The organism is Pseudomonas sp. LF020 (assembly GCF_053456425.1).
The window spans coordinates 1-55,067 of the sequence record NZ_JBRFIX010000008.1 but is presented as its reverse complement, the minus strand read 5'-3'; the positions used below and the strand labels follow the sequence as shown (position 1 = coordinate 55,067).

Annotated in this window: 61 protein-coding genes and 1 pseudogene (1 of these 62 running past the window's edge); 56 read left to right on the top strand and 6 right to left on the bottom strand. The window is 61.0% G+C overall.

Annotated elements, in window-relative coordinates; translation table 11 throughout:
* The 29 genes from ACU680_RS19175 to flhB form a co-directional block, all read left to right on the top strand.
* A protein-coding gene (locus ACU680_RS19175; protein ID WP_400762094.1) for a ketoacyl-ACP synthase III crosses the window boundary here: on the top strand, positions 1-328 show its final stretch. It extends 599 nt beyond the left edge of the window; 328 of the gene's 927 nt are visible here — the last part of the coding sequence; its start codon lies off the left edge, out of view; its stop codon occupies positions 326-328.
* A gap of 86 nt (positions 329-414) precedes the next feature.
* On the top strand, positions 415-1,704 hold the full coding sequence (locus ACU680_RS19170) for a motility associated factor glycosyltransferase family protein (RefSeq protein ID WP_448180258.1): 1,290 nt from the start codon (positions 415-417) through the stop codon (positions 1,702-1,704).
* Positions 1,701-1,973, top strand: a complete 273-nt coding sequence (locus ACU680_RS19165) for a hypothetical protein (protein ID WP_448180257.1) — start codon at positions 1,701-1,703, stop codon at positions 1,971-1,973. The genes ACU680_RS19170 and ACU680_RS19165 overlap by 4 nt, the downstream gene beginning before the upstream one ends.
* A gap of 237 nt (positions 1,974-2,210) precedes the next feature.
* Positions 2,211-3,062: a flagellin domain-containing protein gene (locus ACU680_RS19160; RefSeq protein WP_367083837.1), complete on the top strand. Its 852-nt coding sequence runs from the start codon at positions 2,211-2,213 to the stop codon at positions 3,060-3,062.
* A gap of 73 nt (positions 3,063-3,135) precedes the next feature.
* Complete coding sequence (locus ACU680_RS19155; protein ID WP_007966227.1) at positions 3,136-3,492, top strand: flagellar protein FlaG; 357 nt, start codon at positions 3,136-3,138, stop codon at positions 3,490-3,492.
* An 83-nt stretch (positions 3,493-3,575) separates the two neighbouring features.
* The gene (fliD, locus tag ACU680_RS19150) at positions 3,576-5,036 is read left to right on the top strand and encodes a flagellar filament capping protein FliD (RefSeq protein WP_448180256.1); all 1,461 of its coding nucleotides are present in this window, start codon (positions 3,576-3,578) and stop codon (positions 5,034-5,036) included.
* A gap of 130 nt (positions 5,037-5,166) precedes the next feature.
* Positions 5,167-5,562, top strand: coding sequence for a flagellar export chaperone FliS (gene fliS / locus ACU680_RS19145; protein ID WP_007966231.1), 396 nt, complete (start codon positions 5,167-5,169; stop codon positions 5,560-5,562).
* Positions 5,563-5,572: 10 nt separating this feature from the next.
* A complete protein-coding gene (fliT, locus tag ACU680_RS19140; protein ID WP_007966233.1) occupies positions 5,573-5,869 on the top strand; it encodes a flagellar protein FliT in 297 nt (98 codons plus the stop codon).
* Positions 5,870-6,041: 172 nt separating this feature from the next.
* The gene (locus tag ACU680_RS19135) at positions 6,042-7,517 is read left to right on the top strand and encodes a sigma-54 dependent transcriptional regulator (RefSeq protein WP_003222863.1); all 1,476 of its coding nucleotides are present in this window, start codon (positions 6,042-6,044) and stop codon (positions 7,515-7,517) included.
* A gap of 125 nt (positions 7,518-7,642) precedes the next feature.
* Positions 7,643-8,836, top strand: coding sequence for a sensor histidine kinase (locus ACU680_RS19130; RefSeq protein ID WP_448180372.1), 1,194 nt, complete (start codon positions 7,643-7,645; stop codon positions 8,834-8,836).
* 5 nt (positions 8,837-8,841) lie between these two features.
* Positions 8,842-10,233 carry a sigma-54-dependent transcriptional regulator gene (locus tag ACU680_RS19125; RefSeq protein ID WP_448180255.1) on the top strand — a complete coding sequence of 464 codons (1,392 nt, stop codon included), beginning with the start codon at positions 8,842-8,844 and terminating at the stop codon, positions 10,231-10,233.
* Between the two features lie 231 nt (positions 10,234-10,464).
* Complete coding sequence (gene fliE / locus ACU680_RS19120; RefSeq protein WP_003222869.1) at positions 10,465-10,794, top strand: flagellar hook-basal body complex protein FliE; 330 nt, start codon at positions 10,465-10,467, stop codon at positions 10,792-10,794.
* Positions 10,795-10,809: 15 nt separating this feature from the next.
* Entirely contained in the window at positions 10,810-12,597 is a 1,788-nt protein-coding gene (gene fliF, locus ACU680_RS19115; protein ID WP_448180254.1) for a flagellar basal-body MS-ring/collar protein FliF, read from the top strand.
* Positions 12,590-13,609: a flagellar motor switch protein FliG gene (fliG, locus tag ACU680_RS19110; RefSeq protein WP_007920042.1), complete on the top strand. Its 1,020-nt coding sequence runs from the start codon at positions 12,590-12,592 to the stop codon at positions 13,607-13,609. Before fliF ends, fliG begins: the two co-directional genes overlap by 8 nt.
* 4 nt (positions 13,610-13,613) lie before the next feature.
* A complete protein-coding gene (fliH, locus tag ACU680_RS19105) occupies positions 13,614-14,420 on the top strand; it encodes a flagellar assembly protein FliH (protein ID WP_448180253.1) in 807 nt (268 codons plus the stop codon).
* Positions 14,410-15,768 (top strand): flagellar protein export ATPase FliI, encoded by a 1,359-nt coding sequence (gene fliI / locus ACU680_RS19100; RefSeq protein WP_007966241.1) that lies wholly within the window; start codon positions 14,410-14,412, stop codon positions 15,766-15,768. The genes fliH and fliI overlap by 11 nt, the downstream gene beginning before the upstream one ends.
* Positions 15,769-15,774: 6 nt before the next feature.
* Entirely contained in the window at positions 15,775-16,224 is a 450-nt protein-coding gene (gene fliJ, locus ACU680_RS19095) for a flagellar export protein FliJ (RefSeq protein WP_103483925.1), read from the top strand.
* A gap of 156 nt (positions 16,225-16,380) precedes the next feature.
* Entirely contained in the window at positions 16,381-16,686 is a 306-nt protein-coding gene (locus ACU680_RS19090) for an STAS domain-containing protein (protein ID WP_007966243.1), read from the top strand.
* 5 nt (positions 16,687-16,691) lie between these two features.
* Positions 16,692-18,395, top strand: coding sequence for an ATP-binding SpoIIE family protein phosphatase (locus ACU680_RS19085; RefSeq protein WP_448180252.1), 1,704 nt, complete (start codon positions 16,692-16,694; stop codon positions 18,393-18,395).
* A gap of 30 nt (positions 18,396-18,425) precedes the next feature.
* Positions 18,426-18,773 carry an Hpt domain-containing protein gene (locus tag ACU680_RS19080; RefSeq protein WP_367083851.1) on the top strand — a complete coding sequence of 116 codons (348 nt, stop codon included), beginning with the start codon at positions 18,426-18,428 and terminating at the stop codon, positions 18,771-18,773.
* Between the two features lie 106 nt (positions 18,774-18,879).
* On the top strand, positions 18,880-20,274 hold the full coding sequence (locus ACU680_RS19075; protein ID WP_448180251.1) for a flagellar hook-length control protein FliK: 1,395 nt from the start codon (positions 18,880-18,882) through the stop codon (positions 20,272-20,274).
* Positions 20,275-20,498: 224 nt separating this feature from the next.
* Positions 20,499-21,002, top strand: coding sequence for a flagellar basal body-associated protein FliL (gene fliL / locus ACU680_RS19070; protein WP_198759607.1), 504 nt, complete (start codon positions 20,499-20,501; stop codon positions 21,000-21,002).
* A 9-nt stretch (positions 21,003-21,011) separates the two neighbouring features.
* Entirely contained in the window at positions 21,012-21,980 is a 969-nt protein-coding gene (fliM, locus tag ACU680_RS19065; protein ID WP_003222890.1) for a flagellar motor switch protein FliM, read from the top strand.
* A 56-nt stretch (positions 21,981-22,036) separates the two neighbouring features.
* Positions 22,037-22,495 (top strand): flagellar motor switch protein FliN, encoded by a 459-nt coding sequence (fliN, locus tag ACU680_RS19060; protein WP_003222891.1) that lies wholly within the window; start codon positions 22,037-22,039, stop codon positions 22,493-22,495.
* Complete coding sequence (fliO, locus tag ACU680_RS19055) at positions 22,496-22,948, top strand: flagellar biosynthetic protein FliO (protein ID WP_007966250.1); 453 nt, start codon at positions 22,496-22,498, stop codon at positions 22,946-22,948.
* Positions 22,948-23,706 (top strand): flagellar type III secretion system pore protein FliP, encoded by a 759-nt coding sequence (gene fliP / locus ACU680_RS19050; protein WP_448180250.1) that lies wholly within the window; start codon positions 22,948-22,950, stop codon positions 23,704-23,706. The genes fliO and fliP overlap by 1 nt, the downstream gene beginning before the upstream one ends.
* Complete coding sequence (gene fliQ, locus ACU680_RS19045) at positions 23,703-23,972, top strand: flagellar biosynthesis protein FliQ (protein WP_007920026.1); 270 nt, start codon at positions 23,703-23,705, stop codon at positions 23,970-23,972. The genes fliP and fliQ overlap by 4 nt, the downstream gene beginning before the upstream one ends.
* Positions 23,973-23,975: 3 nt before the next feature.
* Positions 23,976-24,761 carry a flagellar biosynthetic protein FliR gene (fliR, locus tag ACU680_RS19040; RefSeq protein ID WP_007966251.1) on the top strand — a complete coding sequence of 262 codons (786 nt, stop codon included), beginning with the start codon at positions 23,976-23,978 and terminating at the stop codon, positions 24,759-24,761.
* A gap of 3 nt (positions 24,762-24,764) precedes the next feature.
* Entirely contained in the window at positions 24,765-25,904 is a 1,140-nt protein-coding gene (gene flhB, locus ACU680_RS19035; protein WP_007966253.1) for a flagellar biosynthesis protein FlhB, read from the top strand.
* A gap of 498 nt (positions 25,905-26,402) precedes the next feature.
* Here the strand turns inward: flhB and ACU680_RS19030 are convergent, their stop codons facing one another.
* The gene (locus tag ACU680_RS19030) at positions 26,403-26,762 is read right to left on the bottom strand and encodes a DUF6124 family protein (RefSeq protein ID WP_123589253.1); all 360 of its coding nucleotides are present in this window, start codon (positions 26,760-26,762) and stop codon (positions 26,403-26,405) included.
* 630 nt (positions 26,763-27,392) lie between these two features.
* Here ACU680_RS19030 and ACU680_RS19025 point away from each other — a divergent pair.
* The 15 genes from ACU680_RS19025 (at position 27,393) to ACU680_RS18955 (ending at position 42,821) form a co-directional block, all read left to right on the top strand.
* The gene (locus ACU680_RS19025) at positions 27,393-28,043 is read left to right on the top strand and encodes a hypothetical protein (RefSeq protein ID WP_007969653.1); all 651 of its coding nucleotides are present in this window, start codon (positions 27,393-27,395) and stop codon (positions 28,041-28,043) included.
* A 228-nt stretch (positions 28,044-28,271) separates the two neighbouring features.
* Positions 28,272-30,401, top strand: coding sequence for a flagellar biosynthesis protein FlhA (gene flhA / locus ACU680_RS19020; RefSeq protein ID WP_027613918.1), 2,130 nt, complete (start codon positions 28,272-28,274; stop codon positions 30,399-30,401).
* 11 nt (positions 30,402-30,412) lie between these two features.
* Positions 30,413-31,753 carry a flagellar biosynthesis GTPase FlhF gene (gene flhF, locus ACU680_RS19015; protein ID WP_448180249.1) on the top strand — a complete coding sequence of 447 codons (1,341 nt, stop codon included), beginning with the start codon at positions 30,413-30,415 and terminating at the stop codon, positions 31,751-31,753.
* Between the two features lie 113 nt (positions 31,754-31,866).
* Entirely contained in the window at positions 31,867-32,697 is an 831-nt protein-coding gene (gene fleN, locus ACU680_RS19010) for a flagellar synthesis regulator FleN (RefSeq protein ID WP_003222917.1), read from the top strand.
* Complete coding sequence (fliA, locus tag ACU680_RS19005) at positions 32,694-33,434, top strand: RNA polymerase sigma factor FliA (protein ID WP_003222919.1); 741 nt, start codon at positions 32,694-32,696, stop codon at positions 33,432-33,434. Before fleN ends, fliA begins: the two co-directional genes overlap by 4 nt.
* 166 nt (positions 33,435-33,600) lie before the next feature.
* On the top strand, positions 33,601-33,972 hold the full coding sequence (locus ACU680_RS19000; protein WP_024012118.1) for a chemotaxis response regulator CheY: 372 nt from the start codon (positions 33,601-33,603) through the stop codon (positions 33,970-33,972).
* A 17-nt stretch (positions 33,973-33,989) separates the two neighbouring features.
* Complete coding sequence (locus tag ACU680_RS18995; RefSeq protein ID WP_027613919.1) at positions 33,990-34,778, top strand: protein phosphatase CheZ; 789 nt, start codon at positions 33,990-33,992, stop codon at positions 34,776-34,778.
* Positions 34,779-34,814: 36 nt separating this feature from the next.
* The gene (locus ACU680_RS18990) at positions 34,815-37,109 is read left to right on the top strand and encodes a chemotaxis protein CheA (RefSeq protein ID WP_024164450.1); all 2,295 of its coding nucleotides are present in this window, start codon (positions 34,815-34,817) and stop codon (positions 37,107-37,109) included.
* A gap of 49 nt (positions 37,110-37,158) precedes the next feature.
* Entirely contained in the window at positions 37,159-38,295 is a 1,137-nt protein-coding gene (locus tag ACU680_RS18985; RefSeq protein WP_095139385.1) for a protein-glutamate methylesterase/protein-glutamine glutaminase, read from the top strand.
* Positions 38,295-39,035: a flagellar motor protein gene (locus tag ACU680_RS18980; protein WP_007967839.1), complete on the top strand. Its 741-nt coding sequence runs from the start codon at positions 38,295-38,297 to the stop codon at positions 39,033-39,035. The genes ACU680_RS18985 and ACU680_RS18980 overlap by 1 nt, the downstream gene beginning before the upstream one ends.
* Positions 39,036-39,050: 15 nt before the next feature.
* Positions 39,051-39,941, top strand: a complete 891-nt coding sequence (gene motD, locus ACU680_RS18975) for a flagellar motor protein MotD (RefSeq protein ID WP_027613922.1) — start codon at positions 39,051-39,053, stop codon at positions 39,939-39,941.
* A 43-nt stretch (positions 39,942-39,984) separates the two neighbouring features.
* Positions 39,985-40,773, top strand: a complete 789-nt coding sequence (locus ACU680_RS18970) for a ParA family protein (RefSeq protein WP_003222933.1) — start codon at positions 39,985-39,987, stop codon at positions 40,771-40,773.
* Between the two features lie 131 nt (positions 40,774-40,904).
* On the top strand, positions 40,905-41,852 hold the full coding sequence (locus tag ACU680_RS18965) for a CheW domain-containing protein (protein ID WP_448180248.1): 948 nt from the start codon (positions 40,905-40,907) through the stop codon (positions 41,850-41,852).
* 90 nt (positions 41,853-41,942) lie between these two features.
* On the top strand, positions 41,943-42,428 hold the full coding sequence (locus ACU680_RS18960) for a chemotaxis protein CheW (protein WP_003222936.1): 486 nt from the start codon (positions 41,943-41,945) through the stop codon (positions 42,426-42,428).
* Positions 42,429-42,821 carry a DUF2802 domain-containing protein gene (locus ACU680_RS18955; RefSeq protein WP_448180247.1) on the top strand — a complete coding sequence of 131 codons (393 nt, stop codon included), beginning with the start codon at positions 42,429-42,431 and terminating at the stop codon, positions 42,819-42,821.
* Between the two features lie 91 nt (positions 42,822-42,912).
* On the opposite strand, the gene ACU680_RS18950 is transcribed toward ACU680_RS18955, so the two are convergent.
* Positions 42,913-43,242, bottom strand: a complete 330-nt coding sequence (locus tag ACU680_RS18950; protein ID WP_095667171.1) for an EscU/YscU/HrcU family type III secretion system export apparatus switch protein — start codon at positions 43,240-43,242, stop codon at positions 42,913-42,915.
* The gene (fliK, locus tag ACU680_RS18945; protein WP_448180246.1) at positions 43,239-44,819 is read right to left on the bottom strand and encodes a flagellar hook-length control protein FliK; all 1,581 of its coding nucleotides are present in this window, start codon (positions 44,817-44,819) and stop codon (positions 43,239-43,241) included. Before fliK ends, ACU680_RS18950 begins: the two co-directional genes overlap by 4 nt.
* 197 nt (positions 44,820-45,016) lie before the next feature.
* Here fliK and ccmA point away from each other — a divergent pair, with 197 nt between their 5' ends.
* The 10 genes from ccmA to ACU680_RS18895 all read left to right on the top strand — a co-directional run bounded on the left by ccmA (position 45,017) and on the right by ACU680_RS18895 (position 52,400).
* Complete coding sequence (gene ccmA, locus ACU680_RS18940; RefSeq protein WP_045122041.1) at positions 45,017-45,652, top strand: cytochrome c biogenesis heme-transporting ATPase CcmA; 636 nt, start codon at positions 45,017-45,019, stop codon at positions 45,650-45,652.
* Positions 45,649-46,317 carry a heme exporter protein CcmB gene (ccmB, locus tag ACU680_RS18935; protein ID WP_003222942.1) on the top strand — a complete coding sequence of 223 codons (669 nt, stop codon included), beginning with the start codon at positions 45,649-45,651 and terminating at the stop codon, positions 46,315-46,317. The genes ccmA and ccmB overlap by 4 nt, the downstream gene beginning before the upstream one ends.
* Positions 46,318-46,395: 78 nt before the next feature.
* Positions 46,396-47,151: a heme ABC transporter permease gene (locus tag ACU680_RS18930; RefSeq protein WP_007961673.1), complete on the top strand. Its 756-nt coding sequence runs from the start codon at positions 46,396-46,398 to the stop codon at positions 47,149-47,151.
* Entirely contained in the window at positions 47,148-47,324 is a 177-nt protein-coding gene (gene ccmD, locus ACU680_RS18925) for a heme exporter protein CcmD (RefSeq protein WP_003222944.1), read from the top strand. The genes ACU680_RS18930 and ccmD overlap by 4 nt, the downstream gene beginning before the upstream one ends.
* Positions 47,321-47,776: a cytochrome c maturation protein CcmE gene (gene ccmE / locus ACU680_RS18920; protein ID WP_007961672.1), complete on the top strand. Its 456-nt coding sequence runs from the start codon at positions 47,321-47,323 to the stop codon at positions 47,774-47,776. The genes ccmD and ccmE overlap by 4 nt, the downstream gene beginning before the upstream one ends.
* A 3-nt stretch (positions 47,777-47,779) precedes the next feature.
* Positions 47,780-49,768, top strand: coding sequence for a heme lyase CcmF/NrfE family subunit (locus tag ACU680_RS18915; RefSeq protein WP_448180245.1), 1,989 nt, complete (start codon positions 47,780-47,782; stop codon positions 49,766-49,768).
* Positions 49,765-50,301 carry a DsbE family thiol:disulfide interchange protein gene (locus ACU680_RS18910; protein WP_041072930.1) on the top strand — a complete coding sequence of 179 codons (537 nt, stop codon included), beginning with the start codon at positions 49,765-49,767 and terminating at the stop codon, positions 50,299-50,301. The genes ACU680_RS18915 and ACU680_RS18910 overlap by 4 nt, the downstream gene beginning before the upstream one ends.
* Positions 50,298-50,768, top strand: coding sequence for a cytochrome c-type biogenesis protein (locus ACU680_RS18905; RefSeq protein ID WP_400762052.1), 471 nt, complete (start codon positions 50,298-50,300; stop codon positions 50,766-50,768). Before ACU680_RS18910 ends, ACU680_RS18905 begins: the two co-directional genes overlap by 4 nt.
* The gene (gene ccmI, locus ACU680_RS18900) at positions 50,765-51,967 is read left to right on the top strand and encodes a c-type cytochrome biogenesis protein CcmI (protein ID WP_448180244.1); all 1,203 of its coding nucleotides are present in this window, start codon (positions 50,765-50,767) and stop codon (positions 51,965-51,967) included. The genes ACU680_RS18905 and ccmI overlap by 4 nt, the downstream gene beginning before the upstream one ends.
* A 28-nt stretch (positions 51,968-51,995) precedes the next feature.
* Entirely contained in the window at positions 51,996-52,400 is a 405-nt protein-coding gene (locus ACU680_RS18895; RefSeq protein WP_123586083.1) for a hypothetical protein, read from the top strand.
* A 105-nt stretch (positions 52,401-52,505) separates the two neighbouring features.
* On the opposite strand, the gene ACU680_RS18890 is transcribed toward ACU680_RS18895, so the two are convergent.
* Positions 52,506-52,973: a helix-turn-helix domain-containing protein gene (locus ACU680_RS18890; RefSeq protein WP_448180243.1), complete on the bottom strand. Its 468-nt coding sequence runs from the start codon at positions 52,971-52,973 to the stop codon at positions 52,506-52,508.
* Between the two features lie 84 nt (positions 52,974-53,057).
* Positions 53,058-53,945: a LysR family transcriptional regulator gene (locus ACU680_RS18885; RefSeq protein WP_448180242.1), complete on the bottom strand. Its 888-nt coding sequence runs from the start codon at positions 53,943-53,945 to the stop codon at positions 53,058-53,060.
* A gap of 269 nt (positions 53,946-54,214) precedes the next feature.
* Between ACU680_RS18885 and ACU680_RS18880 the strand changes: the two genes are divergently transcribed.
* Together ACU680_RS18880 and ACU680_RS18875 are read left to right on the top strand one after the other, a co-directional pair.
* Positions 54,215-54,427 (top strand): type II toxin-antitoxin system HicA family toxin, encoded by a 213-nt coding sequence (locus ACU680_RS18880; RefSeq protein WP_448180241.1) that lies wholly within the window; start codon positions 54,215-54,217, stop codon positions 54,425-54,427.
* Positions 54,427-54,831: a type II toxin-antitoxin system HicB family antitoxin gene (locus tag ACU680_RS18875; RefSeq protein WP_007961664.1), complete on the top strand. Its 405-nt coding sequence runs from the start codon at positions 54,427-54,429 to the stop codon at positions 54,829-54,831. Before ACU680_RS18880 ends, ACU680_RS18875 begins: the two co-directional genes overlap by 1 nt.
* 70 nt (positions 54,832-54,901) lie before the next feature.
* Here the strand turns inward: ACU680_RS18875 and ACU680_RS18870 are convergent.
* A pseudogene (locus ACU680_RS18870) lies at positions 54,902-55,067 on the bottom strand (IS110 family transposase); the annotation flags it as partial.

Genomic DNA, 55,067 nt, shown 5'->3' with positions numbered 1-55,067 from the left:
GAACGGGCGTCAGGTGTTCAACTTCGCGCTGCTCAAAGTCCCGGCGCACTTGCACGAATTGCTCGACGACTCCGGCCTCAACGCTGACGACATCGACGCCTTCTGCATTCACCAGGGTAGTGCGGCGATTGTCGATGCGGTGGCGCGGCGTTTCGAAGGCGAGCCGGAGAAGTTCATCAAGGACATGGTCGAGACCGGCAATACCGTGTCGTCGAGCATTCCATTGCTGCTGGAAAAACACGTGCTCGATTCCGACTGGCAGCGCATTGCCCTGAGCGGGTTCGGCGTTGGTCTGTCGTGGGGCTCGGCGATCATCTATCGCCCTTGAGCCCGGTCAAAAACGGCGGATACAAAAATAGCGTTCAAGGTTACCCTTGAACGCTATTTTTTTGCCCGAACGAAACGCGAGGCGTCATGAGCGAGTTTTTCCAACCCAATGCCCAGGTCATCCAGCAACGCTGGCCGGCGTTGTTCGAGCGGTTGCTGGCGGAAGACAGCTCAGTCGTTCAAGCCGAACTGGTGCAGGGCATGGGCTCGACGCTCAGCGTTAATGGCATTCAACTGACCAGCCGCCACGACCGGGTCCACGAAGCCCGCATCCAGGCGGCCAGCCTGGCGGAAAAACCGCAGCTGCACGTGTATGGCACTGGCCTCGGTGATCTGCCAGCGGTGCTGCTGGAGCGCGCTAGCCTTGAGCAGTTGTACGTGCATATCCTCAATGGCGCGTTGTTCGCGCTGGTGCTGCAACTGCTTGATCAACGGCAATGGCTGGAAGATCCGCGTGTGCAGCTGTTCTATGCCGGTGATCTGTCAGACATCTGCACACCGTTTTTCGCCCTGCCGGCGGAGATGCTGCTGGCTGATGACTTCAACGCGAAGATCCGCGATCGGCTGGTCAGCGAAGTGCACCTGAGCTTCAACAATCGTGAGTTCGATCCACACTTGCCGTTCATTCAACAGCGCTTGCAGGACTGCCTGCCGGTGTTGCTGGGCGATGACGATGTGGCGCAGTTGTTCGGCAGCGCCAATGGCCGGGAGATCTATGTGATCGGCACCGGGCCGACCCTGGAAGGGCATTTCCAGCGTCTGGCGGCGGTGCACGCGCAGGCTGAACGTCCATTGTTGGTGTGCGTCGATACCGCTTACCGGCCGCTGCGTGAACACGGCATCGTCCCGGATCTGGTGGTCACCATTGATCAGCGCATCAGCTTCCGGCATCTGCCGTTCGAGGACTCCGCTGGCATCCCGCTGGTGTATCTGCCCATGAGCGATCCTGCGGTGCTGACCGCCTGGAAGGGCAAGCGCTACGGCGGTTACTCGGCCAGCCCGGTGTACGCCGCGTTGCGTGAGCAATACCCGCGCGGGCAACTGCATGTCGGTGGCAGCGTGATTCATCCGGCGGTGGACCTGGCGGTGAAGATGGGCGCGTCGCGCATTACCCTGTTTGGCGCCGACTTCGCGTTCCCGATGAACAAGACCCATGCCGGCTGGAACGACGGCGATCTGGGGCCGGGGGTTGATCAGGCGCGGCACTGGGTGCAGGACGGCCATGGTCAGCGGGTCAGCACCCAGCTGAATTTTCGCGGCTATCTGTGTGTGCTGGAGCGCTATATCGCCGCGCATCCGCAGGTGCAGTTCTTCAACAGCAGTCGTGCGGGCGCATTGATCGCCGGGACGCAGTTCAATCAGGAGTTTGTGCAATGACGACGATTGAGCAGTGCGTCGACGAGTGCCGGCAGTGCGCCGGGCTGTTTCGGCTCGGGCGGGATGTCGAGGCGGCACTGGATATGCTCGATGTGTTCGGGGGCGCGCAGCAGTTGCTGATAGCTGCGCCTGCGCCGATTCAGCAGGACTGGTCCTTTGTCCTCATGCACATGCTCGATTGTCAGGAACGTCAGGACTGGTTGGGGCTGGCTGACTGGATGGAGTACGAGTTGATCGAAGTGTTGCAAAAAGCACGATCGGCAACGTGAGCGACCGCACTGGCCCGCGGCTTTAGGTGGGGGTCGGTTTTATGGCGTCATTTTTTCGCAGGTGGGAGGGCGCTAAGCCCTTGTTTTCTCGGGGGTGGCAGGGTGATGGCAAATTTTTTTCAAAAAACCCTCAAGCAACCTGCCAACCCGACGATAACTATTACGAAGGTTCTCTAGGCCATTCCAGGCGGTTGCCAGGGCCGGAAGCCGCAGTACCCAACCAACGAGGAATTCGTCATGGCTTTAACAGTAAACACCAACACCACGTCGCTGAACGTTCAAAAGAACCTGAACCGTGCTTCCGACGCTCTGTCGACTTCGATGCAGCGCCTGTCTTCCGGCCTGAAAATCAACAGCGCTAAAGACGACGCTGCTGGCCTGCAGATCTCCACTCGTATGCAATCGCAAATCCGTGGTGGCAACCAGGCTATCCAGAACGCCAACGACGGTATCTCCGTTGCCCAGACCGCTGAAGGCGCTCTGCAAGCTACTACCGACATCCTGCAGCGTATGCGTGAACTGGCTGTTAAAGCACGTACCGGCACCAACGGCACTGCTGACCAGAAAGCGACCAACCTTGAATTCGCCGACATGTCCGACGAAATCAGCCGTATCGCTGCTTCCACCAACCTGAACGGCAAAAACCTGCTGGACGGTTCGGCTGGTACTGTGACTCTGCAAGTTGGCGCTAACACCGGTACTGCCAACCACATCGACCTGGTACTGAGCTCCAAGTTCGACGCCGTCAGCCTGTCCGTGGACAAAGGTACTCTGGCTCTGACCGGTACTGACGCTGCAAACGCCGGTAGCAACATCGACGCCGCCATCACCGCAATCGACGCTGCTATCGCTGCAATCGGTGATACCCGTGCCAGCCTGGGTGCTTCGCAAAACCGTCTGACCAGCACCATCTCCAACCTGCAGAACATCGTTGAGAACACCACTGCTGCACAGGGTCGTGTACAAGACACCGACTTCGCCGCAGAAACTGCTAACCTGACCAAGCAGCAAACTCTGCAGCAGGCTTCGACCTCCGTTCTGGCTCAAGCCAACCAACTGCCTTCCGCTGTACTGAAGCTGCTTCAGTAATTTCGGAATGAGTTCGGGCGGGGGAGTGCGCTAGTCGTGCTCTCTCGCCTTTTTACGTTAGGAGGTGATGAGCATGGACATGAGCGTGAAGCTTAACCAGTCTTATCCGGCTCCCAAGCCAGTAACGCCGGTTGCTGACAAACCGTCAGAGACGCCTGAAGTCAGCAAGGTGCAAGCGCCGGTCGCTGCCAAGAGTCAGGATACGGACGATGCCAAGTTGAAGCTGGCGGTGCAGGAGATCGAAAAGTTTGTTCAGTCGATCAAGCGCAATCTGGAGTTCTCCATCGACGAACATTCCGGAAAGGTCATCGTCAAGGTGATCGCAAGCGAGACGGGTGAGGTCGTTCGACAGATCCCCTCCGCAGAAGCCCTCAAGCTGGCAGACAGCCTCGCCAACGCGAGCCACGTATTGTTCGACGCCAAAGTCTGAGAGCTGGCATGAATAGTGTTTGTCTTTCTTTAATGACGCCGGGAAGGGTCAAAAGAACGGCAGCAAACTGAAGGGAGATGCACATGGCAAGTCCAATTTTACCGGGTTCGGGCCTGGGTTCCGGCCTGGACATCGGTGCGATCGTTACTGCGCTGGTCAACGCCGACAAGTCGCCGAAGCAGACGCAAATCGATACTGCGACCAAAGCCAACACGCTGAAGATTTCCGGCATCGGTTCGTTGAAGAGCGCGCTGACGGCGTTCCAGACGGCAATGACCAATCTGAGCAGCAAAACCAACCCTGCGTTTGCCGGCTTCACCGCCACTTCGGCCAATACGTCGGTTCTGAACGCCACTGCCGACAGCACCGCAGTAGCGGGAAGCTACAACGTAGTCGTGAGTCAGCTGGCCACCGGTTCGAAAATCGCCAGTGCCTCTTTCGCCGGCGGCGCCTCCAGTGCCATTCCGAGTGGTACCCTGAAAATCAGTCAGAATGGCACTGATTACAATGTCGACATCCCGGCCGATGCCACCTTGCAGAGCACCCGTGATGCGATCAACAAGGCTCAGGGCGCCAACGGTATTTCCGCCAACATCGTGACCGACGCCAATGGCGCTTCGCGTCTGGTGATCAGTTCGAGCAAGACCGGCGAAGGTTCCGACCTCACCGTCAGCGGTATTGCCGGTCTGGAAATTGATGGCACCAAGGCAATGAGCGGCACTCCGGCGGCAGGTGATTCAGGCGCCGTCAACGGCGTTGCAAAAAATGCCCTGTTGACCATTGACGGCCTTCAGGTAAGTAGCAAAAGCAATACGGTAACCGGCGCCATCAGTGGCCTGACCCTGAATCTGACGACGGTCAGCGCTGGCACCCCGCCGAGCACTCCGACTGTTGTCAGCGTAGATGCCAACACCAAAGGCTTGCAGACATCGATTCAGTCGTTTGTCGACGCTTACAACACGCTGAAGACCACCATTGATACGTTGTCCAAGGCGACACCGGACGCCGATGGCAAGCTGACCGTGCAAGCGGCCTTCACTGGCGACGCGATGCCGCGCGCGCTGATTGCCGACGTGCGTGCCGAGTTGACGGCCAAGGGCGCTGGCGGTCCATTGGCCGTACTGTCCCAGCTGGGCGTAATGACCGATCGCAACACCGGTAACCTGACGTTTGATACCGCGGCTTTCACCAAGACCATGGCCCAGCCAGGCATGACTGGTCAGGTTCAGCAATTGTTCACCGGCACCGATGACACCAACGGTCTGCTGGCGCGCATGACCAAGGCAACGGACCCGTACCTCAAGCCGGCGGCAGGTGATATCACCGGCAGCGGCCTGCTTGATCAGCGCATGGCCATCCTCAACAAAAACACGCGCAATCTTACCGATCAGCAGACGGCTCTGGATGTACGTGTTGCCAACCTGACCAAGACGTTGACTGCCAAATACAACGCCATGGACTTGCTGGTCGGGCAGATGAAGGCCACGGCGAGCAACATCACGTCGTTCTTCAGCACGCTGAACGCTCAGCAATCCGCGAAGTAACAGGCAAGAACGACAAAAACCCGGCTACGCTTTATCGGCGTGCGCCGGGTTTTTGTCTTTTGATCTAAAGTTCTGTGGCTCGTTGGCGATACACTGGTTATACGAGTCAATGTGGCAAATGAGGTAGAACATGAATCCAATGTTAGCCCTTCGGCAATACCAGAAAGTCGGCGCGCACGCCCAGACATCCGAGGCGAGCCCGCACCGTCTGGTACAAATGTTGATGGAAGGCGGTCTGGAGCGCATCGCTCAGGCCAAGGGCGCTATCGAGCGCAAGGATATTCCCGCCAAGTGCACGGCCATCAGTAAAGCCGTTGGCATCATTGGTGGGCTGTGTGAAGGCCTGGATCTGGAAAACAGTGCTGATTCGGTAGGTGAGCTCAACCAGCTTTACATCTACATGATGAAGCGACTCGCTGAGGCCAACGTCAAGAGCGATCCGAAAATCCTCGACGAAGTTGCCGGCCTGCTGCGCACCGTAAAGGAAGGCTGGGACGGCATCGCTCCGCCAGGCCCCCAGTTTTAAGGAGAGCACCATGAGTCTTGTATTGCAGCGAATCGCCGACACCCGTGAAGCGCTGGTCAGTGCGCTGGCCGAACGCAACTGGGAAGCCATTGGCGAGCTGGATCTGGCTTGCCGTTCCTGCATGGAAGACGTCATGGCCGAGGCCTCGCTGGATGAGGAGGCCTTGCGCAGTAACCTTGAGGAGTTGCTCCACGTTTACAAGGAGCTTCTGGAGGCGGCCATGGGTGAGCGGCAGGCGATAGCCAACGAGATGTCGCAGATCACCCAAGCGCAAAAGGCGGCAAAGGTTTACCATCTGTTTGGTTAATTAACCCCCAGTTAATCCAGACATGTGCGCCATAAATTTGACTGTGCACGGTTTTTTGACTTAACTAGTGGCTGTTTTCAGATTTCAGGCGTCTACAGGCACAAGGTGTCCTGCAAGCGTCTCGCTTGCCCCATTTTTCGGGCATTGAGTTGACTAGGGAAGTTGCTATTGCATGTGGCGTGAAACCAAAATTCTGCTGATCGATGACGATAGCGTCCGCCGCCGCGACCTGGCGGTGATTTTAAATTTTCTCGGCGAAGAAAATTTACCCTGCGGCAGCCATGACTGGCAGCAGGCTGTCGGCTCTTTGTCATCGAGTCGTGAAGTCATCTGTGTACTGATCGGGACGGTAAATGCTCCGGGTGCACTTTTGGGCTTGTTAAAGACACTCTCGACGTGGGATGAGTTCCTTCCGGTTTTGCTGATGGGCGATAATTCTTCCGTCGACCTGCCGGAAGACCAGCGCCGCCGGGTGCTTTCGACCCTGGAAATGCCGCCCAGCTACAGCAAACTGCTCGACTCCCTGCACCGTGCCCAGGTCTATCGCGAGATGTACGACCAGGCCCGCGAGCGTGGCCGTCATCGCGAGCCGAACCTGTTCCGCAGCCTGGTCGGCACCAGTCGGGCGATTCAGCACGTCCGCCAGATGATGCAGCAAGTGGCCGATACCGACGCCAGCGTGCTGATCCTCGGCGAGTCCGGCACCGGCAAGGAAGTGGTTGCGCGCAACCTGCATTACCACTCCAAGCGTCGCGACGCGCCGTTCGTGCCAGTCAACTGCGGGGCGATCCCGGCAGAGCTGCTGGAAAGCGAACTTTTCGGCCACGAGAAGGGCGCCTTCACCGGCGCGATCACCAGCCGTGCCGGGCGTTTCGAACTGGCCAACGGCGGTACGCTGTTCCTCGATGAAATCGGCGACATGCCGCTGCCGATGCAGGTCAAATTGCTGCGCGTGCTGCAGGAGCGCACCTTCGAGCGTGTGGGCAGCAACAAGACCCAGAGCGTCGACGTGCGCATCATTGCCGCGACCCACAAGAATCTCGAAAGCATGATCGAGATCGGTACCTTCCGCGAAGACCTCTACTATCGCCTGAACGTGTTCCCGATCGAGATGGCGCCGCTGCGTGAGCGCGTCGAAGACATCCCGCTGCTGATGAACGAACTGATCTCGCGCATGGAGCACGAAAAGCGTGGTTCCATCCGTTTCAACTCGGCGGCGATCATGTCGCTGTGCCGTCACGGCTGGCCGGGCAACGTCCGCGAACTGGCCAACCTGGTGGAGCGCATGGCGATCATGCATCCTTACGGGGTGATCGGCGTGGTCGAATTGCCGAAGAAATTCCGCTACGTCGACGACGAAGACGAGCAGATGGTCGACAGCCTGCGCAGCGATCTCGAAGAGCGCGTGGCGATCAACGGTCATACGCCGGACTTTACCGCCAACGCGATGCTGCCGCCGGAAGGCCTGGACCTCAAGGACTACCTCGGTGGTCTGGAACAGGGCCTGATCCAGCAGGCGCTGGATGACGCCAACGGTATCGTCGCGCGTGCCGCCGAGCGCCTGCGTATTCGTCGCACCACGCTGGTGGAGAAGATGCGCAAATACGGCATGAGCCGGCGCGAAGGTGACGAACAGGCGGATGATTGACGCCTGTTTTTCAACGCCTTCATTTATAAGCAGTTTTTTTTAGGCACGGGTATTGCTACAGCCCTCGCAACGTTCCGTTTAACTGACGGTCAGCCAAGCGAGAGAACACAATGCCCCACGCCCAGATGTCATCTGCCTCCCATGCCGAGGGGCAACCGTCGTCCGTAGAGCAGGCGAGTCGCCTGGGGCTTGAGCAGGCGTTCGCACTGTTCAATCAGATGTCCAGCCAGTTGACCGATTCCTACAGCATGCTTGAAGCCCGGGTCACCGAGCTCAAGGGTGAGCTGGCGGTAGTCAGTGCCCAGCGCATGCAGGAGCTGGCCGAAAAAGAACGCTTGGCCAATCGCCTGCAAAACCTCCTTGATCTGTTGCCCGGTGGCGTCATCGTGATCGACGGCCACGGCATGGTTCGCGAAGCCAACCCGGCGGCGATCGATCTGTTGGGGCTGCCGCTGGAAGGCGAGTTGTGGCGCCATGTCATCGCGCGTTGCTTTGCCCCGCGTGAAGACGACGGTCATGAAATCTCTCTGAAAAACGGTCGACGCCTGTCGATCGCCACCCGCTCGCTGGATGCCGAGCCGGGCCAGTTGGTGCTGCTCAACGACCTGACAGAAACCCGCCACCTTCAAGATCAACTGGCGCGCCATGAGCGCCTGTCGTCGCTGGGGCGCATGGTCGCCTCGCTGGCCCATCAGATCCGCACGCCGTTGTCCGCCGCGTTGCTTTACGCCAGTCATTTGACCGAGCAGGAACTGCCCGTCGCCACCCAGCAGCGCTTCGCCGGTCGTCTCAAAGAGCGCCTGCATGAACTGGAGCATCAGGTGCGCGACATGCTGGTGTTCGCCCGTGGCGAGCTGCCGCTGACCGATCGGGTCACCCCGAATGCGTTGATGCAGTCGCTGCAAGCGGCGGCGCTGACCCATGTGCAGGATTTGCCAATCCGCTGGCAGTGCGACAGTCATGTCGGCGAATTGCTGTGCAACCGCGACACCCTGGTCGGGGCGATTCTCAATCTGATCGAAAACGCAATTCAGGCCAGCGATGGCAACGTGCGCCTGAAGGTGCATTGCTACACCCGCGACAACAGCCTGCGCCTGTGCGTCAGCGACAGCGGCAGCGGCATCGAGCCGCTGGTGCTCGAGCGTCTCGGCGAGCCGTTTTTTACCACCAAAGTGACCGGCACCGGGCTTGGCCTGACCGTGGTCAAGGCAGTGGCGCGGGCACATCAGGGAGAATTGCAGCTGCGTTCGCGTGTCGGGCGTGGCACGTGCGCGCAGGTGATCCTGCCGCTGTTTTCCGCTGTACAGGGAGCTGAGTAAACGTCATGGGCATCAAGGTTTTGCTGGTCGAGGATGACCGCTCGTTGCGCGAAGCGCTGGCCGATACGCTGTTGCTGGCGGGCCACGACTACCATGCAGTCGGCAGTGCCGAAGAGGCGCTGCAGGCGGTCGAGCGCGAAGCGTTCAGTCTGGTGGTCAGCGACGTCAACATGCCTGGCATGGACGGCCATCAACTGCTCGGTTTGCTGCGTGCGCGTCAGCCGCAATTGCCGGTGCTGCTGATGACTGCGCACGGCGCGGTCGAGCGTGCGGTGGATGCGATGCGCCAGGGTGCGGCGGATTACCTGGTCAAGCCGTTCGAGCCCAAGGCGCTGCTGGACCTGGTGTCGCGGCATGCTCTGGGCAGCATCGGTGTAACGGAGGGTGAAGGCCCGGTAGCGGTCGAGCCGGCCAGTGCGCAGTTGCTCGAGCTGGCGGCGCGGGTGGCACGCAGTGATTCCACGGTGTTGATTTCCGGCGAGTCCGGTACCGGTAAGGAAGTGCTGGCGCGTTACATTCACCAGCAATCCCACCGCGCCAGCCAGCCGTTCATCGCGATCAACTGCGCAGCGATCCCCGACAACATGCTCGAAGCCACCCTGTTCGGCCACGAGAAGGGGTCATTCACCGGCGCCATCGCGGCGCAGGCCGGCAAGTTCGAGCAGGCCGATGGCGGCACCATTCTGCTCGACGAAATTTCCGAAATGCCCCTGGGCCTGCAAGCCAAGTTGCTGCGAGTGCTGCAGGAGCGTGAAGTCGAGCGCGTCGGTGCGCGCAAGCCGATCACCCTGGATATTCGCGTAGTCGCGACCACCAACCGTGATCTGGCCGGCGAAGTGGCAGCGGGGCGTTTCCGTGAAGACCTTTTTTACCGTCTGTCGGTTTTTCCCCTGGCCTGGCGTCCACTTCGCGAGCGCACTGCCGATATCTTGCCGCTGGCCGAGCGGTTGCTGAACAAACACGTCAATAAAATGAAGCATGCGGCGGCGAAACTTTCGCCAGACGCCCAAGCGTGCCTGACCCATTACCCATGGCCGGGCAATGTGCGTGAGCTGGATAACGCGATTCAACGGGCGCTGATTCTGCAGCAGGGCGGTTTGATCCAGCCGCAGGATTTCTGTCTGACCGGCGCGGTGACGTTTAGCGCAGCGCCGGCCGTCGCGCCGCTGCAACCGCAGGTGCGCGAGATTGAAGTCGAGGCCGAATCCGCCGGTGCACTGGGCGATGACCTGCGGCGTCGGGAGTTCCAGATGATCATCGACACCCTGCGCACCGAGCGTGGCCGACGCAAGGAAGCCGCGGAAAAACTCGGTATCAGCCCGCGTACCCTGCGCTACAAGCTGGCGCAGATGCGTGATGCCGGGATGGACGTCGAAGGCTATCTGTTCGCCACCTGAACGTTGTCGCAGTCAATTGTGGGAGCGAGCTTGCTCGCGAAAGCGGTGGGGCAGTTGCGAAAATGTCGACTGATTCTCCCTCTTCGCGAGCAAGCTCGCTCCCACAGTGATTTCGCGGTGCCTGGACGGGCTTTTATAAAATAGTCCGCCGAGCTGGCACCCTTGTTGCTAACACCTGTGTACCCGCCGAGTGAGTGTCAAAAAATTGCGGGCCGCCCAAGAGAGTAGACCATGAGCCAAGGTATTGAATTCAATCGGTTGATGATGGACATGAAGGCCATGAAAATGGACGCCATGGCCACGCCGAAATCGACTGCCGCCGTCCCTGAACTGGCAGGCAGCAGCTTTTCCGACATGCTCGGTCAGGCCATCAACAAAGTCAGCGATACCCAGCAGGCGTCGACTCAGTTGGCCAACGCATTTGAAATCGGCAAGAGCGGCGTCGATCTGACGGACGTGATGATCGCCTCGCAGAAAGCCAGCGTGTCGTTCCAGGCTCTGACCCAGGTGCGCAACAAGCTGGTTCAGGCTTATCAAGACATCATGCAGATGCCGGTTTAAGGACGAGATTGAGTCATGGCAGAAGCAGTCGCCGATAACGTTCCGGCCAAGGCCACCCCGATAGACGGCAAACCGCCGCTGTTCGGCCTGTCCTTCCTGGAAAACCTCTCCGAGATGACCATGCTGCGTCAGGTGGGCCTGTTGGTCGGCCTGGCTGCGAGCGTGGCGATTGGCTTTGCCGTGGTGCTGTGGTCGCAGCAGCCGGATTACCGTCCGTTGTACGGCAGCCTTGCCGGCATGGACGCCAAGCAGGTCATGGACACCCTGGCCTCCGCCGACATCCCTTACACCGTCGAGCCGAACTCCGGCGCCTTGCTGGTCAAGGCTGACGACCTGTCCCGTGCGCGGATGAAACTCGCGGCCGCTGGTGTCACTCCCAGCGACGGCAACATCGGTTTCGAAATCCTCGACAAGGAACAGGGTCTGGGCACCAGCCAGTTCATGGAAGCGACGCGTTACCGTCGCGGCCTCGAAGGCGAACTGGCGCGCACCATCTCCAGCCTGAACAACGTCAAGGGCGCCCGCGTGCACCTGGCGATTCCGAAGAGCTCGGTGTTCGTGCGTGATGAACGCAAGCCAAGCGCTTCGGTGCTGGTCGAGTTGTACTCCGGGCGTTCGCTGGAGCCGAGTCAGGTGGTGGCGATCATCAACCTGGTGGCGACCTCCGTTCCCGAGCTGAGCAAATCGCAGATCACCGTCGTCGATCAGAAGGGCAACCTGCTCTCCGATCAGGCGGAAAACTCCGAAATGACCATGGCCGGCAAGCAGTTCGATTACAGCCGTCGCATGGAAAGCATGCTCACCCAGCGCGTGCACAACATTCTGCAGCCGGTACTGGGCAACGATCGCTACAAGGCTGAAGTCTCGGCCGACATTGATTTCAGTGCCGTCGAATCCACCGCCGAGCAGTTCAACCCGGACCAGCCGGCGTTGCGCAGCGAGCAGTCGGTCAACGAACAACGCACCGCCAGCAATGGCCCCCAAGGTGTGCCGGGCGCCCTGAGCAACCAGCCGCCGGCGCCGGCGTCGGCACCGCAAACCACCGGTGGCGCGCAAGGCTCTACCGGCATGATTCAGCCAGGTCAGCCACTGGTCGATGCCAATGGTCAGCAGATCATGGACCCGGCCACCGGCCAGCCGATGCTCGCGCCGTATCCGGCCGACAAGCGTCAACAATCCACCAAGAACTTCGAGCTCGACCGTTCCATCAGCCACACCAAACAGCAGCAGGGTCGCCTGAATCGTCTGTCGGTGTCGGTGGTGGTCGACGATCAGGTCAAGGTCAATGCGGCCAACGGTGAAACCACCCGCGCGCCGTGGAGCGCCGACGAATTGGCGCGCTTCACCCGTCTGGTGCAGGACGCGGTCGGCTTCGACGCCAGCCGTGGCGACAGCGTCAGCGTGATCAACATGCCGTTCTCCGCCGAGCGCGGTGAAGTGGTCGCCGATATTCCGTTCTACTCCCAGCCATGGTTCTGGGACATCGTCAAACAAGTGCTGGGTGTGTTGTTCATCCTGGTGCTGGTGTTTGGTGTGCTGCGTCCGGTGTTGAACAACATCACCGGCGGCGGCAAAGGCAAGGAGCTGGCCGGTCTGGGCAGCGACGTGGAACTCGGTGGCATGGGCGGCCTGGACGGCGACCTGGCCAACGACCGCGTGAGCCTCGGTGGTCCGCAGAGCATTCTGTTGCCTAGCCCGAGCGAGGGTTACGACGCACAACTGAATGCAATCAAGAGCTTGGTGGCCGAGGATCCGGGTCGCGTGGCTCAGGTCGTGAAAGAGTGGATTAACGCAGATGAGTGATAACCGAGCCGCAACCGTCAAACTGAACAAGGTCGACAAAGCCGCGATTCTGCTGCTGTCCCTGGGTTCGACCGATGCCGCGCAAGTGCTGCGCCACATGGGCCCCAAAGAGGTTCAGCGGGTGGGTGTGGCCATGGCCCAGATGGGCAACGTCCATCGCGAGCAGGTCGAGCAGGTCATGAGCGAGTTCGTCGACATCGTCGGCGACCAGACCAGCCTCGGCGTCGGCTCCGACGACTACGTGCGCAAAATGCTCACCCAGGCGCTGGGTGAAGACAAGGCCAACGGCCTGATCGACCGCATTCTGCTCGGTGGCAACACCAGCGGCCTCGACAGCCTGAAATGGATGGAGCCGCGCGCGGTTGCCGACGTGATCCGCTACGAACACCCGCAGATCCAGGCCATCGTGGTGGCTTACCTCGATCCGGATCAGGCCGGTGAAGTGCTCGGCAACTTCGACCACAAGGTGCGTCTGGACATCATCCTGCGCGTGTCGTCGTTGAACACCGTGCAACCGGCTGCGTTGAAAGAGCTGAACCAGATTCTCGAGAAGCAGTTCTCCGGCAACTCGAATGCCTCGCGCACCACCCTGGGTGGCATCAAGCGGGCGGCGGACATCATGAACTTCCTCGACAGCTCGATCGAAGGCCAGCTCATGGACTCGATCCGCGAAGTCGACGAAGACCTGTCCGGTCAGATCGAAGACCTCATGTTCGTGTTCAACAACCTGGCCGACGTCGACGACCGTGGCATCCAGGCGCTGTTGCGCGAAGTGTCCTCCGACGTACTGGTACTGGCCCTCAAGGGTTCGGACGAAGGCGTCAAAGAGAAGATCTTCAAGAACATGTCCAAGCGTGCGGCCGAACTGTTGCGCGACGACCTCGAAGCAAAAGGCCCGGTGCGCGTCAGCGACGTGGAAACCGCGCAGAAGGAAATCCTCACCATTGCCCGTCGCATGGCCGAGGCCGGCGAGATCGTGCTCGGTGGCAAGGGCGGCGAGGAAATGATCTAAGCCCATGGACAAGCATGACGAGTCAGTGACGGATCTGATCCGCGCCCGCGATGTTCGTGGTTTCGAATCCTGGGCGCTGCCCAGCTTCGATCCGCCGAAACCGGAACCCGAGCCGGAACCGGAGCCCGAACCGCCGGAAATGGAAGAAGTGCCGCTGGAAGAAGTCCAGCCACTGACCCTGGAAGAACTCGAAAGCATCCGTCAGGAGGCTTATAACGAGGGCTTCGGCATCGGCGAGAAAGAAGGGTTTCACAGCGCCACGCTGAAGGTGCGTCAGGAAGCCGAAGTGGCTCTGGCGGCGAAACTCGCCAGCCTCGAACAACTGATGACCCACCTGTTCGAGCCGATTGCCGAGCAGGACACTCAGATCGAAAAGTCGCTGGTCGACCTCGTGCAACACATCACCAGACAGGTGATCAAGCGCGAGCTGGCCATCGATTCCAGCCAGATCGAACACGTCATGCGTGACGCGCTCAAGCTGCTGCCGTTGGGCGTGGACAACGTGCGTCTGTACGTCAATCCGCAGGACTTCGAGCAGGCCAAGGCCTTGCGCGAGCGTCACGAAGAAACCTGGCGCATCGTTGAAGACGACACGTTGCTGCCGGGCGGGTGCCGGGTTGAAACCGAGCACAGCCGCATCGACGCCAGCATCGAGACCCGCGTGACCCAGGTCATGGCCAAACTGTTCGACCAGTTGCATGAACAGGCCCTGCACCCGGCGGCGCCCGATCTGAGCCTGGACATTCCTGAAGAAAGCCAATCGGCGGCTGCGCCTGAAGAGCCGCTCGCGGACACCCCCGATGCGCCTTGAACGCACCAGTTTCGCCAAGCGCCTCAGCACCTATGCCGACGCCACTGAAATCGCCGGCGCGCCGATTCTCGAAGGCCGCCTGCTGCGCATGGTCGGCCTCACGCTTGAAGCCGAAGGCCTGCGCGCCGCCATGGGCACGCGTTGCCTGGTGATCAATGACGACAGCTATCACCCGTCCCAGGTGGAAGCGGAAGTCATGGGTTTTTCCGGCAGCAAAGTCTTTCTGATGCCGGTCGGCAGCGTCGCCGGTATCGCCCCGGGCGCCCGTGTGGTGCCGCTGGCCGAAACCGGTCGCCTGCCGATGGGCATGAGCATGCTCGGTCGCGTACTCGACGGCGCCGGACGCGCGCTGGACGGCAAGGGCGGAATGAAGGCTGAAGACTGGGTGCCAATGGACGGCCCGACCATCAACCCGCTGAACCGCGACCCGATCCACGAACCGCTGGACGTCGGGATCCGTTGCATCAACGGTTTGCTCACGGTCGGGCGCGGTCAGCGTCTGGGTCTGTTCGCCGGTACCGGTGTCGGTAAATCGGTGCTGCTGGGCATGATGACCCGCTTCACCGAGGCCGACATTATCGTCGTTGGCCTGATCGGTGAGCGGGGTCGAGAAGTTAAAGAGTTCATCGAGCACATCCTCGGTGAAGAAGGCCTCAAGCGTTCCGTGGTGGTGGCGTCCCCTGCGGACGACGCGCCGCTGATGCGTCTGCGCGCGGCGATGTACTGCACGCGCATTGCCGAGTATTTTCGCGACAAGGGCAAGAACGTCCTGTTGCTGATGGATTCGCTGACCCGTTTCGCCCAGGCCCAGCGGGAAATCGCCCTGGCCATTGGCGAGCCGCCAGCGACCAAGGGTTATCCGCCTTCGGTGTTCGCCAAACTGCCGAAACTGGTGGAACGCGCCGGTAATGCGGAGAAGGGCGGGGGTTCGATCACCGCGTTCTACACCGTATTGTCCGAAGGCGATGACCAGCAGGATCCGATTGCCGACTCGGCGCGGGGCGTGCTCGACGGCCACATCGTGTTGTCCCGGCGTCTGGCCGAGGAAGGGCACTACCCGGCCATCGACATCGAAGCGTCGATCAGCCGAGTGATGCCGGCCGTGGTTTCGGCGGAGCACATGCAGCGCGCGCAGTACTTCAAGCAGCTGTGGTCGCGCTATCAGCAGAGCCGCGACCTGATCAGCGTCGGCGCTTACGTCGCCGGTGGCGACCGTGAAACCGACCTGGCGATCTCGCTGCAACCGCAACTGACCCGCTACCAGCGCCAGGGGCTGAACGACAAGATCAACATGGGCGAGAGCCAGGCTTACCTCGAAACCCTGTTCGCGCCTGCGGCGGGCGGGTAACCGGCCATGGCCGTGAGCCGAGCTGCGCGTCTGGCACCGGTGGTGGAGATGGCCGAACAGGCCGAGAAAACCGCCGTGCAGCGCCTGGGTTATTTTCAGGGCCAGGTCAAAGTGGCCGAAAGCAAACTGGCCGACCTCGACGCCTTTCGTCTGGATTACCAGGAACAGTGGATCGTGCGCGGCAGCGACGGGGTTTCCGGGCAATGGCTGCTGGGGTATCACGGCTTCCTCGCGCAACTGGACACCGCGATCGACCAGCAGCGGCAAAGCCTGGTCTGGCACCAGAACAACCTGATCAAGGCGCGCGACGCTTGGCAGCAAGCATTCGCCAAGGTCGAAGGCTTGCGCAAACTGGTGCAGCGCTACCGCGAAGAGGCGCAACGCCTCGAAGACAAGCGCGAGCAGAAGCTGCTGGACGAGTTGTCGCAGCGCTTGCCGCGGCACGATCCTTTTTAAAACCAGATCAAAAGATCGCAGCCTTCGGCAGCTCCTACACCGATCCTGCAGGAGCTGCGGCACGCTGCGATCTTTTGACTTTGCTCTGCACCTTGCCCCAACCCTGTCCAGGTGCTAAACCTTGTACACGTTCGTCAATGACAAGGAAGCCAGTCAATGTCAGTCGTTACAGAAGTCTCTCCGGATGGTCAAAAACTGACGATTTCGGTCAGGGGGCGGTTCGATTTTGGGCGCCATCAGGAATTTCGCGAGTCCTATGAGCGCCTTAACAGAAAACCTGACTCCATCGTGGTTGATCTGAAAGATGCCACCTACCTCGACAGCTCCGCGCTGGGCATGCTGCTCCTGCTGCGCGATCACGCCGGCGGCGACGACTCGGACGTGCGGGTGATCAACAGCAACTCCGACGTGCGCAAGATCCTCGCCATCTCCAACTTCGACAAACTGTTCGACATCAGTTGACGGCCATGCAGGCGCAAGAGCCGCTGACCATCCTGATCGCCGAAGACAGCGCCGCCGACCGTCTGCTGCTGTCGACCATCGTCCGCCGCCAGGGCCATGAAGTGCTGACCGCCGCCAATGGCGCCGAAGCGCTGGAGGTATTTCGGCGTCAGCCACCGCATCTGGTGCTGATGGACGCGATGATGCCGGTGATGGACGGCTTCGAAGCGGCGCGGCAGATCAAAGCGCTGGCGGGGGAGACCCTGGTGCCGATCATCTTCCTGACCTCGCTGACCGAGAGCGAAGCGCTGGCCCGGTGTCTGGAGGCGGGTGGCGACGACTTTCTGGCGAAGCCCTACAACCAGGTGATCCTCGCCGCCAAAATCAAGGCGATGGATCGCTTGCGCCGCTTGCAGGCCACGGTGCTGCAGCAGCGCGACCTGATCGCCAAGCATCACGATTACCTGCTTAATGAACAGCGCGTGGCCAAAGCCGTTTTCGACAAGGTCGCGCATTCGGGTTGCCTGAGCGCGCCGAATATTCGCTACCTGCAATCACCCTATGCGTTGTTCAACGGCGACCTGCTGCTGGCGGCCTACACCCCGGCCGGCGACATGCATGTGCTGCTGGGTGATTTCACCGGTCACGGCTTGCCGGCGGCGGTGGGGGCGATGCCGCTGGCCGAAGTGTTTTACGGCATGACCGCCAAGGGCTACGGTCTGGCGGAAACCCTGCGCGAGATGAACGCCAAGCTCAAGCGCATCCTGCCGGTGGACATGTTCTGCTGCGCGACCATGCTTTGCCTGAGCTTTCAGCGCCGCACGGTGGAGGTGTGGAACGGCGGCATGCCCGACGGTTATCTGCACCGTATCGCCACGGGCGAACGGTTGCCGCTGGCGGCGCGCCATTTGCCGTTGGGGGTGCTCAGCCCGCAAGCGTTTGACGATCGCACTGAAGTGCAGGCCATGGCGGTCGGGGATCGAGTGTTCCTGCTGTCAGATGGCGTGATCGATACCACTGACGCCGAGGACCGGCTGTTTGGTGTCGAGCGTTTGCAGCAACTGTTCGCCGCCAATCGCGAGCCGGACAACCTGTTCGCCGAGATTGAGCAGGCCTTGCACGCATTTCGCGGCGAGCCCCGCGACGATGTGAGCATGGTCGAGATCAGCCTGCTGGAAGCAGCGCAGGTAGTGCCGTCGACGCCGGTATATTCCGACAGTGGCCAATCGTGCCCGCTGGACTGGTCGGTAAGCTTCGAGTTTCGCGGGGCTACGCTAAAACGTTTCAATCCCTTGCCGTATCTGCTGCAGTTGTTGCAGGAAGTACACAGTTTGCGCACCCAGGGCGGGGCGATCTACAGCGTGCTCGCCGAGTTGTATTCCAATGCGCTGGAACATGGCGTGCTGGGTCTCGATTCCAGCCTCAAACGTGATGCCGCCGGGTTCGCCAGCTATTACCAGCAGCGAAATGCGCGCCTCGAGGCCTTGCAGGACGGTTACGTGCGCGTGCATCTGCAAGTGAAACCGCAAGGTGCCGGAGGCTGCCTGGTCATTCGCGTCGAAGACAGCGGCAAGGGTTTTGACGTGGCGCGCGTGATGGAGCGGCCGCTGGACGATGTCCGTTTGTCGGGGCGCGGCGTCAGTTTGATCCGGCAATTGGGGCATAACGCCAGTTGGTCGGACGAAGGTCGCAGTGCTTGCGTAGAGTTTTTCTGGGAGGTTAAGGCATAATCCGCCGATTCTTGATCAAGGAGTGAACAAGTGACTGACCAACATGTGGATCGCGAAGTACTCGATGCGTTGCGCGAAGTGATGGAAGACAGCTATCCGGATTTGCTGGATACCTTCCTGACCGATTCTGAAAGTCGCTTGCATCAATTGCAAAAGACCGCCGACGCCAAGGTGTTGGCCGAGGTCGCCCATAGTTTCAAGGGCAGCGCCAGCAACATGGGCGCCGTGCGACTGGCGACGCTCTGTCAGGAGCTGGAGGCGGATGCCAAAGGCAAAAGCCCTGCGGAAATCGTCAAACTGGTGGCCGATATCAGCAGCGAATTCGCCGATGTCCGCCCGATCTACGAAGACGAACGCCAGCACGCCCTGACGCATTGAGTCCTGCCGTCCGACGCTTTTCGCAAGCGCCGGACAAAACTGGCCCGACACTTGCAATAATCCCCGTCAACTGTACCTACGATCCCAGTGCAGCGGAGACCGTGTCATGCCTGCGACCCCCAATGTTCTTCTTCAATCTGCCGCCCAGGCCAAGGCGCAAGCTGCCGCCGCGAAAGCGCCGGTCATGGCCGCAGACACCGGGGACAAGGCCTCAAGCTTCGCTCAGGTGTACGCTGATCAAGGCCCGAAGAAGCCCCTTGCGAGCGCTGACAATTCGGTGAAGCCGGCGCGCGACAAGGTGGCCGACAACAGCGACAAGAAGGATTTCAGCAAGGATAAATCTGCCGCCACGCAACAGACCGTTGCCGATAGCGGCAACGCATTGCCTGCCGACAAGACTGCACCGACAACCTCCGATGATCAGGCAGCCGCTGACAAGGCCGCCGCCGATGCTGCCGCGGACAGCGCGCAGACGCCAGTGGCGGACACCCCTCCGGTGGATCCGGCACTGGATCCGGCACTGGCGCAAACCGTGCAACCGCTGGTGACCGCGCCAGTGGTGGCAGCGCCAGTCGCTGCAACACCGGAGCCGGTCAAGGCTGAAACACCGGTCGTGGCCGCAACCGTCGCGCCAGCCGTGGTCAAAGATCCGGCGGCATCGACCGACAGCGCTTTCGACCCGGCGGCCGATCCGCTTGACTCGCTGCCGGCGGTGCGCATGGCGATGGAGCAGGGCGGACACATTTCCGCCAGCAGCCAGACACAAGCCAAAGCTACGCCGGCCCAGACCCAGGCCGACGGTGAATTGACTGCGGCGCAGAACTTCGCCGCCGGCATGGCCAGCATGCTCGATGTGCAGGGCGACAAGGACAGCACCAGTCAGAGCGGCGAGAAAGCCTTCAGTGGTCTGATCGACGATGGCCTGAAAGATCTGAAAGCGGCCACCAGCGACACCCGGGTCGATGATTTCGCCAACCGTCTGGCGGCGCTGACTCAGGCGGCCACCCCGAAAACCGCGAACGCCGTACCGGTGAATCAGCCGATCGCCATGCACCAGAGCGGCTGGACCGAAGAAATCGTCAATCGCGTCATGTACCTGTCCAGCGCCAACCTGAAGGCGGCGGATATTCAATTGCAACCGGCGGAACTCGGGCGTCTGGATATTCGGGTGAACATGGTTCCCGATCAGCAGACCCAGGTGACGTTCATGAGCGCGCATCCAAGCGTGCGTGAAGCGCTGGACGGGCAGATGCATCGCCTGCGTGACATGTTTACCCAGCAGGGAATGGGCCAGGTCGACGTCAATGTCTCCGACCAGAGCCGTGGCTGGCAGGGTCAGCAAGGTCAGGAACAGGCGCAGCAGGGCCAGAGCGGACGCACCAGCGCTGCTGGCGGTCGTCTGGATTCGGCGGAGGAAGAGCTGACGCCAGCGGCAGTGGCGGAAGCTGCTGCGCAAACCACCAGTGTCATTGGCAGCAGCGCCGTCGACTATTACGCCTGATTCAAAGTATCCCCAAAAACCTGTGGGAGCTGGCTTGCCAGCGATGGCGGCGGCACATTCAAAACCAATGTGTCAGACAAATCGCTATCGCTGGCAAGCCAGCTCCCACAGGGCTTGCATCGATTCATACTCCCACTCCTCCAAAGCTCCGACACTTCTGGCATAACACTTGCTCTTGCCTTGCCGTGCGACTGTGAAAACCCGATTAGTGACGGATTATTGGCATGGCGAAGAGCGAAGCAGCAGCTGTAAAAGACCCCGCGACCAAAGGCAAACTCAAGATGATCATCCTGATCGTGGTGGCTCTGCTGCTGGCGATCGGTGTGTCCGTGGGCGCGACCTGGTACTTCATGCACAGCGCTCAGAGCAAGCCTGCCGCAGCGGCCGAGGCCACTCCGGTCGGCAAGCAACCGGCGATTTTCGAGCCGATGGCGCCGGCGTTTGTCGCCAACTACAACCAGAACGGCCGTCAGCGCTACATGCAGGTGAGCATCACCATGCTGGCGCGTAACCAGGCCGATCTGGACGCGCTCAAAGTGCACATGCCGGTGATCCGCAACAACCTGGTGATGCTCTTCTCCGGTCAGGATTTCGCCACGCTGGCGACCCCGGTCGGCCAGGAGATGTTGCGCCAGAAGGCTACCGCCAGCGTCCAGGAAGTGGCGCAGAAAGAGCTGGGCAAAGTGGTGATCGAACAGTTGCTTTTCACTAATTTCGTACTGCAGTAGGAACACGACATGGCCGTGCAGGATCTGCTGTCCCAGGATGAAATCGACGCGCTGTTGCATGGCGTCGACGATGGTCTGGTACAGACCGATAACGCTGCCGAACCCGGCAGTGTCAAAAGCTACGACCTGACCAGCCAGGATCGCATCGTCCGTGGACGCATGCCGACTCTGGAAATGATCAACGAGCGTTTTGCCCGTTACACCCGCATCAGCATGTTCAACATGCTGCGCCGCTCGGCCGACGTTGCCGTCGGTGGCGTGCAGGTGATGAAGTTCGGCGAATACGTGCACTCGCTGTACGTGCCGACCAGCCTCAACCTGGTCAAGATCAAACCGTTGCGCGGCACCGCGCTGTTCATCCTCGACGCCAAACTGGTGTTCAAGCTGGTGGACAACTTCTTCGGCGGCGACGGCCGTCACGCCAAGATCGAGGGGCGTGAATTCACCCCGACCGAACTGCGTGTGGTGCGCATGGTGCTGGAGCAGGCGTTCGTCGATCTGAAGGAAGCCTGGCAGGCGATCATGGAAGTCAATTTCGAGTACATCAACTCGGAAGTGAACCCGGCCATGGCCAACATCGTCGGCCCGAGCGAAGCGATCGTGGTCTCCACCTTCCACATCGAACTCGATGGCGGTGGCGGTGACCTGCACGTGACCATGCCTTACTCGATGATCGAGCCGGTACGCGAAATGCTCGACGCCGGTTTCCAGTCGGACCTCGACGATCAGGACGAGCGCTGGGTCAACGCCCTGCGTCAGGACGTGCTCGATGTCGACGTGCCGATCGGCGCCACCGTGGCCCGCCGCCAGTTGAAGCTGCGCGACATCCTGCACATGCAGCCGGGGGATGTGATCCCGGTGGAGATGCCGGAAGACATGATCATGCGCGCCAACGGCGTACCGGCCTTCAAGGTCAAGATGGGCTCGCACAAAGGCAACCTCGCGTTGCAGGTTATCGAGCCGATCGAGCGGCGCTGAAACGCCACTCTCACCCCCACGCATTTAACTGAATTGTTGCCCGCCGAGGACACATGATGAACGACGAAATGAACGCCCAGGACGATCAGGCACTGGCCGACGAATGGGCTGCGGCCCTGGAAGAGACCGGTGATGGCAGCCAGGCTGACATCGACGCGCTGCTGGCCGCCGACGCTGGCGCCGCAAGCTCCAACCGTCTGCCGATGGAAGAGTTCGGCAGCGTGCCGAAGAACAACGATCCGGTGACCCTGGACGGTCCGAACCTGGACGTGATCCTCGACATCCCGGTGTCGATCTCGATGGAAGTGGGCAGCACCGACATCAACATCCGCAACCTGCTGCAACTGAACCAGGGTTCGGTGATCGAGCTGGATCGTCTGGCCGGCGAGCCGCTGGACGTACTGGTCAACGGCACCCTGATCGCGCACGGCGAAGTGGTGGTGGTCAACGAGAAGTTCGGCATCCGCCTGACCGACGTGATCAGCCCAAGCGAACGCATCAAGAAGCTGCGCTGAGTGAAACGGTTTCTCTGGGCATTGCTGGCATTGCCATTGAGCGTGCTGGCCGCTGAGCCGTCGACGGCGACGACCGTGCCTGCTGCCACCGCGCCGATGGTCAACAGCGGCGTGGCCGGGCAACTGACGCAACTGGTGTTCGGCCTGTTGCTGGTGCTGGGGTTGATCTTCTTCCTCGCCTGGCTGCTGCGCCGGGTGCAACAGTCGGGGCCGGCGGGCAAGGGCCAGGTGATCGAGCTGATCGGCTCCCGCGCGCTCGGCCCGCGTGACCGGTTGATGCTGGTGCAGGTCGGCAACGAGCAGATTCTGTTGGGCCTCAGTCCTGGCACCATCACCGCGCTGCACGTGCTCAAGGAGCCGGTGCAAGTGCCGAGCAGCAGCGAAAAAGCGACCCCGGAATTTGCCCAGCATCTGCTGAAGATTCTTGGCAAGGATCAGAAGGATAAGAAGTAATGGGTGCGCTACGCATCGTCTTGACGCTGTCCCTGATGCTGGCCGCGCCGCTGGCATTCGCCGCCGACCCGTTGTCGATTCCGGCGATCACGCTGGGCACCAACGCCGACGGCGCGCAGGAGTATTCGGTCAGCCTGCAGATTCTGCTGATCATGACCGCCCTGAGCTTCATTCCGGCGGCCGTGATTCTGATGACCAGTTTCACCCGGATCATCATCGTCTTCTCGATCCTGCGTCAGGCCCTCGGCCTGCAGCAGACGCCGTCGAACCAGATCCTTACCGGCATGGCGCTGTTCCTCACCATGTTCATCATGGCCCCGGTGTTCGACCGGGTGAACAACGATGCGCTGCAGCCGTATCTGGCGGAAAAACTCACCGCCCAGCAAGCGGTGGAAAAAGCCCAGGTGCCGATCAAGGACTTCATGCTCGCCCAGACCCGCACCAGCGATCTGGAGCTGTTCATGCGTCTGTCCAAGCGCACTGACATTGCCACCCCGGATCAGGCGCCGCTGACCATCCTGGTGCCGGCGTTCGTCACTTCCGAACTGAAGACTGCGTTCCAGATCGGTTTCATGATCTTCATCCCGTTCCTGATCATCGACCTGGTCGTGGCCAGTGTGCTGATGGCGATGGGGATGATGATGCTCTCGCCGCTGATCATTTCGCTGCCGTTCAAGATCATGCTGTTCGTACTGGTGGATGGCTGGGCGCTGATTATCGGCACCCTGGCCAGCAGTTTCGGAGGTGTCTCGCCATGACGCCGGAAGTCGCGGTCGATATCTTTCGTGAAGCGCTGTGGCTGACCACCTTGATGGTCGCGATCCTGGTGGTGCCGAGCCTGTTGGTCGGTTTGCTGGTGGCGATGTTTCAGGCGGCGACGCAGATCAACGAACAGACCCTGAGCTTCCTGCCGCGTCTGCTGGTGATGCTGGTGACGCTGATCGTCGCCGGCCCGTGGATCGTGCAGACGTTCATGGAATACATCATTCAGTTGTACAAAAACATTCCGATGGTCATCGGCTAAGCCATGCAGTCGCTGCTTCAGCTGACCGACACCCAGATCAGTACCTGGGTGGCGTCGTTCATGTTGCCACTGTTTCGCGTTGCCTCGATGCTGATGGTCATGCCGGTGTTCGGCACCACGCTGGTGTCGCGGCGGATACGCCTGTATTTCGCCGTGGCCATCACCGTGTGCATTGCCCCGGGGTTGCCGCCGATGCCGGAGGTCAGTCCGCTTGCGCTCAGCGGCTGGTTGCTGATTGCCGAGCAGATTCTGGTCGGTGCGGTGCTGGGGTTTTCCCTGCAACTGTTTTTTCAGGCGTTCGCCGTGGCCGGGCAGATTGTCGCGATCCAGATGGGCATGGGCTTCGCCTCGATGGTTGACCCGGCCAACGGCGTCTCGGTGGCGGTGATCGGGCAGTTCTTCACCATGCTGGTGACCTTGCTGTTCCTATCGATGAACGGCCACCTGGTGGTCTTCGAAGTGCTCACCGAGAGTTTCACCACGCTGCCGGTTGGCGGCGGGTTGATGACGGCGCAGTACTGGGAGCTGGCCGGCAAGCTCGGCTGGGTGCTGGGGGCCGCGTTGTTGCTGGTGCTGCCGGCGGTCACCGCGCTGTTGGTGATCAACATCGCATTCGGCGTGATGACCCGCGCCGCGCCGCAACTGAACATCTTCTCCATCGGTTTCCCGCTGACCCTGGTGCTGGGCCTGTTCATCGTCTGGGTCGGGTTGGCGGACATCCTCAATCAGTATCAGCCGCTGGCCAGCGAGGCCTTGCAGCTGTTACGCGAACTGGCACGGGCGCGCTGAGTCATGGCTGAGAGCGAAAGCGGTCAGGACAAAACAGAAGACCCCACGGACAAACGGAAAAAGGACTCCCGGGAGAAGGGCGAGATTGCCCGCTCCAAAGAGCTCAACACCCTCGCCGTGATGATGGCGGGTGCCGGTGCGCTGCTGGTGTTCGGCGGCATGCTGGCCGAAGACCTGATGGAGCTGATGCGCCTGAACTTCACCCTCTCGCGCGAAGTGATCATGGATCAGGGGGCCATGGGCAGGTTTCTGTTGCAGTCGGGCCAGATGGCGCTGCTGGCAATCCAGCCGATCATGATCACCCTGTTGCTGGCGGCGTTGATCGGGCCGATCTCCCTCGGTGGCTGGCTGTTTGCGGCCGGCTCCATGGCGCCCAAGTTCAGCCGGATGAACCCGGCCTCGGGTCTGAAACGGATGTTTTCGTTCAAGGCGGTGGTCGAACTGCTCAAGGCACTGGCGAAGTTTCTGATCACCTTGTCTGTGGCGCTGGTGGTGTTGTCATCCGATGTCGACGATTTGTTGCGTATCGCTCATGAGCCGCTCGAGATGGCGATCATTCACAGCGTCACGCTGGTCGGCTGGAGCACATTATGGCTGGCCTGCGGCCTGATCATCATCGCCGCCGTCGATGTCCCGGTGCAGCTCTGGGAAGCGCACAAGAAACTGCTGATGACCAAGCAGGAAGTGCGCGACGAGCACAAGGATCAGGAAGGCCGGCCGGAGGTCAAGCAGCGCATCCGCCAGACCCAGCGCGAGATGTCGCAGCGGCGGATGATGGCGGCGATTCCCGACGCCGACGTGGTCATCACCAACCCGACCCACTACGCCGTCGCGCTCAAGTACGACTCGGAGAAGGGCGGCGCGCCGGTGTTGCTGGCCAAGGGCAGTGACTTCCTCGCGCTGAAGATCCGCGAAATCGCCGTCGCCAACAACGTCATGCTGTTGGAGTCGCCGGGGCTGGCGCGCTCGATCTACTACTCCACCGAACTTGAACAGGAAATCCCCGGCGGCCTGTACCTGGCGGTCGCCCAGGTACTGGCCTACGTCTACCAGATCCGCCAGTACCGCGCCGGCAAGGGCAAACGCCCGGATCCGCTCAAGGACGATTTGCCGATTCCGCCCGATTTGCGGCGTGATTCCTGACGTTTGCCGTCATCAAAAAAACCGCCGCCCCGAACAAACGGAGCGGCGGTTTTTTATGCCTGACCCAATGATATTTTGGCTCCTGCCGCGGTCATTGTGTGGTGAGGGGATTTATCCCCGATGGGCTGCGCAGCAGACCCAAGGCTTGTCACTGCAATCTTTCAGAAATACCGCGAGCTCAGGTACGACTGCTGCGCAGCCGAGCGGGACGGTGCGACGATTCGACAAGCTCCCTCGCCACAGGTTCTTGCGTGCCTTCTTGGCCCGGCAATTCCAGATCATTCAGCGCGCGATTCACCGCCAGCTCCCCACCTGACCCAATGAAACTTCGACTCCTGCCGCAGTCATTGTGGCGAGGGAGCTTGCTCCCGCTGGGCTGCGCAGCAGACCCAAATCCTGTCACTGCAAATTTTCAGAAATACCGCGAGTTCAGGGTTTACGGCTGCTGCGCAGCCGAGCGGGAGCGAGCTCCCTCGCCACAGTTTCTCGTCTGACTTCTCAGCCCGGCAACTGCAGATTATCCAGCGCGCGATTCACCGCCAGTTCCCCAAGCATGATCAATTGCGCAATACCCAGCAGCGTCCTGCGCTGCGACGCCGGTATGAGGTGGGCGAAGTCATTGGCGATGGTTCTGGCTGAGGCGAGGGTTTCGCAGGCATCGGCCAGCAGTTCCTCGTTTTTGAAGTCGGCGGTGACGGCGTACATCGAGCGGGTTTTACGTTGAATGGGCGTGGCGCCGGGGGAGCAGAGGTAATGGTCGAGGGCGCGATCGGCCGCTTCGTGGAGCTTTTTTGAATCGAGGGATTCGTAGGGGGAGGTGGCGTCGGTTTCGGGTGGGTTGGGTGTTGGTTTGATCATGGTGAAGCTCCTTTGAGGTGGAGCCGCTACAACCTGTCGCTAAACAGGAGGGTGGCGGCTGTACGCAGGTTAGCGAACCGGTCAAAGGCACCCGGCAGACCCGAAGGTCTCCCGCATACAGCCACCATGACGAAATCGCGAAAATACAGATCCGCAACGAAGCCTGGAACGCTGATGCACCTTTGAATTGAGTTCGAGTCGCTAAACCCGATCGCTGATTCGTCAGCGACCGATCCACAATAGAACCCGACCCCAAGGCGCACAAGCCGGCGGATTCTGGCTTGGCTGTAGGCAATGGCGCAAGGATGTGTAGCCCGCAAGGCGTGTCTTTAAGTGTCTTTTAAACATTTGCGTTTAAAAGGCGCTGTGGCTCTTGCGGTGTGGCTGCTGGGCTCTTCGCGGGCAAGCCCGCTCCCACAGGTGATCTGTGTGATACCTCCAATCTGTGTTCATTGCGGCGCGATTCCTGATAAATCAGAAGACCGCGACCTTCCGCCTGTCTGAAAAAGACCTCAACCTGTTAGTTCTGACAGTGGACACAAAGGGCATTCAGCTATCCCATGTTCCTTGGCAGGTTTCCCGGGCAAGTCGCCTTCTGACCTGTGTCTAACATTCGCCAAGGAGAAGATCATGCAGGAAAACTACAGAAAGCTTGAAGGAATGAGGTACGAGTTCGTTTCCGGGTCGGTGGTGAAAGAGTCTGTGCATATCGCTTGCACGGTCACTTTTATGGCGACGTTGGACTTAACGCATTTCAAGTACATGAGTAATACGTATGTGCCGGGTTATCTCGATTCGAGTACCAATGCGATCAAGCCAGAGTTGGAAGGGGTGGCCTACCATGGTCTCTACAACAGATTCAACAGTGCAGCTGGCAACATTGGCACCGTTGAGGCGTTGGTCAGAGTGTTCTCCTCTCCTGATAACTACTTCGATATATGGAGTGGCAATGGTCTACAGATGCGTTATCAAAAGCCCCAATTCGACACGGTCGGTGATCAGATAAAAATCACCGGTGGGCGGGACTATCGATGGGAGGACGAGCGGGAGATAAAGCCGCAGGATGTGCCGAACATTCACTTTACCTGGGCACTGAGTGTGCTGAAGGCACGCCCCGATGATCCTTTTCATGAGCCTGATGAAATCGTGAGATTTGGCTATTCTGAGGAAGAGTATGTCGAGGTGGAAGGCAGGCAGATCCGTAAGGGGGCGCGCTATCTGGTGGGCCGCGATTTGCGTCTTGGTGAAATTAATCCAAAGCAAATTTTGATTGCCGGATAAATTCGCCAATACGCGAGTTTTTCTGATTTTTGTTCACCTGCGCTAAGGGTGATAGCCGTCTTGCGTCTGTTTTGCGGTCGGCTCCATGGCGCCCGGCTTCAGGCAAGACAATTCCCCGAAATAAACCTCAATTTCAATCCCCGGCAAAAGTTGGAAGGCTTCTTGCAGTAGCCGCCGTGCGCCTGCTTTGGGCGTCAAAAGTTTGCTTTAAAGGAACGGGGAAAACCGGTGGATCGCTCTCAGTTATTCAACACTGCTCGCTCGAATGTTGCCGACCTCAGTCGAGGCAATCTGGGCGTGCCGTTGTTGCTGCTGGTCATGCTGGCGATGATGATGTTGCCGGTGCCGCCGTTCCTGCTCGACGTGTTCTTCACCTTCAACATCGCCCTGTCGATTGTCGTCCTGCTGGTCTGCGTGTATGCGCTGCGGCCGCTGGATTTCGCGGTGTTCCCGACCATTCTGCTGGTGGCGACGCTGCTGCGGCTGGCGTTGAACGTGGCCTCGACGCGGGTGGTGATGCTCCACGGTCAGGACGGCCACGCCGCTGCCGGTAAGGTGATCCAGGCCTTCGGTGAGGTGGTGATCGGTGGTAACTACGTGGTCGGTATCGTGGTCTTCGCGATCCTGATGATCATCAACTTCGTCGTGGTGACCAAGGGTGCCGGGCGGATTTCCGAGGTGAGCGCGCGCTTCACCCTCGATGCGATGCCCGGCAAACAAATGGCGATCGACGCCGACCTCAACGCCGGTCTGATCGACCAGAACCAGGCCAAGGCGCGCCGTCAGGAAGTCGCCCAAGAGGCCGAGTTCTACGGTTCGATGGACGGTGCCAGCAAGTTCGTCCGTGGTGACGCCATCGCCGGCCTGCTGATTCTGTTCATCAACCTCATCGGCGGTATGGCTGTCGGTATCTTCCAGCACAACATGACCTTCGCCGACGCGGGCAAGGTGTACGCCTTGCTGACCATCGGTGACGGTTTGGTGGCGCAATTGCCATCACTGTTGTTATCGACAGCGGCAGCGATCATGGTGACCCGTGCTTCCGGTTCGGAAGACATGGGCAAACAGATCAACCGGCAGATGTTCGCCTCGCCAAAAGCCCTGGCGGTGGCCGCTGGTTTGATGGCGGTCATGGGCCTTGTCCCGGGCATGCCGCACTTCTCGTTCCTGAGCATGGCCGCACTGGCTGCCGGTGGCGCGTACCTGTTCTGGAAAAAGCAGAACGTCGCCAAGGTGCAGGCGCTGCAAGAGGTTCAGCGTCAGCAGGAACTGCTGCCGTCGCCGGCCCGCGCCATGGAAACCAAGGAGCTGGGCTGGGATGACGTGACCCCGATCGACATGATCGGCCTGGAGGTCGGTTACCGCCTGATCCCGCTGGTGGATCGCAATCAGGGCGGGCAGTTGCTGGCGCGGATCAAGGGCGTGCGCAAAAAGCTCTCGCAGGATCTGGGCTTCCTGATGCCGACCGTGCACATTCGCGACAACCTCGATCTGGCGCCGAGCGCCTATCGCCTGACCCTGATGGGCGTGATCCTGGCCGAAGCCGAGATCTACCCGGATCGCGAACTGGCGATCAACCCGGGGCAGGTCTACGGCACGCTCAACGGCATTACCGCCAAAGATCCGGCTTTCGGCCTCGAGGCGGTGTGGATCGAAGTCAGTCAGCGTGCGCAGGCACAATCGCTCGGTTACACCGTGGTCGACGCCAGTACCGTGGTCGCAACTCACTTGAACCAGATTCTGTACAAGCACTCCAGTGAGCTGATTGGCCACGAGGAAGTGCAGCAACTCATGCAATTACTGGCCAAAAGCTCGCCGAAACTGGCTGAAGAACTGGTGCCGGGGGTGGTGTCGCTGTCGCAACTGCTCAAAGTGTTGCAGGCGCTGCTGGCCGAACACGTGCCGGTGCGCGATATCCGCAGCATTGCCGAGGCTATCGCCAACAACGCCGCCAAGAGTCAAGATACCGCCGCCTTGGTGGCCGCAGTGCGCGTCGGCGTATCCCGCGCCATCGTCCAAAGCATTGTAGGCACTGACTCCGAGCTGCCTGTGATCACCTTGGAACCAAGGTTGGAACAAATATTGCTCAATAGTCTGCAGAAGGCAGGACAAGGCTCTGAAGAGGGCGTTCTGCTGGAGCCAAGCATGGCCGAGAAGCTGCAGCGTTCGCTCATCGAAGCGGCGCAGCGTCAGGAAATGCAAGGTCAGCCGGTGATCCTGTTGGTAGCAGGCCCGATCCGCGCGATGCTCTCGCGTTTCGGTCGCCTCGCAGTCCCGGGGCTGCACGTGCTGGCCTACCAGGAAATACCGGACAACAAGCAAGTGACCATCGTTGCGACAGTAGGGCCCAACGGCTGAGGTAGTGGTTTATGCAAGTTAAGCGTTTCTTTGCCGCCGATATGCGTCAGGCCATGAAGCTGGTTCGTGATGAGCTGGGCGCTGATGCCGCCATCATTGGCAACCGCCGCATTGCCGGCGGTGTCGAGCTGACGGCGGCACTGGATTACAAATTGTCGGCGCTGGCGCCACGGGTTCCGAACATGGAACTCGAGGACGAGCTGCGCAAGACCCAGTCGCGCATCGTCACCGCCCAGGCCGAGCTGAGCCTGCGTGGCGAAGCCGACGGCAACACCAATCGCCAGTTGTTCGCCGGGCTGCCGTTGACGGCCGGCCTGCCGCTGACCGCTGCCGAGCCGTTGAGCGAACCGACTTACTCCGCCCCGGCGCGTCCGGCTCCGGCACCTGCACCGGCGTCCGCTGGTGTCGATCCGCGTGCTTTGGATTCGATGCGTTTCGAATTGAACAGTCTGCGTGAGCTGATGGAAGTGCAGCTCGGCACGCTGGCCTGGAATCAGCTGCAAGGCAGCCGTCCGGCCCAAGCCAATCTGTATCGCCGCCTGCAACGCATCGGTCTGTCCGGGCCGTTGTCGCGCGATCTGCTGGCGATGATCACCGACATCGAGGAGCCGCGTCAGGCCTGGCGCATGCTGCTCGCACACCTGGCGCGGATGATTGCCGTACCGGAAGTCGAGCCGCTGGAAGAGGGCGGGGTGATTGCCATGGTCGGCCCGGCCGGCATGGGCAAGACCACCACCCTGGCCAAACTCGCGGCGCGCTACGTGCTCAAGTACGGCGCGCAGAATGTCGCGCTGGTGAGCATGGACAGCTTCCGCATCGGCGCGCAGGAACAACTCAAGACCCTGGGGCGGATTCTCAATGTGCCGGTAACGCACGTCGATCCGGGCCAGTCGCTGGTGCAGGCGCTCGACCCACTGCTGCGCAAACGCGTGGTGCTGATCGATACCGCCGGCCTGCAGGCCAGTGATCCGGCCCTGCGCATGCAACTGGAAAGTCTGGCCGGGCGTGGTATCCGTTCAAAAAATTATCTGGTGCTGGCAACCACCAGCCAGAAACAGGTTCTAACCGCCGCTTATCACAGTTACAAGCGTTGCGGGCTAGCCGGCTGCATCCTGACTAAACTGGATGAGACGGCCAGCCTTGGCGAAGTGTTGAGCCTGGCGATCAGTCATGAACTGCCGGTCGCGTACCTGACCGACGGCCCACGGATTCCGGATGATCTGCATCTGCCGCGCCGTCATCAACTGGTCAGCCGCGCCGTCAGCGTGCAAATGCAGGAAGAACCCAGCGAAGAAGCCATGGCTGACATGTTCGCTGATATCTATCACAGCCCGACCAAGCAGGTTGGCTGAGGTAATGAACAGTTTTTGTACCTACATCGATGGTCTGCCATGCATTGTTCCGGTTGTGAACGCGCAGCCAGTAATGTGGCCTCCGTCTATGCAAGACAAGGTAAAGAAATAACATGGGCAGCATGCATCCCGTACAGGTGATCGCGGTGACCGGCGGCAAAGGTGGCGTCGGCAAGACTAACGTGTCAGTGAACTTGTCTCTGGCGCTGGCAGAGCTTGGCCGTCGGGTCATGCTGCTGGACGCTGACCTGGGGCTGGCGAACGTTGACGTTCTGCTGGGACTGACCCCCAAACGTACTCTGGCCGATGTGATCGAAGGCCGCTGTGAGCTGCGCGACGTGTTGTTGCAGGGGCCCGGCGGGATCCGCATCGTGCCGGCCGCTTCCGGCACCCAGAGCATGGTGCACCTGAGCCCGGCGCAACATGCCGGTCTGATTCAGGCCTTCAGCGACATCGGCGACAACCTCGATGTGCTGGTGATCGACACCGCTGCGGGTATTGGTGACTCGGTAGTCAGTTTTGTCCGCGCCGCCCAGGAAGTGTTGCTGGTGGTCTGCGACGAGCCGACCTCGATCACCGACGCCTACGCGCTGATCAAACTGCTCAACCGTGACTACGGCATGAACCGCTTCCGCGTCCTCGCCAACATGGCGCAGAGCCCGCAGGAAGGGCGCAATCTGTTCGCCAAGTTGACCAAGGTCACGGATCGCTTCCTCGACGTCGCCTTACAATACGTCGGCGCGGTGCCGTACGACGAAAGCGTGCGCAAGGCCGTGCAGAAGCAGCGAGCGGTCTATGAAGCCTTTCCGCGTTCCAAGTGCGCGCTGGCGTTCAAGGCGATCGCGCAGAAGGTCGATACCTGGCCGCTGCCTGCCAACCCGCGCGGTCACCTGGAGTTTTTCGTCGAGCGCCTCGTGCAGCAAACGGCAGGGCCTGTGTTATGACCGCCAGCGGTATGAACTACTACAAGAAGTCGGCACGTGACGCGCAATACGAGTTGATCGAGCGTTACGCGCCACTGGTCAAGCGCATTGCCTATCACCTGCTGGCACGCTTGCCGGCGAGTGTGCAGGTTGAAGACCTTATTCAGGCCGGGATGATCGGCCTGCTCGAAGTCTCGACCAAATACGACGCCAGCAAAGGCGCCAGTTTCGAAACGTACGCGGGCATTCGAATCCGCGGCGCGATGCTCGACGAAGTGCGCAAAGGGGATTGGGCACCGCGCTCGGTTCACCGCAACACCCGTATGGTCAGCGACGCAATTCGCGCAATTGAAGCTAAAACCGGCCGTGACGCTAAAGATCACGAGGTTGCGGCCGAACTCCAATTGAGTCTCGACGATTACTACGGGATTTTGAATGACACCCTGGGCAGCCGGCTGTTCAGTTTCGACGACCTGTTGCAGGACGGCGAACACGAAGGGCTGCACGAGGATGGCGCCAGTGCTCATCTTGAGCCGTCACGCGATCTGGAAGATGAACGCTTCCAGGCGGCGCTGGCGGACGCGATTGCCAATTTGCCGGAGCGTGAGCGACTGGTGTTGGCGCTGTACTACGACGAAGAACTGAACCTCAAGGAAATCGGTGAAGTCCTTGGCGTCAGTGAATCGCGGGTCAGCCAGTTACACAGCCAGTGCGCGGCCCGTTTGCGGGGGCGTTTGGGGGAGTGGCGAGCGCGCTGAAGGCAGTGTGGGGACACTGCGAACGAGGCTGGTGCGGTGATGAACGGCACCGGTCTTGCTCTGTTGTGCTCCAGACAGTCTTCGAGTGCTGCGCCGATTGATTGAAGTGGCGCGTCCAGGTGCTGGGCGCGTTTAAGACTGCTTGGAGGTCGAATTGAACAAAGACATGAAAATCCTCATCGTTGATGACTTCTCAACGATGCGGCGGATCATCAAGAACCTGCTGCGCGATCTCGGGTTCACCAACACCGTCGAGGCCGACGATGGCACGACCGCCATTCCGGTGCTCAACAGCGGCAGCATCGACTTTCTGGTAACGGACTGGAACATGCCGGGCATGACCGGTATCGACTTGCTGCGCCACGTGCGTGCCGATGAAAAACTCAAGCATCTGCCGGTGCTGATGGTGACCGCTGAAGCCAAGCGCGAGCAAATCATCGAGGCCGCTCAGGCCGGTGTGAACGGCTACGTGGTCAAACCTTTCACGGCTCAGGCGTTGAAAGACAAAATCGAGAAGATTTTCGAACGCATCGGCTGATGACGCGCGGGGGAGCTATGGAGCATAACGAATCTTCACAGGGCGATTTCGAGTCGACCCTGAAAAAACACGCGGTCGAACTGGTCGAGAGCCTTGAAAAAGGCAGGTTCGGCGACGCTGTGCAACTGATCCATGAGCTCAATCAGACCCGTGACCGCGGCCTGTATCAGGAAGTGGGCAAGCTCACACGCGAACTGCACAGTGCGATCGTCAATTTCCAGATCGATCCGCACATGCCGCAGGCCGAGGAAGTGTCGCAAATCACCGACGCCACCGAACGCCTGGGCTATGTGGTCAAGCTGACCGAAGCCGCGGCCAACCGCACCATGGATCTGGTGGAAAGCGCCACGCCGGTGGTCAATGGCCTGGCTGAAGAAGCCCAGGCGCTGAGCACCGATTGGGGCCGCTTCATGCGTCGCGAGGTCGGGGCTGAAGAGTTCCGCGAGCTGGCGCGCCGGGTCGACGGTTTTCTGTCACGCAGCAGCACGGACAACCGTGCGGTGTCGAGCAATCTGAACGACATCCTGCTGGCTCAGGATTATCAGGACCTCACCGGTCAGGTGATCAAGCGTGTGACCCAACTGGTCACCGAAGTCGAAAGCAATTTGCTCAAACTCGTCCTCATGGCCAGTCAGGTGGACCGCTTTGCGGGCATCGAACACGACCGCGCCGCGATGCTTGCAGAAAAAGATCCACAAAAACATCTCTCGCAGGGTGAAGGTCCGCAGATTCATGCCGATAAACGAGAAGACGTTGTGTCCGGTCAGGACGATGTGGACGATTTGTTATCCAGCCTTGGATTTTGAGTTTTAGGTTTTTAGACCTGTAGGAGCACCCCATTAATGAGCTTCGGCGCCGATGAAGAGATCCTTCAGGATTTCCTGGTTGAGGCCGGCGAGATTCTTGAGCAACTGTCCGAACAACTGGTCGAGCTGGAAAGCCGCCCGGATGACGCAGATCTGCTCAACGCAATTTTTCGCGGTTTCCACACTGTAAAAGGGGGCGCCGGCTTCCTTCAGCTCAATGAGCTGGTGGAGTGCTGTCACATCGCCGAAAACGTGTTCGACATCCTGCGCAAGGGTGAGCGTCGCGTTGATGCAGAACTGATGGACGTGGTGCTTGAAGCACTGGACGCGGTGAACAGCATGTTCAGCGAAGTCCGTGAACGTGCACCGATCACTGCCGCTACCCCGGAACTGCTGGCCGCGCTGGCGCGTCTGGCCGAACCGCAATCGGCTGACGAAGCCCCGGCTTCGCCGGTGGCCGAGATGATCGAAGAGCTGGTCGTCGAAGGCGATTCGAGCGATTCGGGCGACATCACCGATAACGAATTCGAACAGCTGCTCGATTCGCTGAACGCCGTCAAGGCCGAAGCCGAAGCGCCGATTGCTGTGGCATCTGCGCCGGTTGCCGATGCGGCCGCCAGCGATGAAATCACCGACGCTGAATTCGAGTCCTTGCTCGATCAGTTGCACGGCAAAGGCCAGTTCGCGCCGGACGCCGTGGCACCGACGGCGGCCGCTGCGGCGGCACCGGCGGCGGGCGATAGCTCGGACATCACCGACGACGAATTCGAAGCACTGCTCGATCAGTTGCATGGCAAGGGCAACTTTGCCGTGGAAGCGCTGGAGTCGGCGATCGCCTCGGCACCGGTTGCGCCTGCCGCACCGGCGGCCGCCGCTGCCGGCAGCGATCTGATCAGCGATCACGAATTCGAATCGCTGCTCGACGAATTGCACGGCAAAGGCAAGTTCACCGACGTTGGCGCCGCTGCTGCGAGCACCGCATCGACCGTGGCTGCATCTGCCGCCAAGGCTGCTGCCGCTCCAGCCGCTCCAGCCGCTGCGCCGAAGGCTGCACCCAAGCCTGAGCCGAAGGCCGAAGCGCCAAAACCGGCCGCCGCTGCTGCTGCACCGGCCCCTGCCCGCGCTGCCGCGGCGCCGCCACCGGAAAAACCGGCGAGCGAAGCCGAGACCACCGTGCGGGTCGATACCGCGCGTCTCGACGAAATCATGAACATGGTCGGCGAACTGGTGCTGGTGCGTAACCGTCTGGTGCGCCTGGGTCTCAACAGCGGCGACGAAGCCATGTCCAAGGCCGTGTCGAACCTCGACGTGGTCACGGCTGACTTGCAGACCGCGGTGATGAAGACCCGGATGCAGCCGATCAAGAAGGTCTTCGGGCGCTTCCCGCGTCTGGTTCGCGACCTCGCGCGTCAGCTCAAGAAAGAGATCAACCTGGAACTGGTGGGTGAAGAAACCGACCTCGACAAAAACCTTGTCGAGGCCCTGGCCGACCCGCTGGTCCACTTGGTGCGTAACGCTGTCGACCACGGCATCGAATCGCCGGAAGAACGCGAAGCTTCAGGCAAGGCCCGTGGCGGTCGCGTGGTACTTGCAGCCGAGCAGGAAGGCGACCACATCCTGCTGTCGATCTCCGACGACGGCAAGGGCATGGACCCGAACGTGCTGCGTTCGATCGCGGTAAAACGCGGTGTGATGGACAAGGACGCGGCCGATCGCCTGAGCGATACCGAGTGCTACAACCTGATCTTCGCCCCGGGTTTCTCGACCAAGACCGAGATCTCCGACGTGTCCGGCCGCGGTGTCGGCATGGACGTGGTGAAGACCAAGATTTCCCAGCTCAACGGTTCGATCAACATCTACTCGACCAAGGGCCAGGGCTCGAAAATCGTCATCAAGGTGCCGCTGACGCTGGCGATCATGCCGACCCTGATGGTGATGCTCGGCAATCAGGCGTTTGCGTTCCCGTTGGTCAACGTCAACGAAATCTTCCACCTCGACCTGTCGACCACCAACGTGGTGGATGGACAGGAAGTGGTGATCGTGCGGGACAAGGCGCTGCCATTGTTCTACCTCAAGCGCTGGCTGGTCAGCTCCGCCGCTCACGAAGAGCAGCGCGAAGGCCATGTGGTGATCCTTTCGGTGGGCACCCAGCGGATCGGCTTCGTCGTCGATCAACTGGTCGGCCAGGAAGAAGTGGTCATCAAGCCATTGGGCAAAATGCTGCAGGGCACTCCGGGCATGTCCGGCGCCACCATCACCGGTGACGGCCGCATCGCGCTGATTCTCGATGTTCCAAGCATGCTCAAGCGTTACGCGACGAAGCGTATTTGAATCCGGTGCAGCGGGGCGACGACGTCCCGCTGCACCTAATGGAGTGTTTATGGCAGTCAAAGTCCTGGTGGTGGACGATTCGGGTTTTTTCCGCCGCCGCGTCTCGGAAATTCTTTCAGCGGATCCGAGCATCCAGGTGGTCGGTACGGCCACCAACGGTAAAGAGGCGATCGATCAGGCCCTGGCCCTCAAGCCGGACGTGATCACCATGGACTACGAGATGCCGATGATGGATGGCATCACGGCGGTGCGGCACATCATGCAGCGCTGCCCGACCCCGGTGTTGATGTTCTCCTCGCTGACCCACGAAGGCGCCCGGGTCACCCTGGATGCGCTGGATGCCGGTGCGGTGGATTTCCTGCCGAAGAATTTCGAAGACATCTCGCGCAACCCCGAGAAGGTCAAGCAACTGTTGTGCGAGAAGGTTCACAGCATCTCGCGCAGTAACCGTCGTTTCAGTGCCTACAGTGCGCCGGCTCCGGCCGCGGCACCGACGCCTGCGCCAGCCCCGGCGGCTTCGAGTTTCAGCAGCCACAGCGCTGCTGCTCCGACGCGTCCGGCCCCGGCTCCTGCACCTGCTCGCGCGCCGGCCGCCAGCGCTTCGTCGCCGGCACCGAAACGCAAAGCCTACAAACTGGTCGCCATCGGCACCTCGACCGGTGGCCCGGTCGCGCTGCAACGGGTGTTGACCCAGTTGCCGGCGAACTTCCCGGCGCCGATCGTGCTGATCCAGCACATGCCGGCGGCGTTCACCAAGGCGTTTGCCGAGCGTCTGGACAAGCTGTGCCGCATCAGCGTCAAGGAAGCCGAGGATGGCGACATCCTGCGTCCGGGCCTGGCGCTGCTGGCCCCGGGTGGCAAGCAGATGATGATCGACGGTCGTGGCGCGGTGAAGATCCTGCCGGGCGACGAGCGTCTGAACTACAAACCGTGCGTGGACATCACCTTCGGTTCCGCAGCCAAGTCCTACGGTGACAAAGTTCTGGCGGTGGTGCTCACCGGCATGGGCGCCGACGGCCGCGAAGGCGCACGTCTGCTCAAGCAGGGCGGCAGTTCGGTATGGGCGCAGGACGAAGCAAGCTGCGTGATCTACGGCATGCCGATGGCCATCGTCAAAGCCGATCTGGCTGACGCGGTCTACGGCCTGGACGACATCGGCAAGCACATCGTCGAGGCGTGTATCTGATGGATGTTCTAAGCCTTATCGGGATTATCCTGGCGTTCGTCGCCATCATCGGCGGCAACTTCCTTGAAGGCGGTCACCTCGGCGCGCTGGCCAACGGCCCGGCGGCGCTGATCGTCCTCGGTGGCACCATCGGTGCCGCGCTGCTGCAATCGCCGATGAGCGCCTTCAAGCGCGCCATGCAGATCCTCGCCTGGATCCTGTTTCCACCGCGCGTGGACTTGGCCGGCGGCATCGACCGCGTGGTTAACTGGAGTCTCACCGCACGCAAGGAAGGCCTGCTCGGCCTGGAAGGCGTGGCCGATGCCGAACCGGACAACTACTCGCGCAAGGGCCTGCAACTGCTGGTCGATGGCGCCGAGCCGGAAGCGATCCGCAGCATTCTCGAAGTGGATTTCTACACCCAGGAAGCCCGCGACATCGAAGCGGCCAAAGTCTTCGAAAGCATGGGCGGCTACGCGCCGACCATCGGCATCATCGGTGCGGTGATGGGCCTGATTCATGTGATGGGCAACCTCGCTGATCCGACGCAATTGGGCAGCGGTATTGCCGTGGCATTCGTCGCGACCATCTACGGCGTGGCCAGTGCCAACCTGGTGTTGCTGCCGGTGGCGGCCAAGCTCAAGTCAATCGCGTTGCGGCAGTCGCGTTATCGCGAAATGTTGTTGGAAGGTATTTTGTCGATCGCCGAAGGTGAAAACCCTCGCTCTATCGAGCTGAAGCTTCAGGGCTTCATGGATTGATGGGGGTAATGGACTATGGCTCGCCGCAGGCATCAGGAAGAACACGTTAATCACGAGCGCTGGCTCGTGTCCTACGCGGATTTCATCACGTTGTTGTTCGCGTTCTTCGTGGTGATGTATTCCATCTCGTCGATCAACGAAGGCAAGTACAAGGTCATTTCCGAAGCGCTGATCGGGGTTTTCACTGACTCTGATCGCTCGCTCAAGCCGATCCCGATCGGTGAAGAACGGCCAAAGACCGTGACCCCGGCCAAGCCGCTGGTCAAGGACAGCGAGCAGGTTGACGCCGGTATTGCCGGGGCCAGCGATCCGCTGAAAAGCATCGCCGATGACATCAGCGCCGCATTCGGCGACCTGATCGCTTCCAACCAGATGACCGTACGCGGCAACGAACTGTGGGTCGAGATCGAACTCAACTCCAGCCTGTTGTTCGGCAGTGGCGACGCGATGCCGAGTGATATCGCGTTCAACATCATCGACAAGGTCGCGGCGATCCTCAAACCGTTCGACAACCCGATACACGTTGAAGGCTTCACCGACGATCAGCCGATCCGCACCGCGCAGTACCCGACCAACTGGGAACTGTCCTCGGCGCGCTCGGCGAGCATCGTGCGGATGTTGGCAATGCAGGGCGTCAACCCCGGGCGTCTGGCTTCGGTGGGGTATGGCGAGTTTCAGCCGGTGGCCAATAACGCCACTGCCGAAGGCCGGGCGAAAAACCGTCGTGTGGTGCTGGTGGTGTCGCGCAATCTCGATGTGCGCCGCAGTCTGACCGGCACCGGTACCGCCAATGCACAACCGGACGCGGCATTGAAGCGCGCTGGCACACAAACTGCACCGTCCCCGGTCAAGACGCCGGGACGCGAGAGTGCCGTCAATTCTCCGTCGCCCGCATTAATACGCTGAGCTATGTCTCGGTCGAGCATCTCGACCGGGAGGAACGAACCGAATGAGAGTCTGGGCAGTCGCCAATCAAAAGGGTGGTGTCGGTAAAACCACATCTTCCATCGCTTTAGCCGGATTGCTGGCGGAGGCGGGCAAGCGCGTGGTTGTGGTCGATCTCGACCCGCACGGCTCGATGACCAGCTATTTCGGCTACGACCCCGACAGCCTGGAACACAGCAACTATGACCTGTTTCTGCACAAGGGCAGCGTGCCGCAAGGCTTGCCCGGGCAGTTGCTGCTGTCGACCAGCGACGAACGCATTTCCCTGTTGCCGTCGAGTACCGCACTGGCCACCCTCGAGCGCCAGTCGCCGGGGCAGAGTGGTCTGGGCCTGGTGATCGCCAAGAGTCTGGCGCAGCTGTGGCAGGACTTCGATTACGCGATCATCGACAGCCCGCCGTTGCTCGGTGTGCTGATGGTCAACGCGCTGGCCGCGAGCCAGCAACTGGTGATCCCGGTGCAGACCGAGCACCTGGCCGTCAAAGGTCTGGAGCGCATGGTCAACACCCTGGCGATGATCAACCGCTCGCGCAAACAGGCGCTGCCGTTCAGCATCGTGCCGACCCTGTTCGACCGCCGCACCCAGGCGTCGCTGGGCACCTTGCGCGTGCTGCGTGACAAATTCCCCGAAGAGATCTGGCAGGGTTACATCCCGGTCGATACCCGTCTGCGCGACGCCAGCCGGGCCGGGGTCACGCCTTCGCAGTTCGACGGCAAGAGTCGTGGCGTGCTGGCTTACCGCGCGCTGCTCAAGCATCTGTTGGCGCAACAACTTGTTCCGCAGGTGGCTTGAATGACGTTGACCTCTGTAGGAGCTGCCGCAGGCTGCGATCTTTTGATCCGGTTTTGCGTGGCTTCTGAAAAGATCAAAAGATCGTCCGAACGCGGCACCGAACCTGCGGCAGCTCCTACAGGGAGTTGTGTATGAATCGGCCGGTGAAGTTGACGTCGAAGCCGCAGTTGGCATTGCAGTCGTATCTGGACAGCTTGCTGCAGGAGATTCCTGACGAGTTGCAGGTCGAGGCGCCGGTCGAGGTGGTCGAAAGTACCGAAGCGCTGGATGAGTTCCAGGCTGCGGTGCTTGAAGAGCAGGCGCGTGATGCGCAGAAAGCCGCCAAGTCTCCCGCCCCGGTTGCCGCGCCTGCCGTGGCGCCCGTTGCCAAAGCACCGGTGGCATTGATCGAAGAAGCCGAGCCGCCGCGCGCGCCGGTGTCGACGCTCGCACCGTTGCTGCAAACCCAATTGCTGAAAACCGCGCCGGAACCGGTGGTGGTCGAACCGGCGCCGGTTGCGCCCGCACCCGTCGAGCAGACGCGGGTGCCGCCAGTGGTGGAAGTGCACCTGCCGCCGAGCAACACGCCGCCACCGGTGGACACCGATGGCCGTCCGGCTTGGGCTGCCGAAGCCTTCGAATGCCTGTTGTTCGATGTTGCCGGCCTTACCCTGGCGGTGCCGCTGGTGTGCCTCGGTTCGATCTATTCGCTGGCCGGCCACGAGTTGACGCCGCTGTTCGGGCAGCCGGAATGGTTCCTCGGGATTCTGCCGAGCCAGGCCGGCAATCTGAAAGTGTTGGACACCGCGCGTTGGGTCATGCCGGATCGCTATCGCGATGACTTCCGTCAGGGCCTGCAGTACGTGATTTCGGTACAAGGTTACGAATGGGGCCTGGCGGTGCATCAGGTCAGCCGTTCGTTGCGACTGGACCCGAATGAAATCAAATGGAGAAGTCACCGGGGTCAGCGGCCATGGCTCGCCGGCACGGTGATCGAGCACATGTGTGCATTACTTGATGTAGCCGCGCTGGCCGAGTTGATCGCCAGCGGCGGGGCAAAGCACTTGGGCGGCCACAAGCCGCTACATAAATCGACATAGCAGCCGACATAACAGTCAGGCGAAGGCATTTTTCAATGCCTCCACACAGAACACACACCGCCCAGTGCGGTTTTTTCGAGGGGTCAGGGTATGAGTAGTCAGGCGACGAATGCAAAAGGTTCTGAAGATCCGATCCTGCAATGGGTGACCTTCAAGCTGGACAACGAAACCTACGGCATCAACGTGATGCGCGTTCAGGAAGTCCTGCGTTACACCGAAATCGCGCCGGTACCGGGTGCGCCAAGCTACGTGCTGGGCATCATCAACCTGCGCGGTAACGTGGTCACCGTGATCGACACCCGTCAGCGCTTCGGCCTGAACAGCGGCGAGATCAGCGACAACACCCGTATCGTCATCATCGAAGCCGACAAGCAAGTGGTCGGGATCATGGTCGACAGCGTGGCTGAAGTGGTTTACCTGCGTCAGTCGGAAATCGAGACCGCGCCAAACGTCGGTAACGAAGAGTCGGCCAAGTTCATCCAGGGCGTGTGCAACAAGAACAACGAACTGCTGATCCTGGTCGAGCTGGACAAGATGATGAGCGAAGAAGAATGGTCGGAACTGGAGAGCATCTGATTGATTCTCGAGGTTGCGGTCATTGTCCTGTTCCTCTTCTGGGCAGGCACGCTGGCAATGTTTCTGGCGTACATCAAGGCGCAGCGGGCGATCGCTGCGCAACAGGCCCAGGGCGATGCGCTGCGTGATCAGCGCATCAAGGACTTGGCCAAGCGTGTCGACGACTATCAGAACGGCAACGTGCGCATGGGCGAAGCCCTGCACGAGCTGCGCTCGGTCGTCGGTCCGTTGCCAGACAAGATTGTCGCGCTGGAACAACGCGACCCGTCGAGCCTGTCGTTCGCCCAGGCGGCGAAACTGGTGGGCATGGGCGCGAGCGTCGATGAGCTGACTCAGTCCTGCGGTTTGACCCAGGCTGAGGCGGAGTTGATGCGCAAGTTGCACAGAAGCTGAAGATCAAAAGATCGCAGCCTGCGGCAGCTCCTACAGGGAACCGTATCCCAATGTAGGAGCTGCCGCAGGCTGCGATCTTTTGCTTTCAAGGCTAATAATCATCCCCACGTGCGGTGATGTCCTTCTCGACCATCGGCGCATCCGGATCCTGCCCCTCGGGGAATTTCCCCTTCAGATTCCACGCGAACGCGATGATCTCGGCGATCGTGCGATACAGCTCCTCGGGGATGCTGTCGCCCAGTTCCATGCGCGCCAACAGACGCACCAGCTCGGCGTTTTCATAGATCGGCACTTCGCAGTCGCGGGCGATGCGCAGGATTTCTTCGGCCAGTTCCTCGTCGCCCTTGGCGGTGAGAGTCGGGGCGTGGTTGCCGTCGTATTTGAGGGCGATGGCCTGGCGTGGAGCAGTGGAATCGTTCATGCGGTTTCGTCGACCCAGCGATGTTCGAGGCGGGTTTGGTTGCCTTGCGGCGGGGTGCCGAGGTGGCAGTCGAGATCGCCGACGTTCAGCCCGCGATCGAGCAGGCGCTGGCGCAGCGCGAACAGATTGGTTTCGATCAGGTCGGCGGTGTACGGGCGTTCGGCCCAGAGCTGACTCGACAGGCTGCCGGCAATCAATTGCGCCTGAATCTGCATCGGCCCCAACGGCTCCATGTCGAAGGCCAGATCGACGCGCCACAGCTGCTGTCTGGGTTCGCGCTCGTCGCGGCGTTCGTTGGGTTGCGGTTCTCTTTCCGGCGTTTCTTCGCGCTGGAACTTGACCTGCAACGGCACGATGTCCTGCAGATTGCGCATGGGGATTTCCAGCTGCCAGGTGCTGAGCAGACGGCCGTCGTCGGTGACCCCGGTCTGTTCCAGACTCGACAGCTGATGGCTTTGCAGGCGCGACACGGCGGCTGCTGCGAGGCGCAGCAGATGCTCAAGATCGCCTTCGCCGTCGAGACTTTGCAGCAGACGGTCGGGCAGGGGGAAACTGCTCGGCACGGGTTTGGCGCTGACCTGGCCGAGGGTGCCGAGGGCGTTGCGCACGAAACTCGGCAGCGCCTGTGCCAGGGTGTTGGCGGCGATGATCGCGTTGAAACTGGCATTGCCCGGCGCACCCGGGGACAGTTGCGCGATCAGCTTGAGCAGATCGGCTTTCATGTCCGGGGCCAGCGCCGGATTCTGTCCGGTCAGCAATTTGGCTTCGAGGAAGGCGCCGCTGTTGGCCAGGGCCAGGGCCACGCCCTTGGCGCTGCTCATCTGCTGCACATCGGGCAAGTTGGCGAGCAGACGCACGACGGCAGCGCGCAGATCCTGCGAGGTCTGATCGTCGTCGGCCGGCAGGTTTTGCAAGGCGTTGAGCAAACCATCCAGCGAACCTTGGCGACTCTGCTGGCCGAGCAGTTGCTGGCTCACCGCCAATTGCTCCTGACGGCTGCTCAGTGGCACGAACTTGAGGGTTTGCGAGTCTTCGACCAGTGCCGAGAGCAGGGTGCCGATACGCAGCGGCGTCGGGCTGTCGATGTCCAGCGTGGCACCGCTCTGTGCGGTGTTGAGCAGACTGACCAGCGAGCGATACACCGTCGGCTGTCCCGGCACTTGCGGCAGTGTCTGCGAGGTCAGCACCTTGCCTTGCAGCAGCGTGCCGACCGGCAACTGCGCGGTGTCGATGCGGGTGAGGGCGGCGACGCTGCTGGCAATCGCCTGTTGCACGGTGATCGCCAGATTGCCCGCCGACGGCTGGGTGACGGCCAGGTTGGTGCCGGTCGGCAACGGCAGGTTGCTGCTGGCTTGCACGGTGGTCTGACGGCCGCCGTCGACGGTGACCTTGAGCAGCAGTTGAAAGGTCTGATCCGCCTGCTTGAGCGACAACACCTCGGCCTGAGCACTTTGCCCGGCGCCAATCAAGCCTTCGACCGGGGTCAGCAGCTTGAGCAACTCACCGCTCATCGCCAGCGGACGCGTGTTCGCCGGGGTGGTGGGCGGGAGCGGGAGGATGTTCATTTCGCCTGTCATACGCGGACACAACCTGAGGAAATTGCACTCTTGAGAGTAAGGCACGGCATGTATAATGCCGCGCGTCTTGCGCTTCGTTCAGAAAACATAGCAATTGTTTGATCCAGCTCTCTGGTTCGCACCGTCATTGCATTTATCCTGCATCTCTTTAACGGCCGCGCCAGAGCCGACTTGAACCGTATAAGGCCCGTGATCCCTTGACCAGTCCTGTCCTGCAAACCGTTGCCCTTGCCTGTGAGCGAGACTTGCGGCTGCTCTTCGAAAATCTCGAACTGAGACTGGCCAGTGGCGATATGGTGCAGATCAGCGGCCCCAACGGCAGCGGCAAAACCAGTCTGCTGCGCCTGTTGTCCGGGTTGATGCAGCCGACCAGCGGTCAGGTGCTGCTCAATGGCCAGCCCTTGACTGCACAACCGAGCGAACTGGCGCGCAACCTGTTGTGGATCGGCCACGCTGCCGGGATCAAGGACCTGCTGACCCCGGAAGAGAACCTGTCCTGGCTCTGCGCCCTGCATCGGCCGGCCGAGCGCGAGGCGATCTGGCAGGCATTGGCTGCCGTAGGATTGCGCGGTTTCGAAGATGTTCCCTGCCACACCCTGTCCGCCGGTCAGCAACGCCGCGTGGCGCTGGCACGGTTGTATCTGGACAGCCCGCCGCTGTGGATTCTCGACGAGCCGTTCACCGCGCTCGACAAACAGGGCGTGGCACAACTCGAAGAACACCTGGCCGGGCACTGCGAACGCGGCGGTCTGGTGGTGTTGACCACGCACCACACGTTGAGCCGCATGCCGGCCGGTTATCGCGATATCGATCTGGGGAACTGGGCAGTATGAGTGTGTTCGGCCTGCTGGTCGCCCGTGAGTCCCGCCTGCTGTTTCGTCGCCCGGCGGAACTGGCCAATCCGCTGATTTTCTTCGCCATCGTCATTGCCTTGTTCCCGCTGGCCGTCGGCCCGGAAACTCAAGTCTTGCAAAACCTGTCCCCGGGGTTAGTCTGGGTGGCCGCGCTGTTGTCGGTCCTGCTTTCGCTGGACGGATTGTTTCGCAGTGATTTCGAAGATGGCTCCCTGGAACAGTGGGTCCTTTCGCCGCACCCGCTGCCACTTCTGGTGCTGGCCAAGGTGCTGGCACACTGGCTGTTCTCGGGGCTGGCGCTGGTCTTGCTCTCGCCTCTGTTGGCGCTGATGCTCGGTTTGCCGGTCGCCTGCCTGCCGGTGTTGCTGTTGTCGTTGCTGCTGGGTACCCCGGTGCTGAGTTTGCTCGGTGCGGTGGGCGCGGCGCTGACGGTCGGTTTGAAACGCGGCGGCCTGTTGCTGGCGCTGCTGATTCTGCCGTTGTACATCCCGGTGTTGATCCTGGGCAGTGGCGCCTTGCAGGCCGCCTTGCAAGGCATGCCGGCGACCGGGTATCTGCTGTGGCTGGGTAGCCTGACCGCCCTGGCGATCACCCTGACACCTTTTGCAATAGCTGCTGGCCTGAAGATCAGCGTCGGCGAATAATGAGGTCTGGTTAAAATTTAACCAGCAAAGACCCTGAGACTGCTCACACCGATGAGCGGCACCCGTGATGGAAACAGTATGAACTGGACCTGGTTTCACAAGCTCGGCTCGCCCAAGTGGTTCTACGGCATCAGCAGCAGGTTTCTGCCGTGGCTGGGCATCGCAGCGTTGCTGCTGATCAGCGTTGGCGTGGTCTGGGGCCTGGCCTTCGCGCCGCCGGATTATCAGCAGGGCAACAGCTTTCGCATCATCTACATCCACGTGCCGGCGGCGATGCTCGCGCAGTCGATCTACGTGATGCTGGCGGTGTGCGGCGTGGTCGGGCTGGTGTGGAAAATGAAACTGGCCGACGTCGCCCTTCAATGCGCGGCGCCGATCGGCGCATGGATGACTGCCGTGGCGTTGGTCACCGGCGCGATTTGGGGCAAGCCGACCTGGGGCTCGTGGTGGGTCTGGGATGCGCGGCTGACGTCGATGCTGATTTTGCTGTTCCTGTATTTCGGGGTGATTGCGCTGGGCAACGCCATCAGTAATCGCGACAGCGCGGCCAAGGCCTGCGCCGTGCTGGCGATCGTCGGAGTAATCAACATTCCGATCATCAAATACTCGGTGGAGTGGTGGAACACCCTGCACCAGGGCGCGACCTTCACCCTCACCGAAAAACCGGCGATGCCGGCCGAAATGTGGCTGCCGCTGCTGCTGACGGTGCTGGGTTTCTACTGTTTCTTCGGCGCCGTGCTGTTGTTGCGCATGCGCCTTGAAGTGCTCAAGCGCGAAGCTCGCGCCAGTTGGGTCAAGGAAGAAGTGCAGAACAGTCTGGAGGCCGCTCGATGAGTTTCGCTTCATTCGGCGACTTCCTCGCCATGGGCCATCACGGCCTGTACGTCTGGTCGGCCTACGGCATCTGTCTGGCGGTGCTGATCCTCAACGTGGTCGCACCGATCGCGGCCCGCAAGCGCTATCTGCAACAAGAGGCGCGTCGTCTGCGCCGGGAGAACGGCAAGTGAATCCGCTGCGCAAAAAACGTCTGACCCTCATTCTGGCGATCCTGGTCGGGGTCGGCGCCGCCGTCGGCCTGGCTCTCAGCGCCCTGCAGGAAAACATCAACCTGTTTTACACGCCGACCCAGATCGCCAACGGCGAAGCGCCGCACGACACGCGGATCCGCGCCGGCGGCATGGTCGAGAAGGGCTCGCTGCAACGTTCGCCGGACTCGCTGGACGTCAAATTCGTCGTCACCGACTTCAACAAAGCCGTGACCATCACCTACCGCGGCATCCTCCCGGATCTGTTCCGCGAAGGGCAGGGCATCGTTGCCTTGGGCAAACTCAATGCCGACGGCGTGGTGGTGGCCGATGAAGTGCTGGCCAAGCACGACGAAAAGTACATGCCGCCGGAAGTGACCAAAGCGCTGAAAGACAGTGGTCAATCGGCACCGACCCAAGCGAAGGAGGGTTGATCGATGACGTCTGCACTGTTTATTCCTGAACTCGGTCATCTGGCGATGATTCTGGCGCTGTGTTTCGCGCTGGTGCAGGCCGTGGTGCCGTTGCTCGGCGCCTGGCGCGGCGACCGCATGTGGATGGGCCTGGCCCAGCCGGCGGCGTGGGGCCAGTTTGCGTTCCTGCTGTTTGCCTTCGGTTGCCTGACCTACGCGTTCATGACCGACGATTTTTCGGTCGGCTACGTGGCGATGAACTCCAACAGCGCCTTGCCGTGGTACTACAAGTTCAGCGCAGTGTGGGGCGCCCACGAAGGCTCGCTGCTGCTGTGGGCGTTGATCCTCGGTGGCTGGACCTTTGCGGTGTCAGTGTTCTCCCGGCAGTTGCCGCAAGTCATGCTCGCTCGCGTACTGGCGGTGATGGGCATGATCAGCACCGGTTTCCTGTTGTTTCTGATCCTCACCTCCAACCCGTTCTCGCGGATCCTGCCGCAGATTCCGGCCGACGGGCGTGACCTCAATCCGCTGCTGCAAGACATCGGCCTGATCGTGCATCCGCCGATGCTCTATATGGGTTATGTGGGTTTCTCGGTGGCGTTCGCCTTCGCCATCGCCGCACTGCTCGGTGGTCGTCTCGACGCCGCGTGGGCACGCTGGTCGCGGCCGTGGACGATTGTTGCCTGGGCCTTCCTCGGCATCGGCATCACCCTCGGTTCGTGGTGGGCTTACTACGAACTCGGCTGGGGCGGCTGGTGGTTCTGGGACCCGGTGGAAAACGCCTCGTTCATGCCATGGCTGGTCGGCACCGCGCTGATCCACTCGCTGGCCGTCACGGAAAAACGTGGGGTGTTCAAAAGCTGGACGGTGTTGCTGGCGATTGCCGCATTTTCGTTGAGCCTGCTCGGTACGTTCCTCGTGCGTTCCGGTGTACTGACTTCGGTGCACGCGTTTGCCTCGGACCCTGAGCGTGGCGTGTTCATTCTGATCTTCCTGCTGTTCGTGGTCGGTGGCTCGCTGACGCTGTTTGCGTTGCGTGCGCCAGTGGTCAAGAGTCAGGTCGGCTTCAACCTGTGGTCGCGGGAAACCCTGCTGCTGGGCAACAACCTGGTGCTGGTGGTGGCCGCGTCGATGATCCTGCTCGGCACCCTGTATCCGCTGATTCTCGATGCGATCAGCGGCGCCAAGCTGTCGGTCGGCCCGCCGTACTTCAACGCGCTGTTCATCCCGCTGATGGCGTTGCTGATGCTGGTGATGGCGGTCGGCGTGATCGTCCGCTGGAAGGACACCCCGGTGAGGTGGTTGGCGAACATGCTGACCCCGGTGTTGCTCGGCAGTGTCGCGTTGGCGGTGGTGGCCGGTGTCGCTTACGGCGATTTCAACTGGGCGGTGATCGCGACGTTCCTGCTCGCCGCGTGGGTGTTGCTCGCCGGTGTGCGCGACATCTTCGACAAGACTCGCCACAAGGGCCTGATCAAAGGCCTGCCAACCCTGACCCGCAGCTATTGGGGCATGCAGATCGCGCACTTGGGCATCGCCGTGTGCGCCCTCGGTGTGGTGCTGTCGAGTCAGAACAGTGCCGAGCGCGACCTGCGTCTGGCGCCGGGCGAGTCGATGGACCTGGCCGGTTATCACTTCATCTTCGAGGGCGCCAAGCACTTCGAAGGGCCGAACTTCACCTCCGATAAGGGCACTATTCGGGTGATCCGCGACGGCAAGGAAGTCAGCGTGCTGCACCCGGAAAAACGCCTGTACACCGTGCAGAGTTCGATGATGACCGAGGCCGGGATCGACGCCGGTTTCACTCGCGATCTCTACGTTGCACTGGGCGAGCCGCTGGAAAACGGCGCGTGGGCGGTGCGGGTTCACGTCAAGCCGTTCGTGCGCTGGATCTGGTTCGGCGGTCTGCTGACCGGTCTGGGCGGATTGCTGGCGGCGCTGGATCGGCGTTATCGAGTCAAGGTCAAAGCCAAGGTGCGTGAAGCCCTCGGCCTGCAAGGAGCGGCTGCATGAGACGTTGGTTGATGCTGGTGCCACTGGCGATTTTCCTGCTGGTGGCGGTGTTTCTTTATCGCGGTCTGTACCTCGATCCGGCGGAGCTGCCGTCGGCGATGATCAACAAGCCATTCCCGGAATTCAGCCTGCCGAACGTGCAGGGCGACAAGACCCTGACCAAGGCCGACATTCTCGGCAAACCGGCGCTGGTCAACGTCTGGGGCACCTGGTGCATTTCCTGCCGGGTCGAGCACCCGGTGCTGAACAAACTGGCCGAGCGTGGCGTGGTGATCTACGGCATCAACTACAAGGACACCAACGCCGATGCGTTGAAGTGGCTGGCCGAATTCCACAACCCGTACCTGCTGGACATCCGTGACGACGAAGGTTCGCTGGGTCTGAACCTCGGCGTGTACGGCGCGCCGGAAACCTTCTTCATCGACGCCAAGGGCATCATTCGCGACAAGTACGTTGGGGTTATCGACGAGCAGGTCTGGCGCGAAAAACTCGCAGCCAAATATCAGGCACTGGTCGATGAGGCCAAGCCATGAAGCGCTTTATCGCTGCCGTGGTCTTGGGCCTGAGTCTGGCCGGCGTGGCGCATGCCGCCATCGACACTTACGAGTTCGCCAAGGAAGGTGATCGCGAGCGTTTTCGCGAGTTGACCAAGGAACTGCGTTGCCCCAAGTGCCAGAACCAGGACATCGCCGACTCCAACGCACCGATTGCCGCCGACCTGCGCAAAGAGATTTTCCGCATGCTCGGCGAGGGCAAGGACAATCAGCAGATCATCGATTTCATGGTCGATCGCTACGGTGATTTCGTCCGCTACAAACCGGCGCTCAATGCCAAGACCGCACTGCTGTGGTTCGGCCCGGCCGGCCTGTTGTTCGGCGGTCTGGTGGTGATCGCAGTGATCGTTCGCCGGCGTCGCGCACAGCGCACCGAGCCCCCGCCATCGCTGTCCACCGAAGAGCGTCAGCGCCTCGACCAACTGTTGGATAAAAACCAAGAATGATTGATTTCTGGCTTGCCGCAGGGCTGTTGCTTCTGGTCGCCCTGAGTTTTCTGCTGATCCCGGTTTTGCGTGGCCGTCGCGCCCAGCGCGAAGAGGATCGAACTGCCCTGAACGTGGCGCTGTATCAGGAGCGCGTCGCCGAACTGCAAGCGCAGCAGGCTGAAGGCGTACTCGATGCCGCGCAAATGGACAGCGGTCGTGCTGAAGCGGCGCGTGAACTGCTCGCCGATACCGAAGGCGTTGCCGCACCGCGTGTCTCGAAACTGGGCAAGCCGTTGCCGTTGTTGGCCGCAGTGCTGGTGCCGGTGTTGGGCCTGGGTCTGTACCTGCATTTCGGTGCTGCCGATAAAGTCGAGCTGACCCGCGAATTCGCCCAGGCGCCGCAGTCGATGGAAGAAATGACCCAGCGTCTGGAGCGTGCTGTTGCGGCGCAGCCGGATTCGGCGGAAGGCCTGTACTTCCTCGGGCGCACCTACATGGCCCAGGATCGCCCGGCGGACGCGGCGAAGATGTTCGAACGCGCCGCCAACCTGGCCGGTCGCCAGCCGGAGCTGCTCGGCCAGTGGGCACAGGCGCAGTATTTTGCCGATGGCAAGAAGTGGTCGGACAAGATCCAGGCCCTGACCGACGAAGCGCTGAAAGCCGATCCGAAAGAAGTCACCAGCCTTGGCCTGCTCGGCATCGCCGCGTTCGAAGGCGAGCGTTACCAGCAAGCCATCGATTACTGGAACCGTTTGCTGGCGCAATTGCCAGAGGACGACAAATCCCGCGAAGCCCTGCAGGGCGGCATCAATCGTGCCACCGAACGGCTTGAAGCCAGTGGTGGCAAGGTCGCTGCGAGCCCGGCCGCCAAGGCTGCCGCGCTGCTCAAGGTGCGCGTGGATCTGTCCAGTGAACTCAAGGGCAAGGTACAACCGGGCGACAGCGTGTTCATCTTCGCCCGTGCCGTTTCCGGCCCGCCGGCGCCGCTGGCGGCCAAGCGCCTGACCGTGGCCGATCTGCCCGTAACCGTCGAACTGGGCGATGCCGACGCGATGATGCCGCAGTTGAAACTGTCGAACTTTCCTGAAGTCCAACTGGTTGCGCGCGTCTCCCGTGCCGGTCAACCGACCGCCGGGGAGTGGGTGGGTCGCAGCGGCCCGCTGGCCAGCAGCACCACCGCGCCGCAAACACTGACCATCGACAGCCCGGATCAATAACCACCGGCACCCACAGGAAAGCACCGCCATGCACAGTCTCGCCCGAATCGCAGTCATCACCATGGCCCTGGGCATGAGCGCCTGTGCGGTGCACCGACCGGAACCGACCACCAGCCTGCCGCCGATCCCGCCGTCACAACCGAGCCCGACCCCGTCGACCTCGCCGACCCCGGGCAAAAGCATTCCGGCCAAACCCTCCAAACCAGTGCCACGCACCTCAGCCAGCTTCGCCCCGCCACCGGGCGGCAACAGCCACTGGGACCAGAAACTCGGCGTCTACGTCCTCGACGACCAGCCCAACACCTTCTACCGCCAGCGCACCTACTTCCGCTGGAACAACGGCTGGACCCGCTCCGTCAGCCCCAACGGCCCATGGGAAGACACCGACATCCACGGCGTGCCACCGGGGTTGGGCAAGCAGTTCGGGCAGTGATGAAAAAGCGGCGATCTCTGGATCGCCGTTTTTTTGTCTGGGTTCACAAAATGATTATTCAGAGAATCGCACGATAGGCGCTTAGCGCCCGAACTGGTGAATGCCTCACTCGTATCCTGTCCTTAACGCCTGTGCCTGCTCCGCGAGAAGCGCCATTGCCTGCTCGCTGGCGGTGTCGCGCCGGGTTTTATAGTCCATCAAATCGGCGAAACGCACACGTCGGTGCTTGCCGGTTTTGTGGTAGGACAACTCGCCGCTTTCCAGCAGTTTTATCAGGTGCGGGCGTGAGACATTGAGCATGTCTGCAGCTTCCTGAGTGGTCAGCTCGGCATGCACCGGTACGACTTTGACGGCATTGCCTTCAGCCAGCTCCGCCAGAATGTCCACCAGCAAGCGCAGTGCAGAGGTAGGTAGCTCGACCTGGTGCGCCTGATTCTGCTCGTCGAAAATCTGAATGTGCTGGGTTTCGAATCGGGTCGCGAGGTAGGCGTTGAGCGCGCGTCTGCCTTCGATTGCGGCTTTGACTTCGCGCTCCACAGGGAGATTGAGAGAGGGGTGAAGGACAATCGACATAATGAATTCCAGCATTCTGAATAGAGGATGCTGGAACGTTATTCGAATTAAACGAAAATCGCAATAAACGAAACGGGGGCCGATTCAGTTCCGGCGTGTCAGCAAATTGTCCATGTGCTCCACAAAGGCCCGCGCCTTCGCACTGACCATCCGCCCGGTGGGAAACACCGCCCACAAGTCCTGATCCGGCAATACCCAGTCACTCATCACCGCCCTGACCGCACCGCTCGCCAGTTCCGGGGCGAACATCCATTGCGAGGCGATGGTCAGGCCCTGATCGGCAAACACGGCCGCGCGCAAACCCTCGGCGGCGCTGACCCGCAGGCGGCCGGTCAGGGTTTGCGTCTGTTGTTCGTTACCTCGGATGAACGTCCAGGTCGCGCCACCGCTGAGGTTGTAGACGATGCCTTGGTGCTGATCCAGATCGGCAGGGCGGCTGGGTTCGCCGTGGCGAGCAAAGTACGCCGGGGTGCCGAGGACCACGCGGCGGCAGTCGGCGATCTTGCGCGCGGTGAGGCTGGAGTCGCTCAGCGGGCCCATGCGCAGGGCGACGTCGATGCCTTCTTCCACCAGATTGATGTTGCGGTCGTCGAGCATCAGATCGATGTTCAATTGCGGATGCTGATCGAGAAACGGGCCCAACTGCGGTACCACATGCAGACGCCCGAAAGTCACCGCAGCGCTGATCCGCAGGTTGCCGCGCAATCCGCCGGCGCTGCCACGGGCGGCGTCATCGGCTTCGTTGGCTTCATCGATGGCGCGTCTGGCCCGCTCGAAAAACGCCAGTCCGGCTTCGGTCGGGGTCAGGCCACGGGTCGAGCGCAGCAGCAGGCTGACCGCCAGGCGTTTCTCCAGTTGAGCGATGGTTTTCGACACGGCGGGCTGGCCGATATTCAGGCGTCGGGCGGCGGCGGAAAACGAGCCGGTTTCGACCACGCAGATGAAGGTTTCCATGGCGGCGAGGCGGTCCATCTCAGGTCCTTGCGCAATCTTCAAGCATTCAGAGGAGCCCTGTGGGAGCGAGCTTGCTCGCGAATACGGTCTGACATTCAGCAGATGTGTTGACTGATCAGGCGCCTTCGCGAGCAAGCTCGCTCCCACAGGGAATAGGGTGCTGAGTGTAATCCGCGTCCATTCAATCACATGCGGTAAAACAACCGGACGTCGTTTTGCAGATTTATGTGCTTGAGTAAAGATAACTCTAGAGTTACTTTTATTCCGCCGGAGCAAGGAGGCGTCAGGTGCAAAGCAGGCTATTGATCAAGGAGCTGGAGGAAGCAGGCTGGACGCTGGATCGAGTCACCGGCAGTCATCACATCTTCACTCACCGTTACAACCCTTACACCATTCCCGTTCCCCACCCGAAAAAGGATTTACCGTTGGGGACGGTCAAAAGCATCAGGAGGCGTGCCGGGTTGTACCCCCCGCCAGCCAGCTACAAGGGAGATCCATAATGCAATATCCGATCTGCATCGAATGGGGTGACGACAACACCGCCATCGGTATTCAGATACCTGACATTCCCGGCGCCGTCACGGCCGGGGACACTTTCGAGGACGCCTATAACGCAGCCGTTGAAGTCGCCCATCTCATGTTGCAGGAGATGGCGGCGGACGGGGAATCGATTCCGATGCCGACGTCGGCAGCGGCGCATCGCAATAATCCGGAGTTTGCCGACATGGGCTGGGGGATGCTCGAGCTGGATATCTCGCCGTACATGGGCAAAACCGAGAAGGTCAACGTGACGTTGCCAGGTTATGTGATCCAGCGCATCGATCGCTATGTGCGTGAACACAATGTCAAAAGCCGCTCTTCGTTTCTGGCGGATGCGGCGATGGAGAAACTGGTTCGGTATTAAGCGTCATCGCTCCCATAGGCCCAGCGAGCAACCTGTGGGAGATTCTATGTTGCTCAGCAACCCTAGAATCTCAAACTGATCGGTATTCGCCCTGATTCTTCATCAGGGTGAATGCCACTCGGCAGAGCTTGCGAGCAAGAGCTACCAATGCCTGTGTTTTCGAGAAGCCTCTGGCCAGGTAAGACTCGTAAAAAGGCTTCCACTTGGTTGAGCGACACGCCGCCATTGCGGCGTTG

What these genes read in the sequence shown, in the direction of transcription:
- ACU680_RS19170 (WP_448180258.1), top strand. Translation starts at nt 415, where the DNA reads ATGAGCGAGTTTTTCCAACCCAATGCCCAGGTCATCCAGCAACGCTGG.
- ACU680_RS19165 (WP_448180257.1), top strand. Translation starts at nt 1,701, where the DNA reads ATGACGACGATTGAGCAGTGCGTCGACGAGTGCCGGCAGTGCGCCGGG.
- ACU680_RS19160 (WP_367083837.1), top strand. Translation starts at nt 2,211, where the DNA reads ATGGCTTTAACAGTAAACACCAACACCACGTCGCTGAACGTTCAAAAG.
- ACU680_RS19155 (WP_007966227.1), top strand. Translation starts at nt 3,136, where the DNA reads ATGGACATGAGCGTGAAGCTTAACCAGTCTTATCCGGCTCCCAAGCCA.
- fliD (WP_448180256.1), top strand. Translation starts at nt 3,576, where the DNA reads ATGGCAAGTCCAATTTTACCGGGTTCGGGCCTGGGTTCCGGCCTGGAC.
- fliS (WP_007966231.1), top strand. Translation starts at nt 5,167, where the DNA reads ATGAATCCAATGTTAGCCCTTCGGCAATACCAGAAAGTCGGCGCGCAC.
- fliT (WP_007966233.1), top strand. Translation starts at nt 5,573, where the DNA reads ATGAGTCTTGTATTGCAGCGAATCGCCGACACCCGTGAAGCGCTGGTC.
- ACU680_RS19135 (WP_003222863.1), top strand. Translation starts at nt 6,042, where the DNA reads ATGTGGCGTGAAACCAAAATTCTGCTGATCGATGACGATAGCGTCCGC.
- ACU680_RS19130 (WP_448180372.1), top strand. Translation starts at nt 7,643, where the DNA reads ATGTCATCTGCCTCCCATGCCGAGGGGCAACCGTCGTCCGTAGAGCAG.
- ACU680_RS19125 (WP_448180255.1), top strand. Translation starts at nt 8,842, where the DNA reads ATGGGCATCAAGGTTTTGCTGGTCGAGGATGACCGCTCGTTGCGCGAA.
- fliE (WP_003222869.1), top strand. Translation starts at nt 10,465, where the DNA reads ATGAGCCAAGGTATTGAATTCAATCGGTTGATGATGGACATGAAGGCC.
- fliF (WP_448180254.1), top strand. Translation starts at nt 10,810, where the DNA reads ATGGCAGAAGCAGTCGCCGATAACGTTCCGGCCAAGGCCACCCCGATA.
- fliG (WP_007920042.1), top strand. Translation starts at nt 12,590, where the DNA reads ATGAGTGATAACCGAGCCGCAACCGTCAAACTGAACAAGGTCGACAAA.
- fliH (WP_448180253.1), top strand. Translation starts at nt 13,614, where the DNA reads ATGGACAAGCATGACGAGTCAGTGACGGATCTGATCCGCGCCCGCGAT.
- fliI (WP_007966241.1), top strand. Translation starts at nt 14,410, where the DNA reads ATGCGCCTTGAACGCACCAGTTTCGCCAAGCGCCTCAGCACCTATGCC.
- fliJ (WP_103483925.1), top strand. Translation starts at nt 15,775, where the DNA reads ATGGCCGTGAGCCGAGCTGCGCGTCTGGCACCGGTGGTGGAGATGGCC.
- ACU680_RS19090 (WP_007966243.1), top strand. Translation starts at nt 16,381, where the DNA reads ATGTCAGTCGTTACAGAAGTCTCTCCGGATGGTCAAAAACTGACGATT.
- ACU680_RS19085 (WP_448180252.1), top strand. Translation starts at nt 16,692, where the DNA reads ATGCAGGCGCAAGAGCCGCTGACCATCCTGATCGCCGAAGACAGCGCC.
- ACU680_RS19075 (WP_448180251.1), top strand. Translation starts at nt 18,880, where the DNA reads ATGCCTGCGACCCCCAATGTTCTTCTTCAATCTGCCGCCCAGGCCAAG.
- fliL (WP_198759607.1), top strand. Translation starts at nt 20,499, where the DNA reads ATGGCGAAGAGCGAAGCAGCAGCTGTAAAAGACCCCGCGACCAAAGGC.
- fliM (WP_003222890.1), top strand. Translation starts at nt 21,012, where the DNA reads ATGGCCGTGCAGGATCTGCTGTCCCAGGATGAAATCGACGCGCTGTTG.
- fliN (WP_003222891.1), top strand. Translation starts at nt 22,037, where the DNA reads ATGAACGACGAAATGAACGCCCAGGACGATCAGGCACTGGCCGACGAA.
- fliP (WP_448180250.1), top strand. Translation starts at nt 22,948, where the DNA reads ATGGGTGCGCTACGCATCGTCTTGACGCTGTCCCTGATGCTGGCCGCG.
- fliQ (WP_007920026.1), top strand. Translation starts at nt 23,703, where the DNA reads ATGACGCCGGAAGTCGCGGTCGATATCTTTCGTGAAGCGCTGTGGCTG.
- fliR (WP_007966251.1), top strand. Translation starts at nt 23,976, where the DNA reads ATGCAGTCGCTGCTTCAGCTGACCGACACCCAGATCAGTACCTGGGTG.
- flhB (WP_007966253.1), top strand. Translation starts at nt 24,765, where the DNA reads ATGGCTGAGAGCGAAAGCGGTCAGGACAAAACAGAAGACCCCACGGAC.
- ACU680_RS19030 (WP_123589253.1), bottom strand. Translation starts at nt 26,762, where the DNA reads ATGATCAAACCAACACCCAACCCACCCGAAACCGACGCCACCTCCCCC.
- ACU680_RS19025 (WP_007969653.1), top strand. Translation starts at nt 27,393, where the DNA reads ATGCAGGAAAACTACAGAAAGCTTGAAGGAATGAGGTACGAGTTCGTT.
- flhF (WP_448180249.1), top strand. Translation starts at nt 30,413, where the DNA reads ATGCAAGTTAAGCGTTTCTTTGCCGCCGATATGCGTCAGGCCATGAAG.
- fleN (WP_003222917.1), top strand. Translation starts at nt 31,867, where the DNA reads ATGGGCAGCATGCATCCCGTACAGGTGATCGCGGTGACCGGCGGCAAA.
- fliA (WP_003222919.1), top strand. Translation starts at nt 32,694, where the DNA reads ATGACCGCCAGCGGTATGAACTACTACAAGAAGTCGGCACGTGACGCG.
- ACU680_RS19000 (WP_024012118.1), top strand. Translation starts at nt 33,601, where the DNA reads ATGAAAATCCTCATCGTTGATGACTTCTCAACGATGCGGCGGATCATC.
- ACU680_RS18995 (WP_027613919.1), top strand. Translation starts at nt 33,990, where the DNA reads ATGGAGCATAACGAATCTTCACAGGGCGATTTCGAGTCGACCCTGAAA.
- ACU680_RS18990 (WP_024164450.1), top strand. Translation starts at nt 34,815, where the DNA reads ATGAGCTTCGGCGCCGATGAAGAGATCCTTCAGGATTTCCTGGTTGAG.
- ACU680_RS18985 (WP_095139385.1), top strand. Translation starts at nt 37,159, where the DNA reads ATGGCAGTCAAAGTCCTGGTGGTGGACGATTCGGGTTTTTTCCGCCGC.
- ACU680_RS18980 (WP_007967839.1), top strand. Translation starts at nt 38,295, where the DNA reads ATGGATGTTCTAAGCCTTATCGGGATTATCCTGGCGTTCGTCGCCATC.
- motD (WP_027613922.1), top strand. Translation starts at nt 39,051, where the DNA reads ATGGCTCGCCGCAGGCATCAGGAAGAACACGTTAATCACGAGCGCTGG.
- ACU680_RS18970 (WP_003222933.1), top strand. Translation starts at nt 39,985, where the DNA reads ATGAGAGTCTGGGCAGTCGCCAATCAAAAGGGTGGTGTCGGTAAAACC.
- ACU680_RS18965 (WP_448180248.1), top strand. Translation starts at nt 40,905, where the DNA reads ATGAATCGGCCGGTGAAGTTGACGTCGAAGCCGCAGTTGGCATTGCAG.
- ACU680_RS18960 (WP_003222936.1), top strand. Translation starts at nt 41,943, where the DNA reads ATGAGTAGTCAGGCGACGAATGCAAAAGGTTCTGAAGATCCGATCCTG.
- ACU680_RS18950 (WP_095667171.1), bottom strand. Translation starts at nt 43,242, where the DNA reads ATGAACGATTCCACTGCTCCACGCCAGGCCATCGCCCTCAAATACGAC.
- fliK (WP_448180246.1), bottom strand. Translation starts at nt 44,819, where the DNA reads ATGACAGGCGAAATGAACATCCTCCCGCTCCCGCCCACCACCCCGGCG.
- ccmB (WP_003222942.1), top strand. Translation starts at nt 45,649, where the DNA reads ATGAGTGTGTTCGGCCTGCTGGTCGCCCGTGAGTCCCGCCTGCTGTTT.
- ACU680_RS18930 (WP_007961673.1), top strand. Translation starts at nt 46,396, where the DNA reads ATGAACTGGACCTGGTTTCACAAGCTCGGCTCGCCCAAGTGGTTCTAC.
- ccmD (WP_003222944.1), top strand. Translation starts at nt 47,148, where the DNA reads ATGAGTTTCGCTTCATTCGGCGACTTCCTCGCCATGGGCCATCACGGC.
- ACU680_RS18915 (WP_448180245.1), top strand. Translation starts at nt 47,780, where the DNA reads ATGACGTCTGCACTGTTTATTCCTGAACTCGGTCATCTGGCGATGATT.
- ACU680_RS18910 (WP_041072930.1), top strand. Translation starts at nt 49,765, where the DNA reads ATGAGACGTTGGTTGATGCTGGTGCCACTGGCGATTTTCCTGCTGGTG.
- ACU680_RS18905 (WP_400762052.1), top strand. Translation starts at nt 50,298, where the DNA reads ATGAAGCGCTTTATCGCTGCCGTGGTCTTGGGCCTGAGTCTGGCCGGC.
- ccmI (WP_448180244.1), top strand. Translation starts at nt 50,765, where the DNA reads ATGATTGATTTCTGGCTTGCCGCAGGGCTGTTGCTTCTGGTCGCCCTG.
- ACU680_RS18895 (WP_123586083.1), top strand. Translation starts at nt 51,996, where the DNA reads ATGCACAGTCTCGCCCGAATCGCAGTCATCACCATGGCCCTGGGCATG.
- ACU680_RS18890 (WP_448180243.1), bottom strand. Translation starts at nt 52,973, where the DNA reads ATGTCGATTGTCCTTCACCCCTCTCTCAATCTCCCTGTGGAGCGCGAA.
- ACU680_RS18885 (WP_448180242.1), bottom strand. Translation starts at nt 53,945, where the DNA reads ATGGACCGCCTCGCCGCCATGGAAACCTTCATCTGCGTGGTCGAAACC.
- ACU680_RS18875 (WP_007961664.1), top strand. Translation starts at nt 54,427, where the DNA reads ATGCAATATCCGATCTGCATCGAATGGGGTGACGACAACACCGCCATC.